Raw genomic sequence first — 57,671 nt, 5'->3', positions numbered from 1 at the left:
GAAACTGATGATCCTAACACACCAAATATATTGAAGGCACTTGATTATGACTTATTTGACATCGAACTTCTTGATGTTAATGGTGATACTATACAACCTCTAAAGGATGTGTTAGTTGTTTTACCGATTGATAAAGATAAAGAAGTGGCGCGTGTTATTTATCTTCCAAATACAGATCAAGAAGAAATTCTTGACTTCACAATGACTACCTTCACTGATCAAAATGGGGAAACTCATCAAGCTGTTGCCTTTGTTACAAAACACTTTAGTGAATATGGCATTGTCTATAAAACTAAAGTTACTAAAGTACCAAATAATGCTCCAAGTTACGAGCTTCCTGAGTCTGACTTTGTTGCAGAAACAGCAGTACCTAAAGCTGCACCAACTGCTGAAGACAAGCCAGTCTTTGAAGGAATTTTAGAAACAAAAGTGCCAGAAACAGCACCAACTGCAGAGGACAAGCCAGCCTTTGAAGGAACATTAGAGACAAAAGTGCCATCAACTGCACCAATTGCAGAAGATAAGCCAGCCTTTGATGGTCAGTTGCAATCATTAAGTACTAAGCCTAAAACAATGGCTAAGGATAAAGAAGCTAAAGAAGCACCTAAAACTTCTCAAACATCACAAGCTAAAACATTACCTAATACAGGTGATTCTACAAATACAGCAGTGGTTGGAACATTAGTGGCTTTATCATCACTAGCTTTATATGGCTATGGCAGAAAAAAACGTGAGAGTGAGTTGTAAGAAAAGAGACTTACTCCACTAATCAAAAATATTTCATCACCTTAAAGGATTGACAAGAAAAACATTTTGAGAGAGAACGAATTTCGTTCTCTCTTTTTTTCGTCAATTATTAAATAAATGCTATTAAAAAATGATTGACTTTAAAAGTTTATTTATGTTACTATTTAAGTAAACACTGTTATCTTAAGTGGAGGTTTTAACTTGCGTAATAAAGAAAAGACAATTGAAAATATTTTAGAGAGTGCTCGTGAAGAGTTTACTAAGCATGGTTTTGAGAAAGCTTCTATTAGAGTGATTGCAAAAAATGCAGGCGTTACTCCAGGGGCAATCTATAAACATTTTGACTCCAAAGAAACTATTTTTAAGGCGATTGTTAGTCCAGTATTAGATCAGTTTTATAAAAAGACTCAAGAATTGACTCAACGAGCCTTAGAAGCAATACAATTAGATGATTTTTCTGGTTTTCAAGAAATAGCAACAAAAGATAACAAAGATTTGTTAGACGACATTTATCAAAATTTTGCTATTTTTAATCTCCTTTTTAACGCTTCTCAAGGCACTCATTACGACTCTATTCAGCATGAAATTGTTAATTTTGAGGTGGCTGAGGCAAAAAAAATAATGTCAGCTCTAAGAGAAAAGAAGATTCCAATCAAACCTTTTAATGATAGAGAACTTCATATTCTCTACACCATGGTGTTAACACCTCTTTTTGAAATTATTACCCATCAGTATCCTTATGAAGACGCCTTATTATTACTTGATTTAATGGATACGGCTCTAAGATTTGGTTGGGATCAACTAATAAAACCTTATCTAGAAAAGGCTAATTCCAATGAGTTTTAAAGAAATCATTTTAAACAGGAAATGAAATAAATGAATAGAAAGGAAGAAAAGCTATGGAACTATTAAAACGGCATGTAGGAAGAGTCTCTTTGTCAATTTTGATGGCAATATTAGGTGTTGCTTTTGGTGTGCTTCCTTATTTTGCCATAGCCAATATTATCAATTATCTTGTTATTCATCAGACAGATACAAGCTATTATTTTTTACAAATAGGATTGATTTTACTTGGTTTTTTAGGCAATCTTTTATGCCATGAAATATCTACCATCATGTCACATCACTTGGCCTACAAAGTGATTGAAGAAAAAAGACAGGTATTAGCAGACAAATTAGCAAGTATCTCAATGGGAGATGTGGAAAGACGAAGCAGTGGTGAGTGGACACATTTTATGGTTGAAACGCTTGACAAAATGGAAAAACCGATTGCCCATGTTATTCCAGAAGTGATTGCTAATATTCTTATCCCTGTCATTTTAGTGAGCATTATTTTTATCCTTGATTGGCGTATAGGGATAGCCAATCTCCTCACAGTGCCACTAGGATTTTTGTTTTCGATGTTGATGATGCGAGGTTATGAAGAAAAATCAAAGCGTTATCAAGACGCTTCTAAAAAAATGAACACAACAATGGTAGAGTATGTTCAAGCCATTAAGGTGATTAAAGCTTTTAACAAATCAGCATCTTCTTTTGGAAAATTTAAAGAAACGGTGAATGAACATAAAAGAGCTATGTTGGATTGGTATTTGAGTGTTTGTTTTTCTGCTACAGCTACAATGGAAGTGATTCCAGCTACCATGGTTTTTGTGTTACCAACTGCCTTATTTTTCTTTATGAAAGATGAGATAACCGTTGGCACACTAATCACCTGTCTTTTACTGTCTTATGCGTCATATAAACCTTTATTGAAAGCCATGAGCCATCTTGAAACCATTGCTAATATAAAAGTTATTATTGATGAAATTGACAAGGTAATGACTATTCCAGATTTAGAAAGAGGCATAGAAGAAAAAAGGATAAGTCATTATGATATCAGCTTTAAGGGTGTGACTTTTTCATATGATTTATCAAAAAAGGTTTTAAATCAGCTATCGTTTAAAGCTAATGAGAATGAATTGACAGCAATAGTTGGCTATTCAGGCAGTGGGAAGTCTACCATTGCTAAATTGTTAGCAGGTTTTTGGAACAGTACGAGTGGTGATATATTAATTGGTGGGCAATCTATTAATAATATGCCATTAAGTCAGAACATGGCACTAGTAACCTATGTGTCACAGGAAAATTTTTTATTCAATAAAACAATTCTTGATAATTTATTACTGGCTAAAGAGGATGCTAGTATGGAAGAGATAAAAGAAGCTTGTCAAAAAGCCAGTTGTCATGATTTTATAATGGCCTTGCCAAATGGTTATGACACACTTGTCGGCGAAGGAGGAGCTAATCTATCTGGTGGTGAAAAACAAAGAATTGCTCTTGCTAGAAGTTTTCTCAAAAATAGTCCAATTATTGTTTTGGATGAGGCAACTGCCTATGCTGATCCTGATAATGAAGCCATCATTCAGGCTTCTATTAATCAATTGATAAAAAATAAAACTGTTATCATGATCGCCCACAGATTGTCGACGATCGTCAATGCTAATAAAATTATTGTTGTTGATGAGGGACAAGTTGTTGAAGAAGGAACACATCAAGAATTATTAGAGTTAAACGGGAACTATAAGGAGATGTGGCATACTTATATGGACTCTAAAGAAATCGAGGTGGTCTAGTATGAAAGAGATGATAAAAACCTTATATGAAGTCTCAGGAAGCTACTCTAAGCGCATCACTAAAATGCTAATCTTTGATGTGATAAAAAGTATTTTTGAAGGTATTTCTTTAAGTGCCATATTATTTTGTTTGATGAAAATCAGCCACAATGTGTTTGAAAATCAAAGCATTGTTATGGCAGATATCTACCTTGTCTTTTTCATCGCAGCAAGTAGTATGATTGGTAAAATTATATTTGGTTATTTAGCTGACAAAAATAAATATATTGCTTCTTACAGTCTTGGTGCAGAAAATAGACTTTACATTGGTGATAGGTTAAAAAAAGTTAACATGGGTTACTTTAGTCATCACTCCTTAGGGGATGTTTCAGGTGGCTTATCAACAGTTATCGGGGATCTTGAAACGGTAGGTGTTGTTATTGTTGAGCAAATGCTTGTTGGAACCATACAAACTATTATTATGGTGATAGTTATCCTACCTTATGACATCATAACAGCTATGATTATACTCCTAACTTTATTAGTAGCTATTTTTGTCAATGTGCTCACTCAAAAAAAAGTTGATCAATTAACAGGAAAACTCATGAAGCTTAAACTCAACTTGAGTGAAAAAATGCTTGAATATGTTAAAGGCATCGGTGTTACAAAAGCATTTGGTAAAGATCAAAATACCGTAAAAGAATTAAAAACAAGCATTTCAAACAGTCGAGAAGGGTTTTTAGCTGTTGAGAAAATATTAGTGCCAACCCAATTTTCCTTTTTACTTGTCTTTAAGATTGGCATCTGTGTCATAATTTCCAGTTCGTTGATGAGATATTTTTCAGGAACGATTGATGCGACTAAAACGATTATGATGGTAGTCATTAGTTTTGTAGTCTTTAGTGGTTTTGAACTAGCTGGTAGTATGCAAAGTATCAAAGGCGTTGCCGTTCAAAATTTAAAAAGAATTGTTGATTTGAGAAATTTACCAACCATCAAAGAAGGACAGGAAACTGAAATAAAAGAAGCTACTATTAAACTGTCTAACATTTCTTTTGCCTATGATAAGGTTGACTTGTTTAGAGACTTGTCTCTAGTCATTCCCCAAGGGAAAACAACTGCTCTGGTTGGTTTTTCTGGTAGTGGAAAAACAACCTTATCAAACCTTATGGCAAGATTTTGGGATGTCACTTCTGGTGAGGTCTTGATTTCAAATACCAATGTTAAAGATTATCAGTATGATTACTTATTATCTCAGTTTAGTTTTGTTTTTCAGGATGTCTATTTATTTGATGACACGATAAAAAATAACATTACCTTTGGTAATCCTAGTGCTAGTGATGAAGAAATTATTGAAATAGCTAATAAAGCGCAGTGTCATGATTTTATTATGGCACTACCAGACGGTTATAATACTGTTTTACAAGAAGGTGGATCAAACTTATCAGGTGGTGAACGTCAAAGAATTTCAATTGCTAGAGCCATGTTAAAACCTAGTCAATTTGTTATTTTGGATGAGGCAACCTCTAGTATTGATCCTGAGAATGAAAAACAACTTTTACTAGCCTTGAAAAATTTATTAAAAGATAAAACGACAATAATCATCGCACACAAGCTTTCTACCATCAAAAATGCTGATCAGATTGTTGTTTTGAACGAAGGAAAAATTGAACAAATTGGTAGTCATGAAGAGCTAGAAAAAGTACCAGGTATCTATAGTGAATTTCTTGCCAGCAAGAAGTCACTAGAAAAATGGTCAGTCTAGTTTTTGTTAGTGTGACAGAAGACAAAAAGCAGTAGATCTTTAAAACTACTGTTTTTTCTTTACAGTTATCCTATGTTGCTTGCTAAAACCTCTCTTTTTGACTTCAAATAATTATTCTTATAGTGCTATAAGAAATAAGAAGTTTACGAATCAAAAAGAAAGCGCTATCATTTAAGTGAAAGGAAGGAGACTGCTATGAAAATTAGTAACGTAACATTTACTGAATTAGCTGCATCATATGGAGAAGGATTTCCCATGTATCAAGTTTTAGACGAAAAGGGAAATGTTGTCGATAAAGATGCCATGGATAGTTTAACAGATGAAGAGCTTGTTAACTTGATGGAAGCAATCACTTGGGGACGAGCGATGGATGAGCGTGTCATTCTATTGAATCGTCAAGGTGCTCTTAGTAACTACGCCCCAAGTGGTGGTCAAGAAGCAAGCCAATACGGTGCCATGTTGGCACTAGATAAAAATGATGTCTTTGCACCAACCTATCGTGATGTTTTGGTTGCGGTCAAATTTGGTATGACTTTAACCCAAGCTTTCCTTTGGTACAAAGGTCATTTTGCTGCCAATCAATACCCTGATGACCTTCACATGTACTCACCCAATGTTATTGTTGGTGGTAGTGCCATCCAAGCTCTTGGTAATGGTATTGCTAAACGTATGAAAGGTGAAAAACAAATTGCTTTAGCACTAACTGGAGATTCTTCAACTTCACAAGGTGATTTTTATGAAGCTCTCAACTTTGGTGGTGTTTTCAATGCGCAATTAATCATTGTTGTTCAAAACAATGGCTATGGTATTTCTGTTCCAACGTCTAAACAAACCAAAGCAGCTACCCTAGCACAAAAAGCTGTTGCAGCGGGTGTCCCTGCTATTCGTGTGGATGGTATGGATCCTGTGGCTGTTTATTATGCTACTAAAAAAGCGCGTGAGTATGCTATTGAAAATGGGCCAGTTCTTATTGAAAACATGACCTATCGTTATGGTCCACACACCATGTCAGATGATCCAAAACGTTACAGAGAAGATGCTGAAGTAGAAGAATGGCTCAAAAAAGATCCTTTACAACGCCTAGGTAACTATCTGACTGAAAAAGGCTTGTGGAGTCAGGAAAAAGTTGATGCTATTTATGAGGATGTTAAAACACAGGCTAAAGATGCTTTGACAGAAATGGCAAAAACACCTCCTCAAAAAATAACAGACTTTTTGAAGTTTATGTATGATCAACAACCACAAAATATCAAAGAGCAAATTACTTACTATGAAGCTAAGGAGGAAAACTAATATGCCAGTTCTTACATTAGCACAAGCTGTTACAGAAGGCTTAAAAGAAGCCATGAAAAAACATGACAATACATTAATCTTTGGAGAAGATGTCGGTAAGAACGGTGGCGTTTTCCGTATTACTGCTGGGTTACAAGATGAATTTGGGGAAAATCGTGTTTTTGATACCCCACTTGCTGAATCAGGCATTATTCATATGTCTGTTGGGCTTGCTCAAGAAGGTTTTATCCCAATTCCAGAAATTCAATTCTCAGGCTTTATTATTGAAGCAATGGATGCTTTGATTGCTCAATTGCCAAGACAACGTTATCGTTCTGGTGGCACAAGAAATGCGCAAGTTACTATTCGTGCTCCTTATGGAGGTGGTGTTCATACACCGGAACTTCACTCTGATAGTTTAGAAGGTATGTTTGCTCAAATTCCAGGTCTACGTGTTGTTATTCCATCATCAGCTTATGATGCCAAAGGTTTGTTGATTTCTGCCATCGAGTCAGAAGATCCTGTCTTTTTCTTAGAACATCTTCGTCTTTATCGTACTGTTAAAGATGAAGTACCTGAAGGTTATTACACTGTTCCTTTAGACAAAGCAAATGTTGTTCGAAAAGGAGAAGATGTCACCCTAATTGGCTATGGCTTGATGGTGCCACTTGCTGTTCAAGCTGCTGAACAATTAGAAAAAGAAGGCATTAGTGCTGAAGTGATTGATTTAAGAACAGTTTCTCCAGTAGACTATGAAACTATTGAAAAATCTGTTGCTAAGACTCACCGTGTTGTTGTTTTACAAGAATCACAACGTCAAGCAGGAACAGCAGGTCAAGTCATGTCAGAAATTGCTGAGCGTCAATTCATGAACTTAGATGCCCCAGTGGCTCGTGTGACTGCACCAGATACGATATTCCCATTTGGTCTTGCTGAAGAAGATTGGATGCCAAACGCAGAAGATATTGTCGCTAAAGCAAAAGAAATCGTAGAATTTTAGGAGGACACACTATGTATCAATATATTTTACCTGATGCAGGTGAAGGGACACACGAAAGTGTTGTCATGTCTTGGGCTGTCGGTGTCGGTGAAAAAATCAATGAAGATGACACCCTATTAGAAATTGAAAGTGACAAGGCTGTTGTTGAACTGCCAAGCCCAATCACTGGTTATTTAGCAAAAATTTATGTGGAAGCTGGTGACACTGGTATTGTTGGGGAACCTATTGCAGATATTGCTGAAACCGAAGAAAAATTAAAAGCTTATCAATCAGGCGGTGAGCCACCAAAACCAGAAACTAAAAAAGAAGAAGCACCAGTTGTTGAAGAAGTTGTTTCAACACAATCCACTTCAGCGCCACAAGCAACAAAAGAAGTTGATGAGAGTGTTGATATCAGAACACTTGCGGTTCCAAGAGTACGTCGTTATGCTCGGACAAAAGGCGTAGATATTCGTTTAATTGAGGGAACTGGAAATCATGGCAAAGTAACAATAGAAGATATTGATCGATTTGTAGAAAACCCAGTTACTGTTAAAGAAAGCACTACTGAGAAAGTTATTCCAGCAGCAGAAACACAATCAGTTGTTGAAAAAGCAAGTCCTAAAGTGGTATCTGGAGATGACTTCCCTGAAACCATAGAAAAATTACCAGCTATTAGACGTACCATTGCTGACGCATTATCTAAGAGTAGCAGTGAGGTGGCTCAAGTAACTGTGTTTGACCAAGTAGAGGTGGATGCCTTAGTAGCACACAGAAATAAAATGAAAGTACTAGCAGCGGATAGAGACATTAAGCTAACCTTCACACCATATCTTGTAAAAGCCTTGGTTGGTTTATTAAAACACTTCCCAGACCTTAATGTGTCACTAGATATGGCTAATAACGAAATCATTCATCATCACTACTATAACATTGGTGTTGCAACTGATACACCAAGAGGATTGATGGTACCTATGATTCGCCATGCAGAACGTAAGAGTCTCTTTGATATTGCTCAAGAAATTGCTGATATTTCTCAAAAAGCTCGTGATGGCAAACTTGCTGCTTCTGATATGGGTAAAGGATCGATGTCAGTGACAAATGTAGGTGCAGCAGCAACAGCAGGTGTTTGGTCAACACCAATCATCAATCTTCCAGAAATTGCAATCTTAAACGTTGGTCGCATTGATAAAGTCTTTCTTCCTGATGAAGAGGGGAATCCTGTTCTTAAACAAGTGATGAAAATTTCTTTTGCTTTTGATCACCGAGCAATTGATGGGGTTTATGCTCAAAAAGCCATCAATCTTCTTAAGAGCTATCTTAGTGACCCAGATTTATTATTAGCAGAGGGGTGATGATATGGTAGTTGGCGGATTTACAAATGAAGTAGACACTATTGTTATCGGCTCTGGACCAGGCGGTTATGTCGCAGCTATTAGAGCATCTCAACTAGGACAAAAAGTAGTGATTGTTGAAAAAGAGGCAGTTGGTGGTGTTTGCTTGAATGTTGGCTGTATCCCTTCAAAAGCCTTGATACATGTGGGACATGAATATGCAAATGCTAAAAAGCCACTTCCTTTTGGCTTAACAATTGGTAAGAGTCAATTAGATTTTAAAAAGGCACAGGAATGGAAAAATACAGAAGTTGTCTCTAAATTGACAACTGGTGTTAAAACTCTTTTAAAGAAAAATAAAGTAACAATTGTTGAAGGCGAAGCTCATTTTGTTGCAAAAGATACTGTTTTTGTTACTCCAAAAGATGGCCTTGGTGAAGCTTATCGCTTTAAAAATGCTATTTTGGCTGTTGGGAGTCGTCCAATTGCATTAAAAGCCTTTCCATTTAATGAGGATATTTTAGACTCAACAGGCCTCTTAAATTTAACTGAAATTCCTAAGGAATTAGCTATTATTGGTGGTGGCTATATTGGTATGGAGCTTGCCATGGCTTATGCCAATTTGGGTAGTCATGTCACTGTTTTAGAAGGACAAGACAGTGTTTTAAATGGTTTTGAAAAAGACCTGATTAAACCAGTCTTAGATGAAGCAGAAAAATTAAAGATGACAATCATCACTAATGCCAAAGCCTCCCGCTATGAGAAAGATAAAAAAGGTCTTCATCTTTTCTATGAGATTGGAGGAAAAGAAGAAGAAGTGTTGGCTGATAAAATTGCAGTAATGGTTGGTCGTAGACCTAATACAGATATGATGAGTGTTGAGTTATCAGGTATTGAGCTTGACGACAAAGGTTTAATTCCGGTTAATGAGCAAATGCAAACTAGTCAACAACACATTTATGCGATTGGTGATATTACAAAAGGTCCTGCTCTAGCCCACAAAGCCTCTTATGAAGGCAAAGTAGCAGCAGAAGCCATCTCACAAGTGCCAGGAGTTGCAGCTGATTATCTTGTTATTCCAACGGTTGCTTATACACAACCAGAAATTGCAACAGTAGGCTTAACCAAAGAAAAAGCCAAAGAAAATGGTATCACTCCTAAAGTTGCTACTTTTAGATTTGCAAGTAATGGCAGAGCCTTATCAATGAACCATCCTGAAGGTTTTGTTCGATTAGTTTCTGATAAAGATACCAATCAACTGCTTGGAGCACAATTAGTGGGACCAGGAGTCAGTGAATTGATTGGTGAGATCACTTTAGCCATTGAAAACTTACTGACCGCAGAAGATATCACACTAACCATTCACAACCATCCAAGTTTATCAGAAACGATTATGGACGCAAGCGAAGTGTTACTAGGACACGGTATTCATCAGTAAAGGAGAATTATGGAAAATAAATTGTCGGCAAAAGCATTTGCCATGAATGTACTAAATGGTATTGCAACAGGATCAGTAGTTGTTTTAATTCCTGGAGCACTCCTTTCAGAACTTGTTAAACTTTTACTCCCAAGTATGCCATTTTTGACTCCCTTATCATGGGGCCTTTCAATGTCAAATGCAACAATGGGCTTGGTTTGTGGTTTCATGGTTGGACTGAATTTCAAATTTAATCCGATACAATCTGCTTCACTTGGTTTAGCAACCTTGTTTGCTTCTGGTTCAGTCATGATGAAAGATGGTGTTCTCATGATGGCAGGAGCTGGAGATATCATTAACATGTTAATCACCTCAGCTCTTGGTGCTGCCCTTATTTTGTGGGTTGGTAATGGCCTAAAAGCCTATACAATCTTAGTTATCCCACCATTGTTAATGTTGGTTGTCGGCTTATTTGGACGTTTGATCTTACCTTATGTTGCCATGATTACTGAGTGGATAGGTTTGGGCGTTGCGCAATTACTACAATTGCAACCACTCATCATGTGTATGTTGATTGCAATGATTTTTGGTATACTGATTGTCTCTCCAATCACAACGGTTGGTATTGCACTAGCGATAAACCTATCAGGAATTGGTTCTGGAGCTGCCAATCTTGGTGTCTGTGCCACAGGATTTGCTTTTGCCATTTTAGGATGGGCTGTTAACACAAGAGGAACCTCATTTGCTCACTTTATTGGTTCACCTAAAATTTCTATGCCAAACGTGGTTAAGAATCCAAAAGTTATGCTACCTGTTATCTCTTCAGGTGCCTGTACAGGTGTGTTAGCTTATCTTTTTAACATTCAAGGCACACCAATGAGTGCTGGTTTTGGCTTTAGTGGCCTGGTTGGACCTCTTAATCATCTCAATTTAGCGAGTGGTGGATGGTCTATCACTAATATCTTGATTACGTTACTAGTGTTTGCTGGTGGGCCGATAGTCTTTGGCTTACTGTTTAAATACTTATTTATGAATGTTCTTGGTATTGTTACTCCAGAAGATTATCGTCTAAATATTTAAAGGTTGAGGGTATGTCTTACTTGAGACTTCGGTAGCAAGAAAAGGCATACCTTTTAGTTAGGAAGTGATTGGATGTCATTATTAATTGATAAATTATTAGAAGCTAGACCGGAAATAAAAACTAGCAAAAAACCAATGCATTTAGTGGTTGTTAAAGCAGCTGATGATGAAGTGTTATCAAGTGTTGAAAGAGCTATTTTAGAAAAAAGAATATATGCTTATTTGATTGATGATGAAAAGCAATTAAAAGAAAAAATGAGTCATTATGATATAGCTGATGATTCTTTTGAAATAATCAACATTGCAGATGAACAAGAAGCAGCATTTAAAGCGGTAGAATTAGTACGAGAAAAGAAGGCACAAGCAATATTAAAAGGTCATCTACCAACAGGAAAAGTGCTAAAAGAAGTGGTTAATAGAGAAACAGGCATTAAAAAAGCCGATACCCTATCACATGTGGCTGTTCTTTCAATGCCATCGCTCAATCACCTGATTGCAGTAACCGATGGTGGTTTGATTTTACAAGCAGACAGAGATAATGCCAAAGTAATCATCAAAAATGCAAGAGAAGTTATGACAGCTTTAAAAGTATCTCCTATCAAAGTTTCACTTTTATCAGCTGCAGAAACAGTAATCCCCAAATTACCATCATCGGTCATGGAAAGCTTAGTAGCTGAGGATTATCAAGAACAAAACGATATCATCGTAGAAGGGCCACTTTCAATTGATTTATCATTATCAAAAGAAAGTGCCAAAGAAAAAGCTTATTCAGGTAAAATACAAGGGGATGCCAATATCTTGGTGGCTCCTGATATTGTAACAGGTAATGTTTTTTCAAAATCACTAACCTTATTTGGTGGTTCAGAAATGGCAGGAATTATTATGGGAGCTAAAGCACCTGTGATTATTACATCTAGAAGCTCAAGTTTTGAAGAAAAGTATGCTTCCATTTTACTAGCTCAAATTCTCATGCTAGATGCTGATTAAAGAATAGGAGACTAATATGAAAACGATTATTGCCATTAACCCCGGGGCTACTTCAACAAAAATTGCCCTCTATCAAGATAAACACCTTCTTTGGAAAGAAGAGATTTTGTACACTCCAGAAGACTTAGAATCTTATAGCAAAGTTTTTGATCAATTTGAACGTCGTTTAAAAGACATCGAAAAAATCCTTGTAAAACATCAGGTAGATAAGATTGATGTTGCTGTTGGACGTGGTGGTTTGATTGGACCTGTTAAACCTGGTGCTATTTTGGTAACTGATGAACTGATTAATCATTTGGAATATCATCCTTTATTAGAGCACCCATCTAATCTTGGTGCAAAACTAGCTAAATTTATTATGGCAGACTATGGTAATGATAAACCAGCTTACGTTTATGACCCCGTTACCGTAGACTCTATGCGTGATGTCTCAAGATTAACAGGAATTAAAGGAATTGAACGCACTTCAACTGGACATCATCTCAATATGAGAGCAGTGGCTCGAAAAATATCTGAAGATTTAGGCAAACCCTATGAAGAGTTAAATATTGTGATTGCTCACCTTGGTGGAGGCTCGACAGCCAGTGCCCATGAAAAAGGAAAAATTGTAGACTTTGTCTCTGATGATGAGATTATGTTTTCAGCTGAAAGATCAGGAGGAATGCCTTTAAAAGCCATTATTGGTAAGATTAAAGAAATGGGAATTGATGATTTTAACTATCTAGCCAGAAAAAAAGCTGGCCTACAATCACATTGTAAGACAGCTGATTTGCGAGAAGTAGAAAAAAGAATGGCAGAAGGCGATAAAGAAGCAAGTCTAGTTTTTGATGCCTTAGCTTTAGGAATTGCTAAAACCTTAGCCACTTTGGCAGTTAGTATTAATGGGCCTATTGATATGGTTTCTATGACAGGTGGTATGGCCTATTCAAAAGCACTTTGTGAGGCTGTTAGAAAACGTGTAGCCTTTATCGGACCTTTTAAAGTTTATCCTGGTGAGTTTGAGTTGGAAGCTTTGGCACTTGGTGGTCTTAGAGTATCAAATCAAGAAGAAAATTACCAAGTCTTATCCTTCACAAATCATTAATGATGTTTTATGGCGTCAATAAATTGACTGACTACTTGAGAATGATTAGGATTTTTACGATAAGCCAGACCTTGTTTGTACTGACTTTGAATATCATGGAGAGGAATCCAAACCAAATCCTCTACTGGACTAAGTTCTTTTAACTCTGTTGGTAAAATAGTGACAGCGTTCAATTTGTTAAGACTATGTAGTAGAATTTCAAAATCATTATGAGTCATAATGACTTGATTTAGAATTCCTAATTCTCGACAGCGTTTTTTTGTCAATTCACCTAAAGCAAAATGATCACTAAGACTAGCAATATAGGATTCTTTTAAATCTTTAAAAACAACTTTTTTTCTAGATGCTAGTGGATGATTTTTAGGAACAACCACACAGGTGGAATAGCTAGCGTTGTTTATGGCTACCGGATCAATAATAATATCATGTTCTATTTGAGGAAAAGAAAGAATGCCGACATCAATTTTTTCTTGAGCTAAGAGATGTTGTAATTTCATAGAGCCCTCTTGAACAATATGAACATCAATGGTTGGGTTTTGGCGAATAAAACGAGAAATTTGATCAATAAATTGTAACATGGTTAAAAACGTCACACCGATAGTGATACATTGTCTTTCATGTTTGGTTTTATTTTGAATATCAAAAATAAGCTGATTAAAATCACGGACTAAGGGTTCCCCTTTTTCTAGCAATAATTGCCCCGTTTCAGTCAAATGAAGCCTGTGGTCATGGTAGACAAATAACTGCGTGTTTAACTCATCTTCCATTTTTGAAATGGATTGTTTTAAAGCAGGTTGCGAAATAAACAGACTTTTTGCAGCATGCGAATAATTTTGCGTTTTTGCAATAGCTAGGAAATAAGAAATTTGACGAATATCCATAATAAAACACTTTCTATATGAAACTTATCCTAACAATAGCTCTTTACTTATTCATGTAAAAAAATGAGAGGAAGGTAATATGCAACATGTCAATTTAGAACGTATTTTTGATAAATTTGTACAAACAAATGAATTGCCTCGAGCAATCATACGTCTCAAAAAGCGCCATAGTGATGACTATATTCAGCTATCTCATGGAGATATCAAAGAAGATACCCCTTTTGTTTTAGCTAGTGTAACAAAGTTATGGATGACAACAATTATTCTTCAACTGATTGATCAGAAAAAACTTGATTATAAAACTATTATAACGAATTTTTTCTCAAAAGAAAAGTTGAAAAACTTGCATCACTATGCTGGAAAAGACCAGACAAAACATATCACTATCGCTGATTTATTATTTCAAACCAGTGGTTTACCAAATGTATTTTATGAAGAACCAATTTTATTAAAAAATAGAATAAAACAGGAAGATTTTTCATATGAATTTTCAGATATGTTAGATTGGGTAAAACAAACAGAGTCTCATTTTATTCCAGGCAGTAAAGAAGCTTATTATGCTGATATTAATTATATGCTTCTTGGTCAAATCATTGAAAGCATCACTCATCAGTCTTTGGATGCTTGTATTGAAAAAAATATTTTTAGCCCACTTTTAATGAATCACTCATTTTTAACTAGTAGCGAATTTGCAATGATTCCACCTCTTTATACTGGAGAGGATTATTTGGCACGTCCAAAGGTCATCTCTAGTGCTCAAGGAGCTGGTGGTGGTGTTTCAACAACGGCTGATTTAATGATTTTTATTCAAGCTTTTGTTGAAGGACGCTTGTTTGAAAACTCGCATTGGCAGAAAATGGCACATTATTTACCACTTCAAGGAGATTATGCTCCTGTAGAGTATGGTGGTGGTCATATGAAGCTAACCATGGGGCAATTTGAAAAAGAAGATAGATTGTCTTTTTATGGGCATTCAGGATTGTCAGGTGCCTTTGCTTTTTACTGTCCACAGCTTGATGTTTATTTGACAGGAACAACCGATAATGCAGGACGCTCAGAATTATGTATCCAGTTGATTTACCTTATTCTTTTTGAATTGGAAAAAGAAGCAAAAATAAGAAAGGCAACATAGGCAATTTGAATGTTAGATAGAGAAATTGAAGCACTGCACGAATTATTGTCAAAACATGGCTATTTGGTTGGTAAAACCATGCAAGCAGATATCATGTTTAAGTATACTGTACCAATTAGTGTGGAAGAAAAGCTGTCTTTAACCGTTTTTAATCCCAATCTTCCTCAAAGTACAATTATCGTTTTAAACCCATCTGGTGTTCTTTATTCATATCGATGGGAAAATGGGATTAAAGATCAAATAACTGATCTACCTCATGATGGTAGTGTGGAAGGACTATTTTTAACGATTAAAGCTCTTCTTCAATAACGATATAAAATAAAAAAGCTCTTATCTTTATAGCAAAATGTCATGGTAGTTTAAAAACCATCACTTGTTAAAAAAGATAAGGGTTTTTCTTTTTATAAAATAACTGCACTAATGAGGTGAAAAAAGATGAAAAACAAAATATCTAATCTCTTTGTTTTAGCGGATTTTCACAATGCTAAAAAGGTATGAGCAAAATAATTGATATTTTAAAAAAAGAGCAGTATCATGTTGCTGTTAGTTAATCAAGTACCTTTTATCAGTTTATTTTAAGTGTACTGTTTAACAAAATTCTATTAATTTTACTTTAGATGATAATGATTTTTCTATTATGACAATTGCTATATCATAATCAAATCATTTTCTCGAAACCACAAGGAGGAGTCACAATGACAAAAATAAATGCTTCAGATGCTATGATTAAAGTTATTGAATCATGGGGAGTTAAAAATATTTATGGTTTACCTGGAGGTTCATTTGATTCAACAATGAATGCTCTTCACAACCGTAAAGACACTATTAACTACGTTCAAGTTCGCCACGAAGAAGCAGGTGCCTTAGCTGCTGTTGGTGAAGCTAAAGTCACTGGTCGTATTGGTGTCACCTTTGGTTCTGCTGGACCTGGTGCTGTTCACCTTTTAAATGGTCTTTATGATGCTAAACATGATGGCATTCCAGTACTTGCTCTTATTGGTCAAGTGCCTACTTTCAACATGAATAAATCATACTTCCAAGAACTTAATGAAAATCCAATGTTTGAAGATGTGGCTGTTTATAACCGTACAGTAATGACTGCTGAACAAATGCCTTATGTGGTTGATGAAGCGATTCGTCAAGCTTATGCACATAAAGGTGTTGCGGTGATTACTATTCCAAAAGATTTAGGTTGGCAAGAAATCGAAGATAACTATATCTCAACAGCTGCAAACTATCAAAAACCAATTATGCCTGAACCAGCTGAAGACCTTGTTGACAAGGCTTTAGAACTTCTTCAAGCAGCTAAACGTCCTTTAATCTATATCGGTTTAGGAACAAGAGGTGCGCGTGAAGATATTATGAAACTAGCTTTACAATTGAAAGCACCAATTCTTAGCTCTGCACCAGCAAAAGGTATTGTTCCTGATAATTTTGAACTTTATATGGGTTCTGCAGGTCGTGTGTCAACAAAACCTGGTATTGAAATGCTTCAAGAAGCTGATACCATTATCACATTTGGTACAGACATGCCTTTCCAAGGGCACTTTGCTAAACCAGAAGCAACTTATATTCAAGTGGATATTGATGGCACTAAGTTTGGTCGTCGTCATAGAGTTGACCTTGCTATCTTAGCAGATGCTAAAAAGACTATTAAAGCCCTTCTTGAAAAAGGTACAGACATGCCAGAAACTGACTGGTACAAAGTAGCTCTTGCCAACAAAGAAAACTGGGTTAACTGGATTGCTAGCTTTGAAGATGACGATTCAGAACCACTTCGTGTGGAACCAGTCTTTAAAGAAATCAATGCCATGGCAACTGATGATGCTATTTTCCAAGTTGATGTCGGTAATGTAACCATTGATGGATTGAGATTCCTTAAAATGAATGAAAAACAAGCCTTCACAACAAGCGCTTGGTATGCCACAATGGGTTATGCTCTTCCAGCAGCTATCGGTGCTCAAGCTGAGTATCCAAATCGTCAAGTTTGGTCTATTTCAGGTGACGGTGGGTGGACAATGAACATGCAAGACATTGCAACTGCTGTTAAGTATCGTATGCCAATTATCAATGTTATCTTGACCAATGAAAGTCTTGGTTTCATCGAAGCTGAACAAGATGACATGCCACAACCACACTCAGGAATTGACTTGATTGACCTAGACTTTGGTGATGCTGCTTCTGCAATGGGTGCCACTGGCTTTGAAGTGAGAACACTTAAAGAATTAAGAGAAGCTTTTGCTAAAGCAAAAGAAGCAACTGGACCAGTTGTTATCGACGTTAAAATTGCAAACGACCGTCCAATTCCAGTAGAACAATTAAAAATTGATACTGAAAAATTCAGCGAAGCAGAAGTCAAAGCATTTGTTGAAGAATATCAAGCAGAAGGTCTTGTCCCATTTAGAAAATTGTTAGAAGACGTTCAAAACTAATGAAATAAGTAAAAAAAGCCTGTTCATTATGAACAGGCTTTTTGTGTTTTTTGTTTATAAAAATATATTTTTCTTTTCTTTAAATCAATTTAGCATAATTATTAATATAATCCTTTATTTCTTTTTGTATTTTTGTTAAAATAATAGCAAATATAGCTATAAATATATAGAAATATTTAAAAATTTATCTTATTTAATTGTGATAAAGAGGAGGTCGGAATTTAAGTTAATATTAATGTCAAAAAATCATTTAAAAGAAGGAGAAATAGAAAATGACTACTGTTGACAATTGTTTAAATGAACAAGAAACTGAACAAAGTATTTTACAAATTAATTGGCAAGCCTTAAAACAACCGATAATTGAGAAAGAAAATTTGTTTGGAAAAAATTATATTTTTCATCATCAGGCTATAGAAGTAGATAGATTATTAAAAGGATTTCGTGAACAAGACCAAGAAAATGAGAAAAACAGAAAGAATAAAATTTTCATAGAAGAATATGACAGCTCTTTAAACTATCCTAGTGCTTCTAAAAATATTGCAATTACCGGTGAAAGAGGATCAGGAAAAAGTTCTTTCCTTTATAGCTTGCAAGAGAAATTAAAAAATGATCATTACTACGTTTTTGATATGATAACACCAGATATTTTGTCTAATCATTTAAGTCTATTTGAAATCGTTATTTCCTATATCTATAAGGCAATTCAAGATGATAGCAAAAATATTAGATTGGTGACATCTATTCATCAAAAGCTTAAAAAAATTATCAGAGCATTAGAGTATGATAAAAAAGCGATCAATAAAGATTACTATAAAGATACACCGAGCATTAATCTCTTATCTCATTTAAATGAAATTGTTGATTTGCATCATACGTTTCAAGAGCTATTAAATGATTTTAAAGAATTTATCGAAAAGGAAAACTCTAGAAACATTTATGATTTTGTACTTATGATTGATGATTTGGATTTAGTTGATAATAAAGATGTATATCAATTGTTAAATGACGTTCAACGCTACCTTGATGGTCATATGATTATCATTTTTAGCTATAAAGAAAAGCAATTGGAGCAATCCTTATTTGAGCAAAAATACAAAGATTATCAAAATAGTATTACAAAAGAAATTTTCAGCACACAAGATATTTTAGACCAAGCAGATAGATTATTACTCAAATTGATTCCATACCCAAACCGCATTGCTTTATTTAATAGCTATGATCTTCTAAGAAAGCCTATCAGCGAGACTTTACCAAGTATACATGACGATAAACCTTCTAATCGTCTTAAAAATTGGGGAGTTGGTTTAGGTTGGCATTGGGAAAGAGATTTTGATTTAGCATTAAAAGATAATTGTCCAGAAGAATTTAAAAAATGTATAGAAGATTTATTAAAAGAGAAATGTCACGATTCTATTGACAGTATTTCCATTTATAAAAAAAATGAAAATATAAAAATAGAAGATAAATTTTCAAGAATTTATACTGTTAAAGACTGGTTTTATGATTATATTTATTATCATACCAATTTAAAAATAGAAGCTATTGATTCTATTGAAGAAAATACAGTGTTACTTCCTAAAAGCTTAAGGGATCTCATTCAGCTCAGTGAAGTTTTTTCAAAAATGAAAGATCTTCCTAAGAACCAGCCTCATCCTGAATTGCTTAACTATAACATACAGATTTTAAAAGAATACATTTTGAATCGTGTTTCTATTTCATTAAATAAAGAAGAACAAGAACTAATTGAAGAGTGGTACTACTCAACTTCTTATCAAAAAAATTACAAAGTTTATCATTATTTTTTGAAGAAATTTGATAAAGAAGAAATTGGCGATAGGTATCCTCTTAATTTAGCTAGTTATCAAGACTATAATATTACCTTGGGTGATGTCTATGCTATCTTAGAAGAATTTAAGCAAAAAAATTCTTTAAGAGCAGATTATCGAGATTACTTTTTTATCTATTTATTGAAAGTCATCTATTCTATTGAGCTTTCTTCATTACTCTATAGAGGAATGGAGCAAAATAAAAAGATAACTATGGATGAACAATTAGGAAAGTTTGGTAGAATAATCGATTTTGAAAAAAATGATGAAAAAAATAATGCCTTAGAAAAATACTTTAAAATTAATTCTGATATTCTTGGTTATTTGGAGCTAATTAATACCAATTTCATGCCTAGTGAATTTAATTATTTTGAATTAAGTAGTGTTGGAAACAGCTCCAAATACATTGTGAATTTGGAAAATATTTTGGATAATAGCATTTATATGAGTTATATTAAACAATACTTTTTAAACTCTGACCTTAGCGTTTTAAGTGATATTAGAAAAGCCATACAAGGTGGAGAATCAACTCTTAAATATAGAGAATTAAATAATTTTAAAGAAATAGATTTAAATAAAAATAGTAAAATGTTTATTTTCAAATTTTTCTTACCATCTAATAAAGCAGACTATGTTCTAAGATTGTTAAGACATTATAAATATCATAATGAGATTAATTCTTATATTTTAACAAATATGTTTCATATAGATGTTTTCGTAAGACAAATCTATGTTGGAAAAGATGGAAGTGGGGATACTGCCTTATTTAACAGATACAATGAAACGATTAGAAATATTAATAATATTTTTCAAAATAAGAAAAAATTTGTTATAAATTCATCTTTTAGTAACATAACGTCGTTATTTATATTTGATAAAGAAGAGTATTTACCACTATATCCTAAAGTATTAGAAGGGAATGATAATAATGACTAAAATTTTTGAAAATGAGAATCTATATGAAGACATATTCTCTGTGATATATAAACAAAATTTTAATGTTGAGAGCCATGAGATACCTGTTATAACTGATAAAAAAGTATTGTATCAGACCATTAAAGACTTTAATAATTATAAAACATTAAATGTTATTTTTAATAATCAACGTAAAACAACAATAATAGATCAGACACCTATTTTTTTGCAAGAATTATTAGAAGAATTAAGTGATAAAAAAACAGATGATAATGATTCATATAAGGAAGTATTATCATTAAGTGAATATTTAATGGAATATATAGATTTCTATCAAGATAATAGTTCAGAGATTAAAGTTTACAGTCTATTAAATCATATCCTTGAAACTTTAATGTACCCTTATGATGATTCCTATGATATTGAAGATATACTTGTTACTAAAACAAATATTACCAATTATAAATTATTTGAACCTGAATTAGATCGATTTAACAGTGATAAAAACAAAATATTTGATATTAAATTTGAAAAAATAACTAACTCTGTTAGAATTAAGAAAAGAATGGAGGAATTTATCAATAAACTAGAGAAAAGATTAAAAGATAGTGATGTATGGGATATAGATGATGTAGAGGTTGAGGAACTAAAAATTTTGGTAAGATTTTTACGAAGCTACTATATAGAGAATAACAAAAATATTAATAGAATGGCATACAGTGTTCTAAAGTATATCTTTAATCTATTAACAGATGAAGGTTAGTCGCTATGGAAAAAATGGATAGACTTATAAAAGTGATTTATCAGACATTCCCACTGGAAAAAGTATTTCCTACCAATCAAGACTTGTCACACTGGCAAGAACTTCTAACCTATTATTTTAAATTCGAAGAAGCTGATAATAATCTTTTTTTACAGCTGGTTAAAAATCAGTATGTCAAAGAATATGGTTCTTTTAATAACGATGATGAGGTAAAATTGCTTTTAAATCGTTATCAAAAAATGACACAATACAGTCGTTCTTCCTCTTCATCGCACAATACTTTGGATTTACTTTGTTATATTGCTGATGAGTTATTGTTTTATCAGGGCAATCAAGTCACTGTTTCTTTTGACCATTTACTGGAGTGGAATGGCTTTATCAATAAAATTGATGCCAATATTTTGCTTGCTATGAAAGCAGCAATTACCCAAAAAAAGATTACTTCAAGAGATTCACACAAGATAAGACATGATAATGACCGCTTAACAACCATCTTAAAAAAAGGCTTGTCTGAAAATCATATGCATTTAAAGGGCTCTGGCTATACGTCAGATTTGAACTGGCTTCATTTTTCTTTACCAAATACAACTAGTGATAAAAGAATGGAAGAGATCCTTGAAAAAAGAGAAGGAAAGTTTAACGATACAGCCCTGTCTTTCTATAAGGCACGAACGATTAAAGCTTATTTGTTACAAAAAATACTGAAAGATAAGAATTTATTATGTGATGACTACCCTGAATTTGATAATAAATCACAAAGTGATGATGATTCTAAATTTGATAAGAAATCAAAATGTAATAAAGATTTTGAACTAGATAGTCTAGACATGAAAAAACTTTTATTTGCTCAAACTATTGATGAGTATTATATATATTATACTAAGTCAAGAGATGCCTTCTTCTATTTGTCTGAAAAGTTTGAAGAAATCTATCAACAATTCAAAAAAACACCTAAACAATCCTTTCTGGTAGAAAGACAATTTTTAAAAGATCTTTTTGATATCTATTTAAATAATGGCTTGAATGATTTCGAAACCTATCTTTTAAATGCCTATCTTCTTTCCTTAAATAAATTCAAACAGTTCTTTAATCAAAATAATGAGGGTATGGGCTTTGAAAAATTTAAAGAAAGTGAAGAGATTAAGGAAACCTTTATTGATGAAAAAACATTTGGGGAAGCTTCTGTTTTTAATAAGATTGTTGAATCTGTCTTTGATAAATACTACAGTGAAGGAAGTATCACCAAAGTTGAATTTCGGATAGCTCCTAAAGAAAGTGTTGCTAAGTATAATGAGGTGGTTAAAAAAATCAAAGCCTTGAATGATAAGCAATACAAAGCACATTCTCGCTATAACCCTCAGTTGAAAAAAATCCAATTTGGTTTGATTATTCACTATATTAAAGATGGTAAACCGCTTGAGCCTATAATAGGTTCCTCACGTCATGAAGAACTCTATGAAAAGATTAAAGCGACGACAGATGTGTTAGTGACTTTTTTTGAAGAAAGCGAGTATGCTAAAAAAGTTGTTGGTGTCGATACTGCCAACTATGAGTTGAACACTCGACCTGAACTTTATGGCACCAGCTTTAGAAGAGTTAGGCAGGAAGTGGCTGAAAGTCACAATTTGTATTTTACCTATCATGTTGGTGAGGATTTCCTAACAATCGCAAATGGTCTTCGGGCGATTGATGAGACCCTGGAATTTTTGGACTATCAAAGAGGTGATAGACTTGGTCATGCCATGGCCTTAGGATTAAACATTGATGATTATTTTGCCACTAAAGGTCATCAAATTTACTCAAGTGTGGGTGATTATATCGATGATATTGTCTGGATGTATCATCTGATTCAAGAAGACCGACTCCATCATGTGATAACAAGCTTTGAAAAAGAAAATGCTGTGTCAGTTTCTTCTCTATTACATTTTCTAGAGTCAGAATTTAAACGTGAATATTTTAGATATAAAGATAGACAAATTACCCTTTTTGATTACTTTTCATCTTACAAACTAAGAGGTGATGAACCAAGTTTTTATATCGACTATTGCGATAAGGACATTTCGCCAGATGAGTTTGAAGGAATCTATTCAAGCTTGGTTAAAAAGCATCATTTTGAGCTGAATTCTGGTAATGCTTATCATAAATCATCTTTTCAAAATAAAACCGCAAGAAACTTGTACTTTAACTATCATTATAATCACAAACATAAGATGTTGTATAGTGACCTACAAGATTGTTATCCAGCAAGTGAGTTGTATATCCAGTCCGTCAAGCTAGCACAAGCACTGCTTCGTGAAAAGATTTATCAATTAGAGATTGGTATTGAAACCAATCCAAGCTCGAATCTTAAGATTTCATTTGTTAAAAAGTATACGGATTTGCCATTTTTAACCTTTAATAACAGATACATTTCTGATAATAAAGCACATCCCTTATCAATTTCCATCAATACAGATGACAGTGCTGTTTTTCAAACGGATTTATCTCAGGAGTATGCCTATGTTGCTGCGGCACTCTTTCGAGAAAATTATAATAGAGAACAAGTTTATGACTATATTAACTATGTTAGAAAAATGTCCCAAGCTCAAAGTTTTGTAAAAGATAACCCAACGACATATAAATTATGGCGATTAAAAAGGCACTAAAAACAACAAAGCCTGTTCCTTGTGAACAGGTTTTTTGTTGAGTCGTCTTAGTTAAGCATTTTATTTTTGTTGTGAATTTGTTACAATAAAGTCAACAAAAGCAATAACGTTAAAGGAGAATAAGATGACATCATTTGATTTCACTGAAAACGCTAAAAGAATTGGACAAAATTCAATCAAATGGCAACTGGCTGAAAAAGATCCTGATATTATTCCTGCTTGGGTCGCTGATATGGATTTCAAAGTCTTTTCAGGTCTAAGAGAGGCAATTAAAAATTATTCAGAAAAAGATTTTTACGGCTACGGTTATCCTAATGCTTCTTTAGCTGATACTGTGATGGCTTGGGAGAAAAAGGAACACAACTATATTTTTAGTCGTTCCTCACTCCTCTTTATCAATGATGTTATTTCAGGTATCGCAACAGCCCTTCAAGTGTTTACTAATGAAGGAGATGCCATTCTCATCAATGATCCCGTCTATCTGGCCTTTCGAAATATTATTGAACAAAATAAACGTCAGGTAGTGACAAATACTTTGGTTGAAAAAGAGGGACAATTTGTTTTTGACCTTAAGCAATTTGAAGCAGATATGATAGAAAATGAGGTTAAGTTGTTTATTCTTTGTAATCCTCATAATCCAGGTGGAAGAGTTTGGGACAAAGAAACACTGTTAAGCATCGGTAAGATTTGTCAAAAACATGGTGTGATTGTTGTTTCTGATGAAATTCATCAAGATTTAACCCTGTTTGGTCATAAACACCATTCCTTTAATACCGTTGATGATAGTTTTAAAGAATTTTCGGTTATTCTTTCAAGTCCTTCTAAAACCTTTAATATGGCAGCTCTTAAAATAGCTTTTGCTATTATCGAAAATAGAACCTTACGAAAAGCTTTTCAAGAGAAGACATTGGCCAATCATCAATCGATTTCAAACATTGCTTACGAGGTTACAGAAACAGTTTATCAAGAGGGCAAGGATTGGTTACTTGCCCTACGGTCAACTTTGGAAGAAAACATCACTTTTGTTACGAACTACTTTGCCAAACATGCTCCCAAAATCAAGGTGATGTCTTCACAAGGAACCTATCTTCTTTGGCTTGATTTTTCTAAGTATCAATTATCGGATAAAGAACTTTATAGGATTTTAAAAACTGATGCCAAGGCTATTTTAAATGAAGGTCTAGACTATGGTGAAATGGGTAGAAGTCATGCTCGTTTAAATGTTGCCACATCAAAAAAACTCTTAGAAGAAATTGTGAAAAGAATTGTGGTCAATTTAGAAAAAGCTTAAAAATTACACTAAAATACTCTCTAGTGAAGGGAGTATTTTTTTGTTATAATAACAGTTAGTACTAAGAATCGTAATGAAAAGGAAATCAAATGAGTATTTTAGAAGTTAAAAATTTGAGTCATGGCTTTGGTGATCGTGCTATTTTTGAAAATGTCTCTTTTCGCCTGTTAAAAGGGGAACATATCGGGCTTGTCGGCGCAAATGGTGAAGGGAAATCAACCTTTATGAGTATTGTCACTAATCGTCTGCAACCTGATGAAGGGAAAATTGAGTGGTCTAAGTATGTGACTGCAGGTTACCTAGACCAACATGCCGTCCTAGAAAAAGGGCAAACAGTTCGTGATGTCTTACGAACGGCCTTTGATGACTTGTTTAAAACGGAAGCTAGAATCAATGAGATTTATATGAGTATGGCTGAAGAAGGTGCCGATGTCGATCTTTTAATGGAAGAAGTCGGTGAATTGCAAGATCGTCTAGAAAGTCGTGATTTCTATACGCTTGATGCTAAAATTGATGAAGTGGCAAGGGCTCTTGGCGTCATGGCTTATGGCATGGATACGGATGTGACAGAATTGTCTGGTGGGCAAAGAACAAAAATTCTACTGGCAAAATTATTGCTGGAAAAACCAGATATTCTGCTACTTGATGAGCCTACTAACTACCTTGATGCTGAACATATCGACTGGCTAAAACGTTATCTACAAAACTATGAAAATGCCTTTGTTTTGATTTCCCATGATATTCCTTTCTTAAATGATGTAATTAATATTGTTTATCATGTTGAAAATCAAGACTTAGTGAGATATACTGGCGACTATGAACAGTTTAAAGAAGTCTATGCCATGAAAAAAGCGCAACTTGAAGCTGCCTACGAGCGTCAACAAAAAGAAATTGCTGATTTGCAAGATTTTGTTAACCGTAATAAAGCGCGTGTGGCAACTCGTAATATGGCTATGTCACGTCAGAAAAAACTAGATAAGATGGAAAAAATTGAACTTCAGTCTGAAAAGCCAAAACCCTCTTTCGAGTTTAAAATGGCTAGAACACCGGGACGTTTTATATTCCAAGCCAAAGACTTAGAAATTGGCTACGATCGCCCTTTAACCAAACCCTTACAATTAACTTTTGAACGCAATCAAAAAATTGCTATTATTGGTGCAAATGGTATAGGGAAAACAACCCTTTTAAAGAGCTTATTAGGGGTTATTCCTCCAATTTCTGGTCAGGTAGAACGTGGTGATTATATTGAATTAGGCTACTTTGAACAAGAAGTTAAAAGTAGTAAACAAACACCTCTAGAAGCGGTTTGGGATGCCTTTCCAGCCTTAAATCAAGCAGAAGTTCGTGCCGCCCTTGCTCGTTGTGGTTTAACCTCAAAACATATCGAAAGTCAAATTCAAGTTCTCTCCGGTGGTGAACAGGCTAAAGTGCGTTTTTGTCTACTCATGAATCGTGAAAATAATGTGTTAGTTTTAGATGAGCCGACCAATCACCTTGACGTTGATGCTAAAGAAGAATTAAAACGTGCGCTAAAAGCCTATCCTGGTTCCATCTTAATGGTTTGTCATGAACCTGATTTTTATGAGGGTTGGGTCAATGATGTTTGGGATTTTAATCATTTAACCTCATGATAGTAAAGACCACATAGTGTCAAAGAGTATTATAAAAAGGGTAAACCTGCTTACAAAAAGCTTGTTTACTTTTTTAATTTAATAAAATGAGTCTACTAATCCTTTATAAAGTGTTACGAGTTAAATCGTTTACAAATTCAAAAATAAGGTTTAAAATAATAATGATTATAAAATAGAACAAGAAGGTGGTTTTTTATTAAAAAGTTACTTAACTAATGGATGTTCATTAATTATCTATAAAGAACACTATTAAATCACTTATTAGATAAAGGAGAAACTTATGGTAGAAAAAACATATGAAAAAGATGATTTAATTATTTACTGGCGCCCAGAACTTTGTGAACATGCCGCAGAATGTGTTAAAGGCTCACCAAAAGTGTTTGATGTTAAAAGAAGACCTTGGATTGATCCTAGTCAAGACAGCACAGAACATATTATGGAAGTGATTGATCGTTGTCCATCACGTGCTTTAAGCTATAAGAGAAAATAAGGAGAGTTAAAAAATATGATAACTATTCGTTATGAAGAAGAAAATGATCGTTCAGCTGCTTATGATGGTGAAAAAGAAATTGGTGAGTGTACTTATTTTTTAACCAATAGAAAATGGGTGATTAACCACACATTTGTGGATGAGAATTATGGTGGTCAAGGGATTGCCAAGAAATTAGTGGCAGAAATTGTTGACCAAGCTAGACAACAAGGTATTAAAATTATTCCGTTATGCCCTTTTGCAAAAAGAGAGTTTGAACTAAGAGCTGAATACGCAGATGTGAAAGCGTAAAATATGGATTAGTTTTTTAAGAAAGGGACAAAAATTAGTTATTTGGAAAATCCGTTTTTGGAATTACTGTTTATATGGTTGAACTTTTTAAAAAAATGTTGTCAATTATAGAGATTGTTCAACGGATAAATAATAATAACAAAAAGGCTAGACATATATTGTCTCAGCCTTTTTTATTTGTAGAAATATTTTTTACCAAGCAAAAGCAGTCGTTGGTTCTTTGAGGTAGGTCAACCACTCTTTTTCTTTTAAATAACAAAGCGTTACAGAAATACCTGTCATGTCAAGACTGGTCATGAACCGTCCTGTTTTTATAAAAGGAACATTCAATCCCTCTAATTCTAACAATTGATAGATGTCATGAAGGAAAATGCCTTGTTCTAAATCGGTAGTTGTTCCCAAATTATTAACTAATAAAATAAAGTCATCCTTATCTTTCCAATGAAATTTAATTTGTAATTTGTTAATAATTTCAACGGCTAAATGTTCAGAAGAGATAAAAGGTACAATTTTATATCCTTCTTCACCATGAATGCCAATGCCGTATGATATCTGGTTTTCTTCTAGATCAAAAAGGGGTAAAGCAGCTTTTGGTAGGTAGGGTGCTTGCGTAGCAAAACCTATTGTTGCAATTTCTGTAGCAACACTTAGTGCTAGACGCTCTAGCTCTTTTAGATGATAACCATGTCTTGATGCTGTCCCTATGATTTTATGTAAAAGAATAGTCCCAGCTAAACCACGATGTCTCATTTGAAATTGCTTTTTTGTGTCAACAGAGATATCATCATGTGAAACAATATATCTAATATCGTGTCCTTCTTTTCTAGCTTGATGAATGGCTTGTTGAAATTCTCTTAAGTCTTCATCAAAATTTTTAATGATCACAAAGACTCCCTTCCCCTTATCTAACAAGTGTAAGGCTTCAAGAATATCAGCAGCTTTTGGAGGGGTAAAAAGCTCACCATAGACGGTCGCAGTCAACATACCATCTCCAACGTAACCAATATGAGCTGGTTCATGCCCAGAGCCACCACCTGATAAAATAGGAATAGTCTTCTCATCATGAAAACGATGGTAAATAATTGGAAAATCACCATGTTTTGCCAAATGAGGATGTACTAATAACGTACTTTCAATGTATTGTTCAATGGCATTATGCCTTTTATTTAAAATACTTACCATCATTATCTCCTAATTCTTACCAGTGATTTTTGAATAACTGCTTTAATTTGTGATGCCACGAGAAAAAAATCTTTTTCAAGAGTAAAACTTTTAATCATATTTGCCAAGGCTTTGGCATGATACTGTATTAAAAAACATTTTTCTTTTTCTTCAATATGATGAGCATTAGTTTTCTCGTGTTCGCTGATAATTTTTTCCATTAAAATAAAACAATATTGCTCAAAAGAATGATAAAAATCATTTTGCTCTTTAATATCAAATAATTGTTTATAGAAGGATTGATTGCGTTCAAAATAAAAAATAAGTTCTTCTAAAAGGTGAAATCCAGAAATATAATTCAAATTATCAGTCACTTGTTCTTGAAGCTCTGTCTTAAAAACCCAGTCAAGAAGTTCATATTTGTCGACAAAATGGTTATAAAAAGTTTGCCTTCTAATATTGGCTTCCATCATAATATCAACAACAGAGATTTTTTCAAAGGGTTTAAACGCCATTTGTTTTTTAAAGGCTTTGGCAATTTTTTTCTTGGTGATTAAAGATGATGTCATTGAAGCCCCCTTTAATAGTGTCTTTCGTTAATTATAACTTATCTAATGTCAATTGAAAAGTAAAGGGACAAATCAAGCAAATTGTCCCTTCAATTATTTCTGTTGAAAGTTTATAATAAAAATAACAATAGAAACTGGAGGATTCTATCATGAAAAAAATTATAAATGACCCAACTCAAGTTGTTGATGATATGTTAAACGGATTTGTCTATATGCATGATAATTTGGTGGAACGACTTGAGGGCTATGATGTCATTGTTCGAAAAGCTAAAAAAACTGGAAAAGTAGGCTTGATTTCTGGTGGTGGTTCAGGTCATGAGCCTTCTCATGCAGGTTTTGTCGGTGAAGGCATGCTTTCATCAGCTATTTGTGGTGCAGTCTTTACATCACCAACGCCAGACCAAATTTTTGAAGCTATTAAAGCTTCCGATGAAGGAAAAGGTGTTTTCATGGTTATCAAGAATTATTCTGGAGATATCATGAATTTTGAAATGGCACAAGAAATGGCTGAAATGGAAGGCATTGCGGTATCAAGTGTTGTTGTTGATGATGATATCGCAGTCGAAAACAGTTTGTACACTCAAGGTCGTAGAGGTGTTGCAGGAACTATTTTAGTGCATAAAATCTTGGGTCATGCAGCCCGTTCTGGAAAATCATTGGAAGAAATGAAAGAATTAGCTGAAAAAGTGGTCAAAAATATTAAAACAATTGGACTAGCCTTATCTGGTGCAACAGTACCAGAAGTTGGAAAACCAGGTTTTGTGCTTGAAGATGATGAGTTTGAATATGGTGTTGGTATTCATGGTGAACCAGGGTATAAAAAAGAAACCTTGAAACCTTCTTATGAGTTAGCTCAAGAACTTGTTACAAAAATTGCTGAAGAATTTCAAATGGCTTCTGGTGAAAATTATGGCATATTAGTCAATGGTTTGGGGGCAACACCTTTAATGGAACAATATGTTTTTGCAAACGACGTCGCGAAATTACTATCTGAAAGAGGGGTTAATGTTACCTATAAGAAAATTGGTGATTATATGACTTCGATTGACATGGCTGGTTTATCATTAACTTTAATTAAACTTGATGATTCAAACTGGCTTGAAGCATTGAATGCAAGCGTAACAACCCCAGCTTGGTAAGGAGTGTGACATGAACAAAGAACAAGCAGTAAAATGGATGACACTTTTTAACCAAAAAATTCAAGAGAACAAAGATTACTTAAGTGAACTAGATACCCCAATAGGTGATGGGGACCATGGTGGTAACATGTCTAGAGGCATGCTTGCTGTCATGGAAAAAATTGATCATTCAACCTTTGATAACGTATCTGACGTCTTTAAAGTTGTCTCTATGCAGTTAATTAGTAAAGTTGGTGGTGCTTCTGGTCCTCTTTATGGCTCTGCATTCATGGCTTTAGCTAAAGCTGATGAGTCAGTATCACTTGTTGACCAACTACAGTCAGCCTTAGACATGATACAAAAAAGAGGAAAAGCGGAACTAGGCGAAAAAACAATGGTTGATGTTTGGATTCCAATCATTGAAGCCATCAAGAAAAATCAATTGACTTTTGAAGTGATTGATGAAAAGGTATTAGCAACAAAGGATTTACTGGCGACTAAGGGACGTGCTTCTTATGTGGGAGAGCGTTCTATCGGTCATATCGATCCCGGTTCTTTTTCATCAGGTTTACTTTTTAAAGCCATGATTGAAGCAGGAGTTTTATAATGTCAGATTTAGGAATTGTTATTGTTTCTCATTCTAAAAATATTGCACAAGGCGTTGTTGATTTAGTTTCAGAAGTTGCCAAAGATGTTTCTATCACCTATGTTGGTGGCACACCAGAAGGTGAAATAGGGACTAGCTTTGACCAAGTTTTAGCTGTTGTTGAAAAAAATCAAAAGAAAAACCTTTTGGCTTTCTATGATTTAGGATCTGCCAAGATGAATCTTGAAATGGTTGCTGATTTTTCTGAGAAAGATATCATGATAAATAATGTTCCTATTGTAGAAGGAACCTACACAGCAGCAGCTCTTATACAAGCAGGCGCTTCCAAACTAACTATTTTGGGACAACTCAAAGAATTAGAGATTAATAAATGAAAGAAGTAGAAATGACTATAAAACAATGAGGTTATTAGTATTGTTTTTTAAAGAAGAGAGTTTACGAGCTTTCAAAATGTCGGGAAATAGTCTAACTATGTCCTAACACTAAAGACTGTCCTCACTTATAGTAGCTATCATCAAATGGTCTCTATGATGTTAGTGAAAACTAAAACCAACCAGTCATCCTGGTTGGTTTTATTGATTATTAATATCTTTAAAACGAGGAACTTTAGAAAGAATATAATTACCAGAAAGGCCAACAAGTAGTCCGGATAAAATACCACTAAATGACAAAATAGGTAGATAGTTTAAGACAACAAATGATTGGGCGATGAAAGAAAAAACAAGTAATTGACCGATGTTATGAATGACGCCACCAAAAATAGAGATACCTATGACACTAACACGTTTTGGGCCTAATTTTTTAGCAAAAATCATAGCAATAAAACTAAGCACACTACCAGCTGTACTGTATAAAAAAGTTGAAAAGGTGCCGCTTAAAAAAGTAGTGATAAATAACCTTAGGCCAATCACTTTTGCACTATCTTTGGTTGAAAGATTAAAGAGGGCAATGATAGTAACGAGATTACCAAGTCCCAATTTTGCTCCCGGTGCAAAGGCAAAAGGAGTTGGAATCATTCGTTCAACCAATGAAATAACAACAGCTTGAGAAGCAAGCATTGTAATAAAAATCAGTTTATAATATTTTGAAGTCATTATGTTTTTCACCGTCAATAGATTTATACCTCCATCATACAGTTTTTTAAAAGGTGTGACAAGTGCTTTTTACGTTTTTATCTTCTTAGATGAGAGAATATTAATGGAATTATTCTTCAAAATTTAAAAGGAAGTCATAGTCTTAAGTTTGATAAAAAATATCAAGGATAACTTGTTTCTAGCTTTAAAAAATAGTATAATAAAGTGTGATTATTTCAATAAAGGAGAATCAGTTTTGACTAAAGATATTGTTATCGTTGGCGCTGGTTATGCTGGTATTTCAGCAGCACAAACTTTGGCAAAAGCGTTTAAAAAAAATGATGAGGTAACAGTAACACTCATCGACAAAAATTCATTCCACACATACATGACTGAGCTACATGAGGTTGCTGCAGGACGTATTGAACCTGAGGCTATTAAATACGATTTACAACGTATTTTTAACAAGTATCCTAAAGTAAAACTCGTCACTGATAAAGTCACTTCTGTTGACTACGATCAAAAGAAGGTTTTTGCTGAGCACACCACTCTACCATTTGATTATCTTATTTTGGCAATGGGTGCTGAAGCTAATGACTTTGGTGTTCCAGGTGTTAAAGAAAATGGCTTTACGCTCTGGTCTATTGAGGCAGCTGAGCGTTTGCATGAACATATGATTGATTGTGCTTATCGCGCTATGAAAGAGCATGACCTTGAAAAACGAAAAGCTCTTTTAACGTTTACAGTTATTGGTGCAGGCTTTACTGGTGTTGAAATGATTGGTGAGTTGATTGATTGGGTACCAATTATTGCTAACCAATTCAAATTAGATCCTAATGAATTTTCATTAAAGCTTGTTGAAGCAACACCAAATGTTCTTCAAATGGTGACTAAAAAAGAACAAGAAAAAACCATTAAATACCTTAACAAGAAAAAGGTAGAAGTTCTTTTAAATGATGCTGTTACTGAAATCAATAAAGAAAATCTAGTTCTTTCATCAGGTCGTACGATTCCAACACATACCTCTATTTGGACATCAGGAATCAAAGCTAATACCGATACCAAAGATTATGGTATGGAACAAGCACGTGCAGGTAGATTGGTAGCTAATCAGTACATGGAAGCTAAGGATAAACCAGGCGTTTATGTTGCTGGTGATTTGGTTTACTATGAAGATCCTGAAAATGGTAATGCACCAACTCCTCAAATCGTTCAAGCTGCTGAACAAACTGGTCATACAGCTGCTCAAAATATTATCGCAGCAATTAATGGTGGGCAAAAACACACCTTTAAAGGTAAATATGATGGTTTCATGGTTTCTATTGGTGCCAAATACGGTGTAGCCTACATCATGAATAAATACCACATGACTGGTTTCTTTGCTATGCTTATGAAACATATCGTCAATCTTATTTATTTCCTTACGATTAGAAGTTTTTACAACGTTGGTGCATATATCCGTCATGAATTCTTTGATATCAAGCATAAACGTAATATCTTTGGTGGTCACCTTTCAAGCAAAGGAAATAATTTATGGCTTATCCCACTTCGTGTTTTCTACGGTTCTGTTTGGCTCTATGAGGGGATTAAAAAAGCGTTTGGACTCTTTGGCACCACTTCATGGTTTGGTAACGATGTAGTCTTTCCATTCCCTTGGTTACAAGAAGCTGTTTCAGGTGCTTCTGAAGCAGCAGAAGCGACAACAAGCGCTTCTCAAGCAGGAGATGCAGGTGCTCAAGTCGCTGAACAAGTCTTTAGTTTAAACTATACGTACGGTGAAGAACCAATGCAAGTTCTAAAAGAAATGCCAGATTGGTTTGCTGCCATCATGAAATTTATGATGCCTAATCAAGAAGTCGCTTTATTCATGCAAAAAATGATGACCTTGCTTGAAATTGGTATTGGTTTAGCCTTAATTGGGGGAGCTTTTGTTTGGTTGGTGAGTGCATTAACAGTTGGTTTAGTAGCAATGTTCTCTCTATCAGGAATGTTCTTCTGGGTAAATATGTGGTTCGTGCCAGCAGCAATTGCATTAATGGCAGGAGCTGGACGTGCTTTTGGTCTTGACTATTGGATTATGCCTTGGATTGGTAAACGTTTAGATCGACTGATTTATGGTAAAGTCAAACACATTTATGGTTATGATAAAAAGTAATCATTCTAAGATAATATAAAAATAAAAACGCCCATAGGTAATTCTTAATAAAATGACTTATCATGGGTGCTTTTATTTATAGTGAAGTTGGTGAATCAAATGATACATAAGATGTGGGAAAATTATCCAGAGATCAATCAAGCTTTGGAAGACGTAAAAGAGATTATGTTAACTAACATATCTGTTATTCATCCTGAAGTAAAAAGTAAAATAAAAGACTATATCAATGCTTCAGGGAAGTATGTAAGAGCGGGTCTTTTACTAATGATTGCTAAGGCAAAAGACGGTGATATAAAACAAGGCAAACTTTATTTAGCCGCTTCTATCGAAGTATTACATCTCGCAACTCTCATACATGATGATGTGATTGATCAAGCAGATACTAGAAGAACAATTGAAACATTGCACCAAACATTTTCAAATAAAATTGCTATTTATGCTGGTGATTATTTACTATCATATTCATCCAAATTAGCCCTTCAAGGTTTTGAAATGATACTGAAAGGTCAAAACGACTTACAGTATTCTAAGAACAACTATCGTATTATAGAAAGAGTTTTATCAGGAGAGTTGGCTCAGTTGATGAATACCTTTAATACAGATATCTCGGCTAAAGATTATTTGAAACAAATTAGAGGAAAAACAGCTTTTCTTTTTGCCATGGCTTCTCAGCTAGGGGTATTGACTCCAAAAAGCAGTAGTAAAGAACTTCGATCAGCTTTTAATTTTGGCCAATCAATTGGAATGGCCTTTCAGTTGACTGATGATTTGATTGATTTTAAAAAATCACAAAATGATTCAGGAAAACCTCAATTGCAGGATGTCCAAAATGGTATTTACACTTATCCACTTATTGTTGCTAAATATGAAAATTCTTTAATCCAAGATCTTCTCTTGGAGAAAAAAACAAAAGATTGGTCTCAAGAAGATTTGAACAAACTTCAAGCATTATTGGAAAAAACGAATGGTTTTGTGGCAACCAAAAGATTAATCAATCGCTATCTTGCTAAATCACACAAGCAATTATCTCTCTTTTTACCAACAAATAGTACAGGTGACATCAGTTCTCTCATAAAGAAGGTATTTAAAGTACCTCAATAAGAACAATGTTAAAAAAAACACAAAAAATACTAGATTTTTTCTCAAAAATATTATATGATATAAGTGAAAAAAATAAAAAGGAGCCCTTAAAATGAAAAAAGGTACATTATTAAAATCTCTAGCACTTTTAGGTGCTGCAACTCTTCTTGTTGCATGTAGCAACAACTCAACTGACACAAAATCTGATGTTGAGGAAACTACAACAACAACTATGGAGAAAAAAGATGATTCTCAAAAAGAAATGATGATGGATCTTCAAGATGGAACATATAAAGCTGAGTCTGAATATGATTCACATGACAACAAAATCATGCACACTATCGTTGTAAAAGACGGTAAAATCACTGAATCTGACTTTGACTACTACAGCAAAGACGGAAACATGAGAAAAACTGAAAACGAAGAATACAACAAAAACATGAAAGAAAAATCAGGTGTTTCTTCAAAAGAATCTATTGAACAATTAAACGCTGGTTTACTTGAAAAACAAAGTGCAGACGTTGAAGTAGTAACAGGAGCAACTCACACATCTGAAAACTTCAAAAACAGTACTGAAGCATTGTTGAAAGCAGCAAGCGAAGGTAATACAGAAACTGTATCGTTTGAAATTGTTGAATAATAATTGAAATAAAAAATGACATAGAATGAGGAGCTGAGAACAATCTCACTCCTTATTTCTATTTAAAATTATCCTATAAAGTAAAAGAGATGAGTCTATGAAATTAAAATATTGGATGTTATTGTTACTATCGTCACTTATCCTTGTGGGTTGTGCCCAGTCTAATCAAAAAAGCAGTGATGATTCAACAAGTCACCTCCCAGTTGTTAAAACACCTGAAGAAAGAAAGGAACCTCTTCTTCACACGGTAGTTCAATTAAGTATTTATCATGAGAATCAAGAAGAAGTTTTAGATGAGGCGATTAATTATATTAAAGAGATGGAAAAACTCTTATCAACCAATGAAGAAGGTTCAGATGTTTATCGTATTAATCATGCTAAGGGTGAACCTACTAAGGTTGATGATCGTACTTTTGAGTTAATCAAACAAGCTCTAGAAATGTCAAAAGAAAGTGATGGCAAATTTGATATTAGTATTGGAGCTGTGACTAACTTATGGCAAATTGGCTCTGAAAATGCGCGTGTTCCAAGTGACGATGAAATCAAACAAGCTCTACCAATGATTAACTATCATGATATTATCTTAAACGATACCGATAAAACTGTTCAAATCAAAGAAGGTATGACCCTTGAATTAGGTGGTATTTCAAAAGGATTTATTGCTGATCGTGTTAAAGAATTCTTGACAAGTAAAGGTGTGACAACAGCTATTATCAATTTAGGTGGTAATGTTGTTGTTATGGGAACGTCTCCTAATAATGCTGAGGGTTGGAAAGTTGGAATACAAGACCCTGATCAGGTGAGAGGTGTGACTGTAGGATCTGTCTATCAAGAGGATTCATCCATTGTTACTTCTGGTATTTATGAACGTTATCTAGAAGAAGATGGTAAGAGATATCACCACATCATTGATCCAAAAACCGGTTATCCCATCGACAATCAAATTTCTGGTGTGACTGTTTTTACAAAAACATCAACACAAGGAGATGGTTTATCAACATCATTATTCTTATTAGGAATAGATAAGGGATTAGAGTTAGTCAACCAAACTGAAGGTGTTGAAGCAGTTTTCATTGATAAAGATCATGGTATCCATCTTAGTAATGGTCTTAAAGATTCATTTGAATTAACACATGGAGATTACCACATTGCAGAATAAAAATTTATCATTAGTTTCATTTTTAGAATTTGTTGAACTTAAAACAAAGGTAGCCAGTGTTTTTCCAATGATGATTGGTTTTTTATGGTCACAATACTACCATCATACGTTTAATCTGTTAAATAGTTTGATTTTTATCATTGCTGTTATTAGTTTTGATATGTGTACGACAGCTATTAATAACACAGTAGATTACCATAAGGCCATTGATACTTCTTATAAAGTAGAAGAAAATGTTATTGGTAAGTACCAACTTGACTTGAAACAAATGGTCAAGATTATTTTCTTACTGCTTGGTATCTCAATCTTTTTCTCGTTACTATTAGTCTTTTTAACGGACATTTTACTTTTACCCATGGGTATTCTTTGCTTTTTAATTGGTATTTTTTATACTTATGGCCCAAAACCATTGTCAAGATTACCACTTGGAGAAATTTTTTCCGGTCTCACAATGGGCTTTGGTATCTTTTTCTTAGCTCTTTATATTCAATTTCCTGAGAGAATGATGAGCACTCAAATTGATTGGTCAAGACTTACTATTTCTTGGCATATAGGTGAGATAGCACTTGTTTTTTTGATGAGTCTACCTTTAGTAACATTGATTGCTAATATCATGTTAGCCAACAATCTTTGTGATTATGAACAAGATATTAAAAATCATCGTTACACCCTAGTGCACTATATTGGAACACAAAATGCTTTGGCACTATACACTGTTTTAAACCTTTTTCCTTGGTTTGTTTGGGTAGCTTTCCTTTTAGGGAAATTTGTTCCTTGGTATGGACTATTTATTTATCTGTTCTTTTTACTTAATTGGAAGAGCCTTAAACGATTTAGAAAAGAACAAATCAAATCAAAAACATTTATTGAGGCCATTAAAAGCTTTGTCCTTTTTTCAGCACTTTATCTTTTAACCGTATTATTAGGATTGTTATTTTAAACCTATAATCAATTTATTTTTATCATGAGAGTCTCTAAAAATAAGACATGTTTTCTATTAAATATAGAAGACATGTCTTTTAATTTATGAATACTTTTTCAAATCCTTTGGTGAAATGATTTAAATGTTTTCTTATCTAATCATCAATAACTCATAATAATAATTTTTAAGACCTAAATTGATAAAATTTAAAACTCTAAATAAAAAGCAAATACATTGACAACAATGAATAATTCAATATAATAATATATATAATAAAAATAGACCTAATATGCAAAAATAACTTTTATAGATATAACTAAATCTATGGGAGATTTTTTTCGTTATTAGCTTTAGAAGGGAGAAACATGTTTTTTAAAAAACAATTATTTGGTTATGATAAATCAGATGTTGATCAAATAATTAAAAAATTGACAGATGAAAATCAACGGTTAAAAAATATAATTGTTAGGCAAGAGAAAAATATTAATGAATTATCTGATGAGCTTTCTCGGATGAAAGAAAAAGAAAATAATATTCAGAAATCCTTAATTGATGCGAAGAATCTAGCGAAGGAAATTGTGAATGAGTCTGAGGAGTATGCCAGCTATACAAAAGAAGAGGCTAAGAAAAATTCAAGACGAATCTTTAATAATTTTGAAAAAAACTTCAATGAGTTAGTGGCAGTGAAACGAGACATTGTTGACTTAGAACTGAAATTGAAAGAAGAGATTAGAGAAAAAATTATATTTTATCTTAATCAGCTAGATGACATCGATGTTTTTGGAGAACGTTTAGATGCCAAATTTATTCAAATTGAGGATCGTATTGAACAGATGAAACTTGAATTTTCTGATGATTATAGTGCCTATCAAAAAGAATCAGAAGTTGAAGAAATACCTGTCTACACGTTTCAAACAGATTAAAAAAGGAGAAATGAATGGATAAGGTTAATGAGAGTTTTCAAAGAACACTTGCCAAAAAGCAGTTTTTTTTAAAAATCATCGAAAAACCGTCTGAATGGCATTATAAGGGAAAGTTCGCTGTCAGTGAAAAGCATATGATTGATTTTGGAGTATCAATAACAAAAGGTCAGTCAAAAGGGATTGGGCAAATTATTTATCAAAATCTTGCTTATTGCCCTGATAAGGAATCTCGCTTAGCATGGTTGGAATTTATTAATGACCTGAATCGTCAGTTAGGAATTTATTATTATTTTTGTCTAGATGAAGATGGTTATGTTTATATGAGACATTTCCGTGATGTCACCACTGAATTAGAAGATTTTTTTAATACGATTATCCAAGCACCTAATTTAATCAGAAAAGTTTTAGTGATGTTTGAAGAACGCTTTGGAAGTCGTAGTGTGTTTAAATAATTAGATTTTATAATGAGGGAGAACAATGAAAACAAATCTATTTAACAAAAAAGAATTTTACTCTATTAGAAAATATAAAGCATATGGAACAACATCAGCATTGATTGGAACAGCGATGTTAATGGGATTAACTGGACAAACAGTTAGTGCTGATGAGACAACAACTCCTGTTTTATCTGAACCTTCGATAGTTGAAGTTGTCCAACAAACTGATGTGGTTAGTCAAGAAATTGTTGACGAAAAAGAAGAACAAACAGAAATAAAAACCATTGCTGCAACAGCGCCAGTTGAGGAATACAGTATTTTATCTGAAAATGCTTCTCAAACAAGTCAACAAACAATTGATAACGCTAATCAAGAGATTACGTCATCAACAGAGGTTGTGATTACACCGTCAAGTATTGAAGTAGAAACAACAAAAGATTTTGAGGATACCATTACATCGTCTCATAATGAAAAGCTTTTAAAAGTTGAAAAAGACACTTCTAAATTAAGGCCTAACGAGTCAAGAAAAACAGATTCTAGTAGTTTTAGAAAAGCAGTTGATGCCCCTTATGCAACTTTTCGATCAGTAGATAATTCTAAACCTTACATGACTCTTGAAAGATATTTTGGCGATGGTAATCGCGCTAATATCAACTATAGTATTGTTAGAGAAGGACAAACAGTAGATATTTCCTACAAGGTTGGCTTAACTAGAATCACACCAGAAGAAGTCGAGTTAACTCCAGATGCTCGAGCTTTAAATTTGGTATATGATAAAAATTCTGGGTATATTAAAGGGACCATTGTTCTTTCTGATGATTTTCCATTGAAAGAATATTTGATCGGATTGCAGTCAAAAACGGATCCTCAAAATACTAAGGTGACGGCCACTTTAAATATCTATGGCAAAGAAAATATCAATGAATATGATTTTATCACTATATCTAATAGACTTGATGAATATATAAGAAAAAACAAATCTGATTTTGATGATATCATGACGGCCCCTAAACATACAATTTATCCTTTTATATCATCAGATACTAATATAAAGGAAACGTCAAGTACTGTTATTTTCCATCTTCAAGATGGCACTACGATGGTTACCATGCCAGTAACGCCCTTTGGTTATTTGCTAGATAAAACTAGAGAGGAAAATTATGATACACATATTTATCCTCAAACTATTGAAGATGCAACGTCAGAAAGTAAACAATATACTAATAATATTTATCTAATGAGTCTTGATAATAGTCGAGGTGGTGCAAAACAATTAGTGACTATTAGAAGTGTAGAACAGATTGATTCTAGCCAAGGAATTGAAACGAAATTTTTTATTGATAAAACACCAACACTACGTAATACAACATTGGATTATAATCATTCGTTTAATTATACGAATCTCCCAACATACCGCCTTCAATTTACCAAGCTACCAGCAACAGCAGGTCGCTATTTTGCAGATTTTAAGATTGTAGATAGTATTGGGAGAGAAAAAATACATCATCTAGAAATTTTAACCTACGAACAATCTCAAACAGTCATTAACAATATTACTTCAGGTTATGATGAAGTTTCCTCTCTAATCATCACCCATGCCGATGTTAAGTTGGAACCAAATAAACAATATGACATTGATAACCAGACCGTTTTACCATCTGAGTCTGGCGAACAAGAAGTGGGAACTATCAGATTAAACAAGGAAAATGCAAGCTTTGAGATTGTTAATAAACCTGAAGGCATTGAAATTGACAATATAACCGGTAGAATCACTAAAAAAGCTGGTGTCCTCTTACAATCAGGAACTTATACCATTGAAACCAAAGCTATTGATGGTCACTTTGGTGATTCTGCACCAACCAGATTACTCAAATTTGAAGTAGCAGACGCACCAAATCCTATTCAGCACCAAGTATGGAAAGAGTGGCAATTGATTACTCCAATCACTGTTTCAATGAAAAACAACTCAGCTGTTGAGAGTGTTGAAATAGTAGAAAGTGATGCTAATCATCTTAATTTAAGAGGAGATGGGGCAACTGTCAAAGGAACAACATTAGAAGCAACTAATGGTCAAAAGACAGTCTTTTTAAAAATCAATTATCGCACTAAAGATGGTGAGATAAAAAGTGTAAAAACTAGTTTCACTTATGAAGTTCAAGCTGATTCAGAAAATCAATTAAATTTAAATATTACTAATTCTGATCAAACTGTCTATGAAAATCAAGCTATTTCCACAATGGCAATAACAACTAATTCAAATGAAGAATTAGTCGTTGACACAAGTTCATTACCTTCTGGTGTTGTTTATCATCCTGAAACAAAAACGATTTCTGGTACACCAAAGTATGAAGGACGTTATCAAGCAGTTGTTACTGCAAGTAAAAATGGCAAGAAATTATCAAAAACAATTACTGTAACTGTTAATCCAAGTAGTTTTACAATTCCATCCATTACAAAAGATTTGGTAGCAGGTTCAGAAATTGAACCTATTGAAATTAATTTACCAGCTAATGTCACTAAGGAATTTAGTAGTCTTAACTTGCCACAAGGGCTAACAATTAGTGAAGATGGACGTACTATTTCCGGTACACCTGTTGTTGTTGGTAACTTTAATTTAACGCCTAGATATAGTAGAAGAACCTCTGCTGGAACTTACCAATCAGCCACAGCAAACATTACTTTACGTATCACAAATGCGCCAATCTCATTAGCAATTTCAAATCAGCGTCAAACGGTAACAGTTTTAGATGCTATTGAGGAAATGGTTATTGATGCACCACAAGGAGCTCGGTTAGCTATTCAATCAGGGAAATTACCAGCAGGAGTCACTTTTGACAGTGCTAGACGTGTTATTTCTGGTACTCCAACAGAAGTAGGTACTTTTACGGCAACCTTTAGTGCTGAATTTGCTAATATTTATGGTGGTAGAAAAGCTACAGCTGATGTCACAATTGTAGTGAGAAATCGCGAACAACAATTGCAAATCACTAATAATAATCAAACCAAACAAGTATTAACAGCTTTAGATGAGATTATTTTAAGTGCTGATAATCAAGCAACCATCACTCTTGATTCAAGTAAGCTCCCTAGTGGTGTCACTTATAATCAACAAACCAAAACAATTAGTGGAACGCCTTCTGTTGTTGGTACTTATAATATTCCTGTGACAGCAACCTTCAATCAAATGGCTAATCGTCCTAGTGAAACTAAAAATCTTACGATTAGAGTAACCAACTTACCAGCAACTATTAATATTTCAAATAATAATCAGGCAATAACATTAGGACAATCCATTAAAGATATTGTGATTGAACATAATCAAAAAGCAAATCTTTTGGGACAATATCTAAGCCTTACATTCCCAGAATCAGATATCGCTTCTTATCTTGATGAGAGATTAGGTCTAAACTATAACCAAGATACAAATACCATCTCAGGTCAGCCAACTCAAACAGGTGTTTATAAAATACGATTTAAGGCAATAAATCCTCAAGATTTGGGAGGAGAAATTGCAGAAGGCGTTTTAACACTTACGGTCACTGCTGATGAGTTATCGCTAGATGTTTCTAGAGATAGTCAAATTGTTGTTTTGGGGAATGCCATTCGTCCAATCTCATTAACGGCTACTGATGGGGCAACAATTGACGTTGAACAATCGAGTTTACCTGCAGGGGTTACTTATAATGCTTCTCAAAAAACAATTTCTGGGGAACCAGCACAAACAGGTAAGTATGATATTGTTGTAAGAGCTTCAAAAAATTCTGGCAAGTCATCAGTTCAAAAAGTAATCAGTATTGATGTTATAGATATTACATCAGGTAAAGATGGCAACTCTATTCACTCAGGTGTTACTGAACCAGGAAGTCAACTTGGGAAAACGGGTGATATCTATATTGACACTCACTCAGGCAATACTTATAAGAAAATTGAAAATCAGTGGACACTTACAGGAAATATAAAAGGTCCACAAGGAGAACGTGGAGAGCAAGGTATTGCAGGTGTTCGTGGCGAACGTGGTCCGCAAGGAGATCGTGGAGAAAGAGGTGAACAAGGAGTAGCAGGAGTTCGCGGAGAGCAAGGTATTGCAGGTGTCCGTGGAGAGCAAGGTCCACAAGGAGATCGTGGTATTCAAGGAGAACGAGGAGATCAAGGTATTCCAGGTGAACGCGGTTTACAAGGGGCACCTGGACGTGATGGTCGCGACGGTAGCTCAATTAGTATTACAAATGTTACCAAAGACGGCTCAGGCAACACTGTCATCACTTTCTCAGATGGTAAAACAGTTACTGTAGATAAAGGTGATAAGGGAGATCGTGGTGAACGTGGACTTCAAGGCGAACGCGGTCTTCAAGGTATTCAAGGTGAACGTGGACTCCAAGGTGTTCCAGGTCCTCGCGGAGAGCAAGGATTTCAAGGTATACCAGGTGAGCGTGGTCTTCAAGGCATTCCAGGTGAGCGTGGATTTCAGGGAGCTCCAGGTGCCCGTGGTGAGCGCGGATTTCAAGGTATACCAGGTGAGCGAGGCGAACGTGGTCCGCGAGGAGAGACAGGTCAGCCTGGACGTGACGGTCGTGATGGTAGCTCTGTAAGTATCACAGGTGTTAGCAAAGATAGCTCAGGAAATACTGTTATCACTTTCTCAGATGGTCAATCAGTTACAGTAGATAAAGGTGATAAGGGAGACCGAGGCGAACGTGGCTTACAAGGTGAACGTGGCTTACAAGGCGAACGCGGTGAACAAGGAGCTACAGGACAAGCAGGTCGTGATGGCCGCGACGGTAGCTCAATTAGTATTACAAATGTTAGCAAAGATAGCTCAGGAAATACTGTTATCACCTTCTCAGATGGTCAATCAGTTACCGTAGACAAAGGTGATAAGGGAGACCGAGGCGAACGTGGTTTACAAGGTGAACGTGGTTTACAAGGTGAACGTGGTTTACAAGGAGCTACAGGACAAGCAGGTCGTGATGGCCGCGACGGTAGCTCTGTAAGTATCACAGGTGTTAGCAAAGATAGCTCAGGAAATACTGTTATCACCTTCTCAGATGGTCAATCAGTTACTGTAGACAAAGGTGATAAGGGAGACCGAGGCGAACGTGGCTTACAAGGCGAACGCGGTGAACAAGGAGCTACAGGACAAGCAGGTCGTGATGGCCGCGACGGTAGCTCAATTAGTATTACAAATGTTAGCAAAGATAGCTCAGGAAATACTGTTATCACCTTCTCAGATGGTCAATCAGTTACTGTAGACAAAGGTGATAAGGGAGACCGAGGCGAACGTGGTTTACAAGGTGAACATGGCTTACAAGGTGAGCGTGGTGAACAAGGAGCTACAGGACAAGCAGGTCGTGATGGCCGCGACGGTAGCTCTGTAAGTATCACAAATGTTAGCAAAGATAGCTCAGGAAATACTGTTATCACCTTCTCAGATGGTCAATCAGTTACCGTAGACAAAGGTGATAAGGGAGACCGAGGCGAACGTGGTTTACAAGGTGAGCGTGGTGAACAAGGAGCTACAGGACAAGCAGGTCGTGATGGCCGCGACGGTAGCTCAATTAGTATTACAAATGTTAGTAAAGATAGCTCAGGAAATACTGTTATCACTTTCTCAGATGGTAAAACAGTTACTGTAGATAAAGGTGATAAGGGAGATCGAGGCGAACGTGGTTTACAAGGTGAGCGTGGTGAACAAGGAGCCACAGGACAAGCAGGTCGTGATGGCCGTGACGGTAGCTCAATTAGTATTACAAATGTTAGTAAAGATAGCTCAGGAAATACTGTTATCACTTTCTCAGATGGTCAATCAGTTACTGTAGACAAAGGTGATAAGGGAGACCGAGGTGAACGTGGCTTACAAGGCGAACGTGGCTTACAAGGTGAGCGTGGTGAACAAGGAGCTACAGGACAAGCAGGTCGTGACGGCCACGATGGTAACTCAATTAGTATTACAAATGTCACCAAAGATAGCTCAGGAAATACTGTTATCACTTTCTCAGATGGTAAAACAGTTACAGTAGATAAAGGTGATAAGGGAGACCGAGGTGAACGTGGCTTACAAGGTGAACGTGGTTTACAAGGTGAGCGTGGTTTACAAGGTGAGCGTGGTGAACAAGGAGCCACAGGACAAGCAGGTCGTGATGGCCGTGACGGTAGCTCAATTAGTATTACAAATGTCACCAAAGATGGCTCAGGAAATACTGTTATCACCTTCTCAGATGGTCAATCAGTTACCGTAGACAAAGGTGATAAGGGAGACCGAGGCGAACGCGGCTTACAAGGTGAACGTGGTTTACAAGGAGCCACAGGACAAGCAGGTCGTGATGGCCGCGACGGTAGCTCTGTAAGTATCACAAATGTTAGTAAAGATAGCTCAGGAAATACTGTTATCACTTTCTCAGATGGTCAATCAGTTACTGTAGACAAAGGTGATAAGGGAGACCGAGGTGAACGTGGCTTACAAGGCGAACGTGGCTTACAAGGTGAGCGTGGTGAACAAGGAGCTACAGGACAAGCAGGTCGTGACGGCCACGATGGTAACTCAATTAGTATTACAAATGTCACCAAAGATGGCTCAGGAAATACTGTTATCACCTTCTCAGATGGTAAAACAGTTACAGTAGACAAAGGTGATAAGGGAGATCGAGGTGAACGTGGTGAGCGTGGTATTGATGGTCGTTCCATTTATTCAGGAATTACTGAACCAGATAGTAGTACAGGCCAAGATGGAGATATTTATATAAATGTTGATTCGGGAGTGACATATGTAAAACAAGGAGGACAATGGATTATTACTGGTAGCCTTAAAGGACCTAAAGGTGATAAAGGAGACCGTGGTCCTCGTGGTGAAGATGGCAACAATAACCAAGGTGGCAACAATAACCAAGGTGGCAATAATAACCAAGGTGGCAATAATAACCAAGGTGGCAACAATAACCAAGGTGGCAATAATAACCAAGGTGGCAATGATAACCAAGGTGGCAATGATAACCAAGATGGCAATGATAACCAAGGTGGCAATAATAACCAAGGTGGCAATGATAACCAAGGTGGCAATGATAACCAAGGTGGCAATAATAACCAAGGTGGCAATAATAACCAAGGTGGCAATGATAACCAAAGTGGTAAAACTCCTAAAAATAGTATGCCATTTGTACCTATTCAAGCTATTACAGATGTAACATCACAATCATTAGGAATTGTTAAGAAGCCGTCTAGTAACAATCTACCAAATACCGGTGATAGCAGTGACGATACATTTGTTCTAGCTGGAATTGCTAGTGTGACTGCTTTAGGTATGATGTCTGCTTATTCTTCAAAAAAAAGATATGCTCAAAATAAGTAATATGATTGGTCACTCATTGAATTTTTGAAGAATGGCAGTGATTTATAACTATAAATCATTTAGCCAGCTAAAAAAGGAAGAATCAGTTGATTCTTCCTTTTTGATTTATATTAAAGTTGACAAATGATAACATCAATTAATCATTAGTCATTATGAACACAATAATTCTTATCATTGTAGTGGTAAGATAATCTCATCTTCCTCATTAGGATTAGCACTATCTTGTCCCGTTATCTCAATAATTAATTGATGGGGTAAGCAGACCAATATTTGACCGCTTTTTTCAATCCAGCCTGACTTGACAGCAATCTGATCGGGACTGTTATCTTCTTTTACCCTGATTTTATCTTGATTGATTTCAACAATATTGTATTGCCCCTCATGAGGATAATATGTTTTAGTTTGATGTGGTCCATTTGGACTTAATTCATAAGTATCAACAACTTTTCCATCAATTTTAACAGTCGCAATAAGTTTGGAATTTTCCATTTGGTTAACCGTTAAATAAGTATAAGTAAAAGGGATAAATGATATTAAAATAGCAAGAAAAGTCAAGACATAATCAAAAGGTTTTAATTGTTTTAAAATACTTTTCATAGGTCTCCTTTATAAGTAGAGTCACTAGTTTTAAAAAAGATAATATAAGTAGCATTTAACTAAAATGACAACCGATAACGTTATTAAATCTTTCTACTTGAGAGATTTCTTTTTTAAATGTTCTTTTATTATACCATTTATAAGTCACAAAGTAATTTTTTTATGCATCAAAAGTATTCTTGTTAAGAATACGGTTTCAAGGTTAAAAAAATAAAGTATGACTTCCATCTGTGTTATAATATTGTCATATCGGAAAAGAGGTGTTTTTATGGTTGAATCAACAACCAATCAATATGGGGCTGATCTTGTGGTAGATAGCCTCATAAATCATAAAGTAAACTATGTTTTTGGTATTCCAGGAGCAAAAATTGATAAGGTTTTTGACACCTTAGAAGACAAAGGCCCACAGTTAATTGTGTCACGTCATGAGCAAAATGCCGCCTTTATGGCACAAGCAATTGGTCGTATAACAGGTGAACCTGGTGTTGTTATAGCTACAAGTGGACCTGGTATTTCTAACTTGGCAACGGGACTTGTGACAGCAACTGCTGAGGGCGATCCCGTTTTAGCGATAGGTGGTCAAGTTAAAAGAGCTGATTTATTAAAACGTGCCCATCAATCAATGGATAATGTCGCCATGCTTAGTCCAATTACTAAATATTCTGCCGAAATTCATGATGGCAACACGATTTCTGAAACCATCGCAAATGCTTATCGACGTGCTAAATCTGGAAAACCTGGTGCTAGTTTTATTTCTATCCCTCAAGATGTTAATGATAGAGAAGTTTCTGTTAAGGCTATTAAACCATTAACCGATCCTAAACTTGGGACAGCATCTGTTAATGATATTAATTATTTAGCACAAGCCATCAAAAATTCCGTTTTACCAGTATTGCTTTTAGGGAATGGGGCATCACATGAAAAAGTAACACAGTCTATTCGTCAGTTATTAGAAGCTGTTAAATTACCTGTGGTTGAGACTTTCCAAGGCGCTGGTATTGTTTCTAGAGAACTGGAAGAAGAAAGCTTTTTTGGGCGCGTTGGTTTGTTTAGAAATCAACCGGGTGATATGCTTTTGAAAAAAGCAGATTTAGTCATTGCAATAGGTTACGATCCTATTGAATATGAAGCAAGAAACTGGAATGCAGAAATTTCTGCTCGCACAATTGTTATTGATGTCGTTCCAGCTGAAATTGATACTTATTTCCAACCCGAACGTGAATTAATTGGAGATATCGCAGATACAATTGATCTTCTTTTACCTGCTGTTAAGGGATATGAATTACCAAAAGGATCAATAGAATACCTGCAAAATCTCAAAAAAAATATGTCTGGCGACGTTAAATTTGATCGTCACAGTCAAAAAGGTCTTGTTCATCCTCTTGATGTTATTGACAGTTTACAAAAACAAGTAACAGACGACATGACAGTCACTGTTGATGTGGGGAGTCACTATATTTGGATGGCTCGTTATTTTAAATCTTATGAAGCACGTCACCTGCTCTTTTCAAATGGGATGCAAACGCTAGGTGTCGCATTACCTTGGGCTATTTCAGCTGCTCTTGTGAGACCAAATACAACGATTATTTCTGTCTCTGGTGATGGTGGTTTCTTATTCTCAGCTCAAGAACTAGAGGTTGCCTCACGCCTTCATTTACCAATTGTTCATATTATTTGGAATGATGGTAAGTATAATATGGTTGAATTCCAAGAAGAAATGAAATATGGTCGTTCATCAGGGGTTCAATTAGGTGACGTTGATTTTGTAAAATATGCTGAAAGCTTCGGAGCTAAGGGTTACCGTGTTAACAGTAAAGAAAGCTTTGATGCCACCTTGAAAAAAGCGATTAGTGAAGCAAAATCAGGCCCTGTTTTAATTGATATTCCAATTGATTACAAAGATAATATTAAATTGGGAGAAACTATTCTACCAGATGAGTTCTATTAATGGGAGGTAAAGATGGGAAAGACAACTTTATTTCAACATAATACCTTAGCATCCTTAATGGCTGGTTTATATGAAGGTACAATGCCACTGAAAGAGTTATTAACACATGGCAATTTTGGCCTTGGTACAGTTGATAGTATTGATGGAGAGTTGATTGTTCTTGACGGTAAAGCCTATCAAGCAACTGGTGCAAATAATGAAGTTAAAGTTAATCAAGTGAAAGATCACGTTTTAGTTCCTTATGCAGCAGTTGTCAATCATACTAAAACTAAGTCATGGACAGAAGATACTGTTATTGATTCAGAAAATCTTAAAAAAACCATCGAAGCAAAACTTGACAGCCAAAATCTTTTTTTCTCAGTCAAAGTTAAGGGTATTTTTTCTAGGATGCATGTGCGTATGATTCCAAAATCAAAGACGGGTGAACGATTTGCAGATATTGCTAAACATCAACCTGAATTTACTGAGGAAAACATCTCAGGAACGCTAGTTGGTATTTGGACGCCAGAACTCTTTCACGGTGTTAGTGTCGCAGGTTTTCATCTTCACTTTCTGTCAGATGATGTTAGTTTTGGTGGTCATGTCATGGATTTTGTGATGGAAAAAGGTGCTATCGAAATTGGCATTATTGATCAGCTAGAACAGAATTTCCCATTGGATAATAAAACTTTCTTAGAAAAATCCTTTGATGTGCTTGCTCTTAGAAATGATATAGAAGCTTCCGAATAATTAATTTTTGAATATAAAATCCTATTAAGATAATAGGATTTTTTTGTTGTTCATATTGGTACACCTTAAAAATAGCTGAAAAGTAATAGGAATAATTTCCACTGTGATAAGGAAATAGTTAGTCCTTGAAAGGGTTTACATTAGTTGTTTTATTTTTTATAATGCGATTAGAGAAATAGTTAATAATACTTTAATTATGATTAAAAAGAGAGGAAAACAAAATGACTGAAACAACAAAAAAAGAATATGTTTTTCCAGAAGGTTTTCTATGGGGAAGTTCAACCTCTGGTCCTCAAAGTGAGGGGAGTGTAGCTGGTGATGGCAAGGGAATGAATAACTGGGATTACTGGTATAGTATTGCACCTGAAAAATTCCATAGTAGCGTTGGACCCGAAAAAACATCCACCTTTTACACCAATTACAAAACAGATATTGAATTATTACAAAAAACAGGACATAGTGTTTTTCGACCATCGATTCAGTGGTCAAGATTGTTACCAAATGGTACTGGTGATGTTAATCCTGAAGCTATCCTATTTTACAGAGATGTCTTTCAACGAATTATAGACGCTGGCGTTAAACCTATCGTTAATCTATATCATTTTGATTTACCTTATGCTTTGCAAGAAAAAGGTGGCTGGGAAAATAAGGAAACTGTCTGGGCTTATGAAGCGTATGCTAGAACTTGTTTTGAGGCCTTTGGCGATCTTGTAGACACTTGGATTACCTTCAATGAACCGATTGTTCCTGTTGAGTGTGGTTATCTTGGAGAACTCCATTATCCTTGTAAAGTAGATGCCAAAGCAGCCGTTCAAGTGGCTTATAACACACAATTAGCAAGTAGCCTGGCGGTAAAAGCTTGTCATGAGATGAATCCTTCTCACAAAATTAGCATTGTCTTAAATTTGACACCAGCCTACCCAAGAAGCCAGTCAAAAGAAGATGTTACTGCGGCTAGAATAGCAGGATTATTTCAAACCAAGAGCTTCCTTGATCCATCTGTACTGGGTGTTTACCCACAAGAACTGGTTGATATCATTAAAAAACATGACTTAACTCCTGACTATACTAGTGAAGAGTTAGCCATTATCAAAGAAAATACTGTTGACTTTTTAGGAGTCAATTATTATCAGCCTCTACGCGTTAAAGCACCTGAAAAAACACCTGATCCTAAAGAACCTTTTATGCCTAGTTACTATTTTGAACACTACGATATGCCTGGTAAGAAAATCAATCCACATCGTGGTTGGGAAATTTATGAGCAAGGTCTTTATGACATTGCAATGAGTATCAAAGAAGACTATGGCAACATTGAATGGCTAGTTACTGAAAATGGTATGGGTGTAGAAGGAGAAGAAAAATTTAAAGTAGATGGTATCATTCAAGATGACTATCGTATTGACTTTATCAAAGACCATCTCATCGAACTTCATCGTGCCATTTCAGATGGTGCCAACTGTAAAGGTTATATGCTTTGGACTTTTATTGATTGTTGGTCATGGTTAAACGCCTATAAAAATCGTTATGGATTAGTTGAACTCAATTTAGAAACACAAGAAAGAATTATTAAAAAATCAGGATACTGGTTTAAAGAATTGAGTCTAACCAACCGTTTTAGCAGATAAAAAAAGAAGGTGCCTTATGCCACAACTAGGTTTTTCACTTTATCCAGAAACACACACGCCAGAAGAAATACATGATTATATTGATTTGCTTCATCGCTATGGCGCAAAGAGACTTTTTATGAGCTGGCTACAAAACATAGATAAGCAAGAAGAGACATTTAAAAACTATCAAAAGATTATTCACTACGCTAATGAAAGAGGAATAAGTGTTATCTTAGATATCAGTCCGACTGTTATCAAAAACAGTGGTTGTAAAAATCAACTCATTGAGATGGCATCTCAATTAGGGCTTTTTGGTCTACGTCTCGATGAAGCACTCCCTTTAGAGGAAATTGTGACACTTACTCATAACCCTTATGATATTAAGATTGAACTAAATATGAGTACAGACAAGACCTTGTTGACTGAATTATTAGCAAAAAAAGCCAATTTTTCCAATATCATTGCTTGTCACAATTTCTACCCTCATGAATTTACAGGCTTGTCTTTGGATTATTTTTTAGACATGTCACAATTTTATAAATCACATGGGATAAAGACAGCAGCCTTTGTTTCTGCACAAACAGCTAGTGAGGGTCCTTGGCCCTTGTCAGAAGGTCTTCCCACCTTAGAAAAAGATCGCCATTTACCCATACGTTCTCAGATAAAATTTATGAAAGCAACAGGATTGATTGATGACATTATTATCGCTAACCAATTTATCTCTGAAAAAGAGTTAGAAACATTTGTTGAGGTTTTTAAAGAGAATTGTATCAGTTTAGATGTTAATCCAATCGTTTCTCTAACACCTATTGAAAAAGAAATCATCCAATTTTCTCATCACTATCGCGGTGATAGGTCAGATTATGTGGTTCGTTCTACACAACCTCGACTTGTTTTTGCAGGGAAATCTATCCCTAAACGACAAGATAATAAAGACGTTAAACGAGGAAGTATTATCATTGATAATGATCTTTATACACGTTATAAAGGTGAGTTACAAATAGCATTAACCTCATTTAAGATAAGTGAAAAGTCAAATTTTGTCGCTCAAATCATACCAGAAGACGTTGTATTATTGTCTTATTTAAAACCTTGGCAAGCCTTTCGTTTGCATTTGTTAGATCAATAAGGAAAATTTCTTTATCGATAAGGAAAAAAGTAAATCCCTTTCCTTGTGGAAATTTGATAAAATAGAAGTATAAGAAATCGCTTTCTTTATCGAGATTAAGGGAGAAGTAGATGTTATCAAAAAAAGAAATCGCCCTCATGAGCGTTTTATTAAAACAAAAAAAATCCTATGTCTCAAGTAAAGCATTGGCAGAGGAAATCAAAGTAAGTGATCGGACGGCTAGAAAATATTTAAAACAGTTGGCCCAAGCTGTTAAGGATCAAGGAGCCACTATCCATTCAAAGCAAGGACAGGGTTATCTTTTAACCATTGAGCACCCTATTGAGTTTGAAGTGTTTTGGCAGGAAGTCTTAGCATCGAAAAAAATGATGACAGACATTAGGCAAGTGGAAGAAGCTGGTGATAGACAGCACTATGTTCTTAATAAATTATTTTTTGAAGAGCCACGACAATCTTTTGAACAACTTACAAGTGATTTGTTTATCAGTAAGACAACCCTTTCAAGTGTTTTAAACGATATTAAAAAACGAATTAAGCCTTATGCTTTAACATTAAAAACGAGTCAAAAAGGAATCTGGGTTGATGGAAGAGAAGAAGATATTCGTCATTTTATCATGGATTATTTTTTTCTTGATAGCTTTGATGAGTCTATGTTTGCAGTTGTAGGTGATACCATCCTTGATAAAATTAATTTTGCAGAACTAACTATTTTTGTTCTAGATGAATGCCGTGATGCCAAACTCAGGCTATCAGATTTTGTCATTCATAATTTGGTGTTACATATTGCATTAATGATAAAACGTATTCGCTCAGGTTACCCACTAGATGTGTTTCCTATTTCTAAAAACATTGAATCATCTCTTGAATATAAGGTGGCAAGGCGAATTTTAGCTAGAATAGAAAATGCTTTGTCCCTTACTTTTCCAAAAGAAGAAGCCAACTACATTGCCCTTCACCTGACAGTGAAACATTCAACAACCAATCTATCTGAGAAGGATGCTTCAAAAAAACAACTGGAACAACATCTCAAAGAAAAGCTAAATGATATTTCTAAAGCAACACAAATGCCCTTAGAGCAGGATACAAATCTAGTCAATGGTCTTTTAGCCCATTTTAATCCCTTACTGATTAGAATGGAAAATAACATTCATTTAGCCAATCCTCTTCTTGAAGAAGTCATCGAACACTATCCTGATATTTTTGCTCTGATCAAAGAAAGCTTTAGAACGATGCCTGAACTCATTCATTATGAGATTGGTGATGATGAATGGGCCTATATAGCTCTTCATATCATGGCTGCTATTGAAAGATACGCGAATCGTCATAAACTGCAGGTGCTAGTTGTCTGTGCTACAGGCTATGGCAGTGCCATGATGTTAAAAAATCGTTTAGAAAAAGAATTTGCTGGCAGTCTCAAGATAGCAGATGTGGTTAGCTATTATGAGGTTAGCGAAGAAAGGCTAGAAAATATTGATTTGGTCATCTCATCAATTAGTTTAGATCATTTGTTATTTTTAACACCAATTATTCATGTTAGTGTGCTTTTAAATCAGGAAGATGTAGAAGCCATTCGTCAATTTATTGGTGAGCAATCTCATTATAAACAAGAAAAGTCGTTAAAATCTCTTTCTGATTTTAAAAAGGGTAAACAAATAGCAACAACTGTTTTTTCAAAAGATAAGATCATTTATTTTGATGAAGAAACCACGAAAACAAAAGCTCTAAAACAACTGATTGAACAATTGAATGAAGCAGTAGAACCTCAGTTTATTCATCAATTTTTAGATCAAATCACTCTAAGAGAAAGTTACAGTCCGCTAGTTTTTGGGGAGAGTTTAGCTTTTCCTCATCCGGCTGTACCAATGACTTATTCTGAACAGATTGTTGTTGGGATTTTTAAACATCCTATAGTTTGGGATGACAAACATAATGCCATCAGATTTATCTTTTTATTATCGCCATCAAAAGGTAGAAATCACTATTTAAAATTTGTTTCACCAAGTCTAGTAGCTTTTGTCGACAATAAAGAGCTACAAACAAAGCTTTTAGAAACACCAACTTATGAAAATTTAATTAATATATTTGCCCAATTGATTGAGGGTTAAAGGAGGAAAAAATGAAAAATATTATGTTAGTTTGTAATGCCGGTATGTCAACAAGTATGCTGGTTACAAAAATGTCTTCTGCTGCAAAAGAAAAAGGCATTGATGCAGATATTTGGGCTGTGCCAGTTTCTGAAGTTGATAATGAAGTGAGTGGAAAAGCTATTGATGCCATCTTAGTTGGTCCACAAGTGAAATTCATGCTTAATGAATACAAAGAGAAATTTGAACCAGACATCAAAGTAGCCGATATCAATATGGTTGATTATGGGACTATGAATGGTGAAAATGTCTTAAACTTTGCTTTAGAGATGATGGGAGAAGACTAATGGCAGAACCAGCAAATCTAGAAGCAGTCATGGGGCTTATCATGCATGGCGGTGATGCTAAAGGAAAGGCTGTTGAAGCCATTCGAGAGGCTAAGGTTGGCCATTTTACTGAAGCTCATGACTTGATAAAACAAGCAAATGAAGCGTTAAACATTGCTCATAAATCACAAACAGAACTTTTAACGCAAGAAGCATCTGGTGATACAGTTGAATTATCTTTGTTATTAATTCATGGTCAAGATCATTTGATGACAGCTTTAACGTTTATTGATATGGCTAAAGAAGTGATCGCACTTTATGAAAAAATAGATAGTTCTCACTAAGGAGACGATATGATTGTAACCAAACAAGGAGATGTTCCACAAAAAGCATTATTTGAAGCTATTGTGTCATCTTTAAAAAAAGATTACTATGAAAGCACCAAAAAGATATTAGAAGATAGTGATATTAAAACTGGCTTGACTTATATCAAATCTTTTGGAGCTAAAAATCAACATCAGGTTCGTATCACGCTAGAGCATTTTGAAGCACCAAGTGTTTACGGTGTTACCTTTAGCTCAAATCGTGGTAAACAACATATTTCATATCTTTTAGAAGAAAAAGCCCCTCAGACAACCTTGATTACTTACCAACAAGAAAATGAAATTACTGATGTTTTTCAAAAAGCCAATCAATTTCTAATGGAAAAAATCCTGAAAAAAAGTCTAGAAAGGCAAATTGATGCTCAACTGACCGGTATGATTAAATACGTTAAAGAAAATAATCAAGAGATAGAAAATGAATTGACTTTATGAAAAGCATAAAAATGTATTAAAAATAAAAAAGAGGAGATTTTGAAATGTCAAATTTATCGACTAAATTTATGGAGATTTCAGGAAAAATCGGATCGCAAAGACATCTCGTAGCTGTCCGTGATTCCTTTGTAGCAATGATGCCAATCACTATGGCTGGTGCTGTTGCGGTATTATTAAATGTTTTTTTACGAGACATCCCAACAAGTATGGGAATGACTGGCTTTGTTGAAGCCATGCAACCTGTGATTAATATTAATGGCTATGTTTATTTCGGTACCATTGGTATCATGGCGCTTGTCTTTTCATTTGCTTTAGGACATAACTTGGCTATTATGAACAAAGTCAATCCTTTAGCAGGTGGGCTAATTTCAATTGCAGCATTTATTGCTACACTTCCTCAATCATTAACCATTACAACTGCTTTAGAAGGGGCAGACTCATCAGTGGTTAATTCCTTAAAAGATTTGGGACTAACAATTGTTTCATCTGATGGTGTTTCTTCACTTGAAGTGAGTGAATGGGGAGCTATTGCTTTAAAATACGCAGGAGCAACAGGTTTATTTACGGCCTTAATCACAGGTTTCATTGCCTCATTTGTTTATGCTGCTTTAACCAAACGTAATATCACTATCAAATTACCTGATAGTGTACCACCAGCAGTAAACAAAGCATTTGTTGCCATTATTCCTGGTGCAGCAGCTATTTATGCGACTTCAATCATTGCCTACTTAACCTTTGTATTATCAGGTTTAGCAATGAGTGATCTTATTTCTGAGTACATTCAAAGACCTTTAATGGGACTTTCACAAGGCCTAGGTTCAGTTATTCTTTTAAGTTTCTTAGTACAACTATTCTGGTTCTTTGGACTTCATGGTCACAACGTTCTTGGTCCAATTTTGGATGGTATCTATATCCCAGCCCTTAATGAAAATACTGCCGTTTATGAAGCAACGCATAGTGTGGCTAACCTTCCATGGACTTGGACACGAGGCTCATTTGATGCCTTTGCACAAATGGGTGGCTCTGGTGTTACTCTTGCACTTATCATTGCTATCTTTATCTTCTCAAAACGTGAAGAACATAAAGCCGTTGCTAAATTAGCAGCACCAATGGGATTATTTAATATCAATGAACCTATTACTTTTGGTATTCCAATGGTTCTTAACCCAATCTTTGCTATTCCTTGGTTGATTATTCCACCAATCTGTGTTACTATTGCCTACCTAGCAACGGCCTCTGGGTTAATTCCACCAGTATTTCTAGCGGTTCCTTGGATTACTCCTCCAGGATTATACGCTTATCTAGCAACAGGTGGTAATATAATGGCTGCCTTAGTATCGCTCTTTAACCTATTTGTTGCCTTTCTGATTTGGACACCATTTGTTATTTCAGCTAATAAAGTCAAAGCAGGCGAGTAAAATGACACAAAAAAATGGTTCACTATTTTTAATGGCCATTGGATTCTTTCTTATTGCCATTAGCCCAACAATGGGTAATAAATACCTTAATATCCTATCAGGTCTCAGTCTAGTCTTACTTGGATTTTATCTGATGAAGAAAAAGAAATAAGAAAAACCCCAATTGTCAAGTTAAGTGCAACAAATTATTCCTCTGACTAAGTCATTAGTTCTTAAACTGTTTGAGCTAGCTCAAACAGTTTTTTAGCAGACTGATAGTTGTGTATCCTTCTAAGTTTA

47 protein-coding genes (1 of these 47 running past the window's edge) are annotated in these 57,671 nt (G+C 34.8%); 42 read left to right on the top strand and 5 right to left on the bottom strand.

Annotated elements, in window-relative coordinates; all coding sequences use genetic code 11:
- From N7659_RS03965 to buk, 11 genes are all read left to right on the top strand, one after another.
- A protein-coding gene (locus tag N7659_RS03965; RefSeq protein ID WP_263275933.1) for a glycoside hydrolase domain-containing protein crosses the window boundary here: on the top strand, positions 1 to 747 show its final stretch. The gene continues 6,507 nt to the left of window position 1, outside the view; only the last 747 of its 7,254 coding nucleotides appear in the window; its start codon lies off the left edge, out of view; it ends in the stop codon at positions 745 to 747.
- Positions 748 to 948: 201 nt separating this feature from the next.
- Positions 949 to 1,593, top strand: a complete 645-nt coding sequence (locus N7659_RS03960) for a TetR/AcrR family transcriptional regulator (RefSeq protein WP_263275932.1) — start codon at positions 949 to 951, stop codon at positions 1,591 to 1,593.
- A 53-nt stretch (positions 1,594 to 1,646) separates the two neighbouring features.
- Entirely contained in the window at positions 1,647 to 3,359 is a 1,713-nt protein-coding gene (locus N7659_RS03955; protein WP_263275931.1) for an ABC transporter ATP-binding protein, read from the top strand.
- Position 3,360: 1 nt separating this feature from the next.
- On the top strand, positions 3,361 to 5,103 hold the full coding sequence (locus N7659_RS03950) for an ABC transporter ATP-binding protein (RefSeq protein WP_263275930.1): 1,743 nt from the start codon (positions 3,361 to 3,363) through the stop codon (positions 5,101 to 5,103).
- A 195-nt stretch (positions 5,104 to 5,298) separates the two neighbouring features.
- Complete coding sequence (locus N7659_RS03945) at positions 5,299 to 6,396, top strand: thiamine pyrophosphate-dependent dehydrogenase E1 component subunit alpha (RefSeq protein WP_263275929.1); 1,098 nt, start codon at positions 5,299 to 5,301, stop codon at positions 6,394 to 6,396.
- 1 nt (position 6,397) lies between these two features.
- The gene (locus N7659_RS03940; RefSeq protein ID WP_199567037.1) at positions 6,398 to 7,375 is read left to right on the top strand and encodes an alpha-ketoacid dehydrogenase subunit beta; all 978 of its coding nucleotides are present in this window, start codon (positions 6,398 to 6,400) and stop codon (positions 7,373 to 7,375) included.
- A gap of 11 nt (positions 7,376 to 7,386) precedes the next feature.
- Positions 7,387 to 8,709 carry a dihydrolipoamide acetyltransferase family protein gene (locus N7659_RS03935; protein ID WP_263275928.1) on the top strand — a complete coding sequence of 441 codons (1,323 nt, stop codon included), beginning with the start codon at positions 7,387 to 7,389 and terminating at the stop codon, positions 8,707 to 8,709.
- A 4-nt stretch (positions 8,710 to 8,713) separates the two neighbouring features.
- On the top strand, positions 8,714 to 10,126 hold the full coding sequence (lpdA, locus tag N7659_RS03930) for a dihydrolipoyl dehydrogenase (RefSeq protein ID WP_263275927.1): 1,413 nt from the start codon (positions 8,714 to 8,716) through the stop codon (positions 10,124 to 10,126).
- Positions 10,127 to 10,135: 9 nt separating this feature from the next.
- Positions 10,136 to 11,185: a PTS transporter subunit IIC gene (locus N7659_RS03925; protein ID WP_263275926.1), complete on the top strand. Its 1,050-nt coding sequence runs from the start codon at positions 10,136 to 10,138 to the stop codon at positions 11,183 to 11,185.
- Between the two features lie 72 nt (positions 11,186 to 11,257).
- Positions 11,258 to 12,172 (top strand): phosphate acyltransferase, encoded by a 915-nt coding sequence (locus N7659_RS03920; protein WP_263275925.1) that lies wholly within the window; start codon positions 11,258 to 11,260, stop codon positions 12,170 to 12,172.
- Positions 12,173 to 12,188: 16 nt separating this feature from the next.
- Complete coding sequence (buk, locus tag N7659_RS03915) at positions 12,189 to 13,256, top strand: butyrate kinase (protein ID WP_263275924.1); 1,068 nt, start codon at positions 12,189 to 12,191, stop codon at positions 13,254 to 13,256.
- Here buk and N7659_RS03910 read toward each other — a convergent pair.
- Positions 13,253 to 14,137 (bottom strand): LysR family transcriptional regulator, encoded by an 885-nt coding sequence (locus tag N7659_RS03910; RefSeq protein ID WP_258511801.1) that lies wholly within the window; start codon positions 14,135 to 14,137, stop codon positions 13,253 to 13,255. The two genes, buk and N7659_RS03910, sit on opposite strands and share 4 nt — an antisense overlap.
- A gap of 79 nt (positions 14,138 to 14,216) precedes the next feature.
- On the opposite strand from N7659_RS03910, the gene N7659_RS03905 reads away from it, so the two are divergent.
- The 10 genes from N7659_RS03905 to N7659_RS03860 all read left to right on the top strand — a co-directional run bounded on the left by N7659_RS03905 (position 14,217) and on the right by N7659_RS03860 (position 27,553).
- The gene (locus N7659_RS03905) at positions 14,217 to 15,269 is read left to right on the top strand and encodes a serine hydrolase domain-containing protein (protein ID WP_263275923.1); all 1,053 of its coding nucleotides are present in this window, start codon (positions 14,217 to 14,219) and stop codon (positions 15,267 to 15,269) included.
- Positions 15,270 to 15,278: 9 nt separating this feature from the next.
- Positions 15,279 to 15,578 (top strand): hypothetical protein, encoded by a 300-nt coding sequence (locus N7659_RS03900; protein ID WP_263275922.1) that lies wholly within the window; start codon positions 15,279 to 15,281, stop codon positions 15,576 to 15,578.
- Between the two features lie 386 nt (positions 15,579 to 15,964).
- Positions 15,965 to 17,701 carry a pyruvate oxidase gene (gene spxB, locus N7659_RS03895; RefSeq protein WP_263275921.1) on the top strand — a complete coding sequence of 579 codons (1,737 nt, stop codon included), beginning with the start codon at positions 15,965 to 15,967 and terminating at the stop codon, positions 17,699 to 17,701.
- A gap of 272 nt (positions 17,702 to 17,973) precedes the next feature.
- Positions 17,974 to 20,463, top strand: a complete 2,490-nt coding sequence (locus N7659_RS03890) for a KAP family NTPase (protein WP_263275920.1) — start codon at positions 17,974 to 17,976, stop codon at positions 20,461 to 20,463.
- Positions 20,456 to 21,205: a hypothetical protein gene (locus tag N7659_RS03885; RefSeq protein ID WP_263275919.1), complete on the top strand. Its 750-nt coding sequence runs from the start codon at positions 20,456 to 20,458 to the stop codon at positions 21,203 to 21,205. The genes N7659_RS03890 and N7659_RS03885 overlap by 8 nt, the downstream gene beginning before the upstream one ends.
- A 32-nt stretch (positions 21,206 to 21,237) precedes the next feature.
- On the top strand, positions 21,238 to 23,850 hold the full coding sequence (locus N7659_RS03880; protein ID WP_263275918.1) for a hypothetical protein: 2,613 nt from the start codon (positions 21,238 to 21,240) through the stop codon (positions 23,848 to 23,850).
- Between the two features lie 124 nt (positions 23,851 to 23,974).
- The gene (locus N7659_RS03875) at positions 23,975 to 25,141 is read left to right on the top strand and encodes a MalY/PatB family protein (protein ID WP_263275917.1); all 1,167 of its coding nucleotides are present in this window, start codon (positions 23,975 to 23,977) and stop codon (positions 25,139 to 25,141) included.
- 89 nt (positions 25,142 to 25,230) lie between these two features.
- Entirely contained in the window at positions 25,231 to 26,772 is a 1,542-nt protein-coding gene (locus N7659_RS03870; protein WP_263275916.1) for an ABC-F family ATP-binding cassette domain-containing protein, read from the top strand.
- A gap of 280 nt (positions 26,773 to 27,052) precedes the next feature.
- A complete protein-coding gene (locus tag N7659_RS03865; protein ID WP_263275915.1) occupies positions 27,053 to 27,262 on the top strand; it encodes a (4Fe-4S)-binding protein in 210 nt (69 codons plus the stop codon).
- 15 nt (positions 27,263 to 27,277) lie between these two features.
- Positions 27,278 to 27,553, top strand: coding sequence for a GNAT family N-acetyltransferase (locus tag N7659_RS03860; RefSeq protein ID WP_199567023.1), 276 nt, complete (start codon positions 27,278 to 27,280; stop codon positions 27,551 to 27,553).
- A 192-nt stretch (positions 27,554 to 27,745) separates the two neighbouring features.
- On the opposite strand, the gene dhaQ is transcribed toward N7659_RS03860, so the two are convergent.
- A complete protein-coding gene (gene dhaQ, locus N7659_RS03855; RefSeq protein WP_263275914.1) occupies positions 27,746 to 28,735 on the bottom strand; it encodes a DhaKLM operon coactivator DhaQ in 990 nt (329 codons plus the stop codon).
- 2 nt (positions 28,736 to 28,737) lie between these two features.
- Positions 28,738 to 29,283, bottom strand: coding sequence for a dihydroxyacetone kinase transcriptional activator DhaS (gene dhaS, locus N7659_RS03850; RefSeq protein ID WP_263275913.1), 546 nt, complete (start codon positions 29,281 to 29,283; stop codon positions 28,738 to 28,740).
- 149 nt (positions 29,284 to 29,432) lie between these two features.
- On the opposite strand from dhaS, the gene dhaK reads away from it, so the two are divergent.
- Genes dhaK through dhaM form a run of 3 tightly spaced genes read left to right on the top strand, consistent with a single transcriptional unit; the run spans position 29,433 to position 31,382 of the window.
- Positions 29,433 to 30,422, top strand: coding sequence for a dihydroxyacetone kinase subunit DhaK (dhaK, locus tag N7659_RS03845; protein ID WP_263275912.1), 990 nt, complete (start codon positions 29,433 to 29,435; stop codon positions 30,420 to 30,422).
- A gap of 10 nt (positions 30,423 to 30,432) precedes the next feature.
- Complete coding sequence (gene dhaL, locus N7659_RS03840) at positions 30,433 to 31,008, top strand: dihydroxyacetone kinase subunit DhaL (protein WP_263275911.1); 576 nt, start codon at positions 30,433 to 30,435, stop codon at positions 31,006 to 31,008.
- On the top strand, positions 31,008 to 31,382 hold the full coding sequence (dhaM, locus tag N7659_RS03835; protein ID WP_263275910.1) for a dihydroxyacetone kinase phosphoryl donor subunit DhaM: 375 nt from the start codon (positions 31,008 to 31,010) through the stop codon (positions 31,380 to 31,382). Before dhaL ends, dhaM begins: the two co-directional genes overlap by 1 nt.
- 198 nt (positions 31,383 to 31,580) lie before the next feature.
- Here the strand turns inward: dhaM and N7659_RS03830 are convergent, their stop codons facing one another.
- Complete coding sequence (locus tag N7659_RS03830; RefSeq protein ID WP_263275909.1) at positions 31,581 to 32,102, bottom strand: Gx transporter family protein; 522 nt, start codon at positions 32,100 to 32,102, stop codon at positions 31,581 to 31,583.
- 235 nt (positions 32,103 to 32,337) lie between these two features.
- Here N7659_RS03830 and N7659_RS03825 point away from each other — a divergent pair, with 235 nt between their 5' ends.
- The 8 genes from N7659_RS03825 to N7659_RS03790 all read left to right on the top strand — a co-directional run bounded on the left by N7659_RS03825 (position 32,338) and on the right by N7659_RS03790 (position 46,739).
- A complete protein-coding gene (locus N7659_RS03825) occupies positions 32,338 to 34,236 on the top strand; it encodes an NAD(P)/FAD-dependent oxidoreductase (protein ID WP_263275908.1) in 1,899 nt (632 codons plus the stop codon).
- Between the two features lie 99 nt (positions 34,237 to 34,335).
- Complete coding sequence (locus N7659_RS03820) at positions 34,336 to 35,337, top strand: polyprenyl synthetase family protein (protein WP_263275907.1); 1,002 nt, start codon at positions 34,336 to 34,338, stop codon at positions 35,335 to 35,337.
- Between the two features lie 91 nt (positions 35,338 to 35,428).
- Complete coding sequence (locus N7659_RS03815; RefSeq protein ID WP_263275906.1) at positions 35,429 to 35,956, top strand: FMN-binding protein; 528 nt, start codon at positions 35,429 to 35,431, stop codon at positions 35,954 to 35,956.
- A gap of 97 nt (positions 35,957 to 36,053) precedes the next feature.
- Positions 36,054 to 37,115, top strand: a complete 1,062-nt coding sequence (locus N7659_RS03810) for an FAD:protein FMN transferase (protein WP_263275905.1) — start codon at positions 36,054 to 36,056, stop codon at positions 37,113 to 37,115.
- Positions 37,105 to 38,055 carry a 1,4-dihydroxy-2-naphthoate polyprenyltransferase gene (locus tag N7659_RS03805; RefSeq protein ID WP_263275904.1) on the top strand — a complete coding sequence of 317 codons (951 nt, stop codon included), beginning with the start codon at positions 37,105 to 37,107 and terminating at the stop codon, positions 38,053 to 38,055. The genes N7659_RS03810 and N7659_RS03805 overlap by 11 nt, the downstream gene beginning before the upstream one ends.
- A gap of 347 nt (positions 38,056 to 38,402) precedes the next feature.
- Positions 38,403 to 38,960 (top strand): DivIVA domain-containing protein, encoded by a 558-nt coding sequence (locus N7659_RS03800; protein WP_263275903.1) that lies wholly within the window; start codon positions 38,403 to 38,405, stop codon positions 38,958 to 38,960.
- Positions 38,961 to 38,974: 14 nt separating this feature from the next.
- Positions 38,975 to 39,412, top strand: a complete 438-nt coding sequence (locus tag N7659_RS03795; RefSeq protein WP_263275902.1) for a hypothetical protein — start codon at positions 38,975 to 38,977, stop codon at positions 39,410 to 39,412.
- Between the two features lie 25 nt (positions 39,413 to 39,437).
- Positions 39,438 to 46,739, top strand: coding sequence for a putative Ig domain-containing protein (locus N7659_RS03790; protein ID WP_263275901.1), 7,302 nt, complete (start codon positions 39,438 to 39,440; stop codon positions 46,737 to 46,739).
- 171 nt (positions 46,740 to 46,910) lie between these two features.
- Here the strand turns inward: N7659_RS03790 and N7659_RS03785 are convergent, their stop codons facing one another.
- A complete protein-coding gene (locus tag N7659_RS03785) occupies positions 46,911 to 47,336 on the bottom strand; it encodes a NusG domain II-containing protein (protein WP_263275900.1) in 426 nt (141 codons plus the stop codon).
- Between the two features lie 268 nt (positions 47,337 to 47,604).
- Here N7659_RS03785 and alsS point away from each other — a divergent pair, with 268 nt between their 5' ends.
- From alsS to N7659_RS03735, 10 genes are all read left to right on the top strand, one after another.
- The gene (gene alsS / locus N7659_RS03780) at positions 47,605 to 49,284 is read left to right on the top strand and encodes an acetolactate synthase AlsS (RefSeq protein ID WP_263275899.1); all 1,680 of its coding nucleotides are present in this window, start codon (positions 47,605 to 47,607) and stop codon (positions 49,282 to 49,284) included.
- A 12-nt stretch (positions 49,285 to 49,296) separates the two neighbouring features.
- Complete coding sequence (gene budA / locus N7659_RS03775; protein ID WP_263275898.1) at positions 49,297 to 50,013, top strand: acetolactate decarboxylase; 717 nt, start codon at positions 49,297 to 49,299, stop codon at positions 50,011 to 50,013.
- A gap of 221 nt (positions 50,014 to 50,234) precedes the next feature.
- On the top strand, positions 50,235 to 51,638 hold the full coding sequence (locus tag N7659_RS03770; protein ID WP_263275897.1) for a glycoside hydrolase family 1 protein: 1,404 nt from the start codon (positions 50,235 to 50,237) through the stop codon (positions 51,636 to 51,638).
- A 16-nt stretch (positions 51,639 to 51,654) separates the two neighbouring features.
- Positions 51,655 to 52,749, top strand: a complete 1,095-nt coding sequence (locus tag N7659_RS03765; protein ID WP_263275896.1) for a DUF871 domain-containing protein — start codon at positions 51,655 to 51,657, stop codon at positions 52,747 to 52,749.
- 110 nt (positions 52,750 to 52,859) lie between these two features.
- Positions 52,860 to 54,854, top strand: coding sequence for a BglG family transcription antiterminator (locus N7659_RS03760; RefSeq protein ID WP_263275895.1), 1,995 nt, complete (start codon positions 52,860 to 52,862; stop codon positions 54,852 to 54,854).
- Positions 54,855 to 54,865: 11 nt separating this feature from the next.
- Positions 54,866 to 55,180 (top strand): PTS sugar transporter subunit IIB, encoded by a 315-nt coding sequence (locus N7659_RS03755; RefSeq protein ID WP_263275894.1) that lies wholly within the window; start codon positions 54,866 to 54,868, stop codon positions 55,178 to 55,180.
- A complete protein-coding gene (locus N7659_RS03750) occupies positions 55,180 to 55,503 on the top strand; it encodes a PTS lactose/cellobiose transporter subunit IIA (protein WP_199567003.1) in 324 nt (107 codons plus the stop codon). The genes N7659_RS03755 and N7659_RS03750 overlap by 1 nt, the downstream gene beginning before the upstream one ends.
- A gap of 9 nt (positions 55,504 to 55,512) precedes the next feature.
- Entirely contained in the window at positions 55,513 to 55,974 is a 462-nt protein-coding gene (locus N7659_RS03745; protein WP_263275893.1) for a DUF3284 domain-containing protein, read from the top strand.
- Between the two features lie 44 nt (positions 55,975 to 56,018).
- A complete protein-coding gene (locus N7659_RS03740) occupies positions 56,019 to 57,392 on the top strand; it encodes a PTS sugar transporter subunit IIC (protein WP_263275892.1) in 1,374 nt (457 codons plus the stop codon).
- 1 nt (position 57,393) lies between these two features.
- Positions 57,394 to 57,543 (top strand): hypothetical protein, encoded by a 150-nt coding sequence (locus N7659_RS03735; RefSeq protein WP_199567000.1) that lies wholly within the window; start codon positions 57,394 to 57,396, stop codon positions 57,541 to 57,543.
- The last annotated feature ends 128 nt before the right edge of the window (positions 57,544 to 57,671 follow it).

The sequence above is a fragment of the Streptococcus sp. CSL10205-OR2 genome (assembly GCF_025660655.1).
Lineage (GTDB): Bacteria > Bacillota > Bacilli > Lactobacillales > Streptococcaceae > Streptococcus.
The sequence above is the reverse complement of the archived record's forward strand: the minus strand, read 5'-3'. Positions and strand labels throughout refer to the sequence as shown.

Excerpts from the sequence above, each read along its gene's own strand:
- N7659_RS03800 (WP_263275903.1), top strand. The coding sequence starts at position 38,403 with ATGTTTTTTAAAAAACAATTATTTGGTTATGATAAATCAGATGTTGAT.
- dhaS (WP_263275913.1), bottom strand. The coding sequence starts at position 29,283 with ATGACATCATCTTTAATCACCAAGAAAAAAATTGCCAAAGCCTTTAAA.
- N7659_RS03900 (WP_263275922.1), top strand. The coding sequence starts at position 15,279 with ATGTTAGATAGAGAAATTGAAGCACTGCACGAATTATTGTCAAAACAT.
- budA (WP_263275898.1), top strand. The coding sequence starts at position 49,297 with ATGGGAAAGACAACTTTATTTCAACATAATACCTTAGCATCCTTAATG.
- alsS (WP_263275899.1), top strand. The coding sequence starts at position 47,605 with ATGGTTGAATCAACAACCAATCAATATGGGGCTGATCTTGTGGTAGAT.
- N7659_RS03940 (WP_199567037.1), top strand. The coding sequence starts at position 6,398 with ATGCCAGTTCTTACATTAGCACAAGCTGTTACAGAAGGCTTAAAAGAA.
- spxB (WP_263275921.1), top strand. The coding sequence starts at position 15,965 with ATGACAAAAATAAATGCTTCAGATGCTATGATTAAAGTTATTGAATCA.
- N7659_RS03795 (WP_263275902.1), top strand. The coding sequence starts at position 38,975 with ATGGATAAGGTTAATGAGAGTTTTCAAAGAACACTTGCCAAAAAGCAG.
- N7659_RS03945 (WP_263275929.1), top strand. The coding sequence starts at position 5,299 with ATGAAAATTAGTAACGTAACATTTACTGAATTAGCTGCATCATATGGA.
- N7659_RS03740 (WP_263275892.1), top strand. The coding sequence starts at position 56,019 with ATGTCAAATTTATCGACTAAATTTATGGAGATTTCAGGAAAAATCGGA.
- lpdA (WP_263275927.1), top strand. The coding sequence starts at position 8,714 with ATGGTAGTTGGCGGATTTACAAATGAAGTAGACACTATTGTTATCGGC.
- N7659_RS03735 (WP_199567000.1), top strand. The coding sequence starts at position 57,394 with ATGACACAAAAAAATGGTTCACTATTTTTAATGGCCATTGGATTCTTT.
- buk (WP_263275924.1), top strand. The coding sequence starts at position 12,189 with ATGAAAACGATTATTGCCATTAACCCCGGGGCTACTTCAACAAAAATT.
- N7659_RS03745 (WP_263275893.1), top strand. The coding sequence starts at position 55,513 with ATGATTGTAACCAAACAAGGAGATGTTCCACAAAAAGCATTATTTGAA.
- N7659_RS03820 (WP_263275907.1), top strand. The coding sequence starts at position 34,336 with ATGATACATAAGATGTGGGAAAATTATCCAGAGATCAATCAAGCTTTG.
- N7659_RS03950 (WP_263275930.1), top strand. The coding sequence starts at position 3,361 with ATGAAAGAGATGATAAAAACCTTATATGAAGTCTCAGGAAGCTACTCT.
- dhaK (WP_263275912.1), top strand. The coding sequence starts at position 29,433 with ATGAAAAAAATTATAAATGACCCAACTCAAGTTGTTGATGATATGTTA.
- N7659_RS03770 (WP_263275897.1), top strand. The coding sequence starts at position 50,235 with ATGACTGAAACAACAAAAAAAGAATATGTTTTTCCAGAAGGTTTTCTA.
- N7659_RS03925 (WP_263275926.1), top strand. The coding sequence starts at position 10,136 with ATGGAAAATAAATTGTCGGCAAAAGCATTTGCCATGAATGTACTAAAT.
- N7659_RS03920 (WP_263275925.1), top strand. The coding sequence starts at position 11,258 with ATGTCATTATTAATTGATAAATTATTAGAAGCTAGACCGGAAATAAAA.
- N7659_RS03865 (WP_263275915.1), top strand. The coding sequence starts at position 27,053 with ATGGTAGAAAAAACATATGAAAAAGATGATTTAATTATTTACTGGCGC.
- N7659_RS03885 (WP_263275919.1), top strand. The coding sequence starts at position 20,456 with ATGACTAAAATTTTTGAAAATGAGAATCTATATGAAGACATATTCTCT.
- N7659_RS03905 (WP_263275923.1), top strand. The coding sequence starts at position 14,217 with ATGCAACATGTCAATTTAGAACGTATTTTTGATAAATTTGTACAAACA.
- N7659_RS03755 (WP_263275894.1), top strand. The coding sequence starts at position 54,866 with ATGAAAAATATTATGTTAGTTTGTAATGCCGGTATGTCAACAAGTATG.
- N7659_RS03910 (WP_258511801.1), bottom strand. The coding sequence starts at position 14,137 with ATGGATATTCGTCAAATTTCTTATTTCCTAGCTATTGCAAAAACGCAA.
- N7659_RS03815 (WP_263275906.1), top strand. The coding sequence starts at position 35,429 with ATGAAAAAAGGTACATTATTAAAATCTCTAGCACTTTTAGGTGCTGCA.
- N7659_RS03955 (WP_263275931.1), top strand. The coding sequence starts at position 1,647 with ATGGAACTATTAAAACGGCATGTAGGAAGAGTCTCTTTGTCAATTTTG.
- N7659_RS03785 (WP_263275900.1), bottom strand. The coding sequence starts at position 47,336 with ATGAAAAGTATTTTAAAACAATTAAAACCTTTTGATTATGTCTTGACT.
- N7659_RS03870 (WP_263275916.1), top strand. The coding sequence starts at position 25,231 with ATGAGTATTTTAGAAGTTAAAAATTTGAGTCATGGCTTTGGTGATCGT.
- N7659_RS03935 (WP_263275928.1), top strand. The coding sequence starts at position 7,387 with ATGTATCAATATATTTTACCTGATGCAGGTGAAGGGACACACGAAAGT.
- N7659_RS03765 (WP_263275896.1), top strand. The coding sequence starts at position 51,655 with ATGCCACAACTAGGTTTTTCACTTTATCCAGAAACACACACGCCAGAA.
- dhaQ (WP_263275914.1), bottom strand. The coding sequence starts at position 28,735 with ATGGTAAGTATTTTAAATAAAAGGCATAATGCCATTGAACAATACATT.
- N7659_RS03875 (WP_263275917.1), top strand. The coding sequence starts at position 23,975 with ATGACATCATTTGATTTCACTGAAAACGCTAAAAGAATTGGACAAAAT.
- dhaL (WP_263275911.1), top strand. The coding sequence starts at position 30,433 with ATGAACAAAGAACAAGCAGTAAAATGGATGACACTTTTTAACCAAAAA.
- dhaM (WP_263275910.1), top strand. The coding sequence starts at position 31,008 with ATGTCAGATTTAGGAATTGTTATTGTTTCTCATTCTAAAAATATTGCA.
- N7659_RS03790 (WP_263275901.1), top strand. The coding sequence starts at position 39,438 with ATGAAAACAAATCTATTTAACAAAAAAGAATTTTACTCTATTAGAAAA.
- N7659_RS03760 (WP_263275895.1), top strand. The coding sequence starts at position 52,860 with ATGTTATCAAAAAAAGAAATCGCCCTCATGAGCGTTTTATTAAAACAA.
- N7659_RS03890 (WP_263275920.1), top strand. The coding sequence starts at position 17,974 with ATGACTACTGTTGACAATTGTTTAAATGAACAAGAAACTGAACAAAGT.
- N7659_RS03830 (WP_263275909.1), bottom strand. The coding sequence starts at position 32,102 with ATGACTTCAAAATATTATAAACTGATTTTTATTACAATGCTTGCTTCT.
- N7659_RS03750 (WP_199567003.1), top strand. The coding sequence starts at position 55,180 with ATGGCAGAACCAGCAAATCTAGAAGCAGTCATGGGGCTTATCATGCAT.
- N7659_RS03860 (WP_199567023.1), top strand. The coding sequence starts at position 27,278 with ATGATAACTATTCGTTATGAAGAAGAAAATGATCGTTCAGCTGCTTAT.
- N7659_RS03810 (WP_263275905.1), top strand. The coding sequence starts at position 36,054 with ATGAAATTAAAATATTGGATGTTATTGTTACTATCGTCACTTATCCTT.